The sequence below is a fragment of the Flavobacterium sp. CAU 1735 genome, assembly GCF_039888695.1.
In the GTDB taxonomy this organism is placed as follows: domain Bacteria; phylum Bacteroidota; class Bacteroidia; order Flavobacteriales; family Flavobacteriaceae; genus Flavobacterium.
Map to the genome: position 1 here is coordinate 109,625 of NZ_JBDQQQ010000001.1, position 57,671 is coordinate 167,295.

Here is a 57,671-nt window from a genome sequence, read left to right on the forward strand (position 1 = left end):
TGAGCGGAAGAGCGATGGAAAATGATGTGATCAAAATGGTACCGGAATACAGTCAGTTTGAAAGTCCGTTTACGGCTTTTGAAAAAGAATTGCAGGAAATTATCGAAAAAATACGTACCGGAGAACAACATGCGATTACCTCCGATGATTTGTTGTACAAGCAATTGCTAATCCTGCACAAACAATGTGAAGAATATGTCGATAAAGCCTTTGCGAACAGTTCGAAATACGGAATTTCGATCAAGGTAAACCAAAGCCTCTTGCGCATTCGACAGCAATTGTACCGTATGAAAATCCTGATTCCGTTATTGGTTGTCAATAAAGAAGAGGATAAAAAACACAATACGATTCAGTTGGCATTACAGCTTATTAAATTTAACTGTTATAAAAACAACGTTGGTCAGTTGATCAATGAAAGTACGCAATTGCTTTCGTATGAAATCACACAACACACGGCCAAAACAGGAGAGCATTATATTACCGAAAGCCCGAAAGAGTATTTCGGAATGCTTAAAGCCGCTTTAGGAGGTGGTTTTATCGTAGGGATATTGTGTATTATCAAATTGTTGTTTTCCAAAATAGAAACCAGTGCTTTCGGACATGCATTTCTGTATAGTTTAAACTATTCGCTTGGTTTTATTGCGATTTACCTTTGTGGTTTTACATTGGCTACAAAACAACCGGCAATGACCGCAGCGACCATCATTCAGGCCTTGGAAAAGGGAATGAAAAAACAAGGAAAAACGGAAAACAAACACAGTTCGTTTGCCAAATTATTCGCCCGTTTGTTCCGATCTCAGTTTATCGCATTTGTCGGAAATGTTGTTATGGCTTTTCCGGTTTCCTTATTGGGAATTTGGGCGATCGATCAGGCTTTCGGTTACAATATTGCCGAAACGAAATGGCCCAAACTATTAGGCGATCTGAATCCGATTTTTTCGCCTGCCATTTTTCACGCTTCCATAGCCGGTGTATTCCTGTTTTTGTCGGGGATTATTTCCGGAAGTATCTCCAATCGAAACAAACACAATCAGGTGTATTACCGTATTCAGGAACATCCGTTTTTAAAAATGAGTTTTGGTGTCGAAAAAACCAAAAAAATAGCCAACTGGTTTGAACACAATTGGGCCGGTATCGTTTCGAATGGCTGGTTTGGAGTTTTCCTGGGAAGTACAGCGTCGATAGGGATCTTTTTGGGATTAAATCTGGACATCCGACACATTACATTTGCGAGCGGAAATTTTGCTCTGGGATTATACGGAATGGATTTTAAAGCGGATTTATGGATGATTGGCTGGAGTATTTTAGGAATCGGCCTGATCGGATTTATGAACTTTATTGTCAGTTTTGGTCTGTCGATAGGATTGGCGTTCCGTTCCCGAAACATACCGCTTTCGGAATTCCGACTTTTAAACAAGGCCATCTGGATTCATTTTAGAAAACGGCCGCTATCGTTTTTTATCCCGGTAAAAGACAAACGGGAAGAAGAATCCGTGTCCTGATTTCGTCTGGTTTATAGCCTATATTTACTTTATGGAAACGACCCCAAATTTCAGAAAGATTATCCACGTCGATATGGATGCGTTTTATGCTTCCGTAGAACAAATGGACAATCCGGAATTAAAGGGGAAACCGGTAGCCGTTGGCGGAAGTGAAGTCAGAGGAGTGGTTTCGGCAGCGAGTTATGAAGCCCGAAAATTTGGTGTTCGAAGTGCGATGAGTGGCTATATGGCGCGCAAAAACTGCCCGGAACTTATTTTTGTCCGTCCCCGTTTTGATCGGTACAAAGAGATCTCCAAAAAAATCCGAAAAATATTTTACGAATATACCGATCTGGTCGAGCCACTTTCGCTGGACGAGGCCTATCTGGATGTGACGGAAAACAAAAAAGGAAATCCGAGTGCTACGCTGATCGCACAGGAAATCCGGAAACGTATTTTTGAGGAAGTCGGACTAACAGCTTCGGCGGGTATTTCGGTGAATAAATTCCTGGCAAAAGTGGCCAGTGACTATAACAAACCCAACGGACAAAAAACGATTAATCCCGAAGAAGTGATCCAATTTTTGGAAGAACTGGACATCAAAAAATTCTATGGGATCGGAAAAGTAACAGCCGAAAAAATGTACCAGAGTGGGATTTTTACCGGAAAAGATTTAAAATCAAAATCGCTGGACTATCTGGAAGAACATTTTGGAAAAAGCGGAACTCATTATTACAATATTGTAAGAGGGATTCATAATAGCGCGGTAAAACCGGATCGGATGTTGAAATCGGTTGGTGCTGAAAGAACTTTTAATGTCAATTTATCGTCCGAAATATTTATGGTTGAAAAGCTGGAAAATATCGCAAAAGAATTGGAAAAACGGATGAAACCGTATAAAATAGCCGGAAAAACGGTGACCTTAAAGATCAAATATTCCGATTTTACATTACAAACGCGTAGTAAAACCTTACCCTATTTTATAGCCGATAAAGCCCTGATTCTCGAAGCGGCCAAAGAATTGTTGTATCAGGAAAAAATGAAAGATTCCGTGCGATTGCTCGGTATTTCGTTGCACAACCTGAATACGGAAATCAAAAAAACCGTTGCGGTACAGTTGCGGTTTGACTTTTAAAAAACAAAACCTGCCGGAATCGACAGGTTTGTATTATTTTATAATCGTATGATTAGCTGATTTGAGAGATACGTAGGGTATTTACCATTCCTTTATCAATCACCGGCATTGCGGCTAGATTAATCATCATATCGCCTTCTTCCACAAATCCTTTCTCTTTGGAAATACGGTTGATGTCTTCTACAGTATCATCGGTACTCACCAATTTGTCGTAGTAAAACGTATGTACACCCCAAAGCAGACCTAGTTGTGTTACGATTTTTTTGTTGGACGTAAACACCAAAATGTGAGAATGAGGACGCCAGGCCGAAATCTGGAAAGCCGTGTAACCACTATTGGTTAAGGTTGAAATTGCCTTTGCATCAATATCGTTGGCCATCAAAGCCGCGTGATAACAGATTGATTTGGTGATATAACGTTTGGTTCGAACCAATGGCGGATTTTGTGGAACCTTGATTAAGGGCGAATTCTCAACACTTTCGATAATCTGTGTCATTTTTTCAATTACCTGAACCGGATAGTTTCCTACGGAAGTTTCTCCGGAAAGCATTACCGCATCGGCACCATCCATAACCGAGTTGGCTACGTCGTTTACTTCGGCACGGGTTGGCGTTAAGCTGGTGATCATCGTTTCCATCATTTGTGTCGCGATAATAACCGGAATACGGGCTGTTTTGGCACGGTGAACCAGTTTTTTCTGAATCAACGGAACTTCCTGAGCCGGAATTTCAACACCAAGATCACCACGGGCAACCATTAGTCCGTCGGCAAAAGCAACGATTTTATCAATATTTTCAACCGCTTCGGGTTTTTCGATTTTAGCGATAATCGGAATTTTATGATCGGAATGTTTAGCGATTAAATCCTGAAGATCTTCCAGATCTTTTGGCGTTCTAACAAACGATAAGGCAATCCAGTCCACTTGGTTTTCAATAGCGAAAATCGCATCGCGGATGTCTTTTTCCGTTAAAGCCGGTAATGAAACTTTAGTATTTGGCAGGTTTACTCCTTTTTTCGATTTCAACGGACCACCTTGAATTACCACGGTTTTTACCTCGGTATTTTTATCGGTTTCCAGTACTTCAAAAATCAGTTTTCCGTCATCCAAAAGAATACGTTCTCCGGGATTTACGTCTTTTGGAAACTCTTTGTAATTCATATACACCCTTTCGGCAGTTCCCAGAATATCTTCTGCAGTAGTAAACGTAATGGTATCACCTTTACTCACTACTACGTCTTCTTTCATGACACCGACGCGAAGTTTTGGACCTTGCAGGTCGGCAAGAATAGAAGTGGTATAACCAAATTCATCGTTTAGTCCTCTAATAATATCGATACGTTCTTTAACATCCGTATAGTCAGCGTGAGAAAAATTAATTCGGAAGACATTAACTCCTGTATCAATCATTTCTTTTATTATTTCTCTTGTACTACAAGCAGGGCCAAGTGTCGCTACGATTTTTGTCTTTTTTCTTGTCAGCATTGGTATTAGAAAATTAAATTATTTTTCGATTTTAGTTTGTTTTGTTCGATTTTGTAGGCCGTGGTAATCTGTTTGATTGTCAATAGCTGATCAATCAGTTGGTCCAGGTCAAAAAAATCGTCTGTATTTTCAATTTTTATGATATAATCCACTTTTTTGAGCTCCGGCAACAAATATATGTTGGTTGCCATATCAAATTCCGTTTCCTCAAAAAGGGATGTGGCTTTCGTTTGTCGGGTAACCAGCGTTGTTTTATTTGGAATCAGACTCCAGAATAATTCATGTGCTTCGTCGTCGAAAATAAAGCGGGTAAAATGACTTTTTCCTTCCGGTACCTGAATACCAATATCCTTACCGCTTTTTTCGAATGTAACGGGAAGTTTCTGGTTGATAAAATAGGCTAACCGATAGTCTTCCAGGGTCGAATGAATTGCAATCAACTCATAATCTTCGGAGATAAAATCGTTAATCAGTAGTTTATGAATAGCCATATTCTTTGAAAAAAATCCAAGGGTAAAGATACTACATTAAAGATTTAAAAAACAGGAAAGTAAGGTTGTTAACGATTATTTAGCAAAGACCGCACTTACTTTTTGTTAATTTTTTCCTGGAATGCGAAATAGGCACGTTGTGAGGCTTTTTCCTCCGCCTTTTTCTTGGAGGTAGCTCTGGCTTTGGCTACAATTTTATTGTCGATCTTTAGTTTTACGCCAAAATATTTGATTCCTTCATTGCCGTTATCTTCAAAAACGTCGTATTGGAAGGTGTGTTTTTCTTTTTGACACCATTCGATCAGCAGACTTTTGTAGCTGATTACTTTTCCTTCGAGTTTGGCGATATCCACATAAGGAACGATCACTTTTTTATGGATAAATTTTTCGCAATAGGTAAAGCCGCGATCCAGATAAATAGCGCCAATTAAGGCTTCGAATAAATTGCCGTGGATATTTTCGCCAAAATGCTGCGTCGATACTTTACTTTCCACATAGCGGATCAGATTCAGGTCTTTGCCCAGTTCGTTCAAGTGTTCACGGCTAACGATTTTAGACCGCATTTTGGTCAGGTAACCTTCGTCGCCGGTTGGGACTTTATTGAACAAATGTGCCGCAATTACCGATCCTAGCATAGCGTCGCCCAAAAATTCAAGACGTTCATAATTCATCGGATTTCCTTCGTCATCGGATTTATTCATCGAACGATGGGTAAAGGCTCTGCGGTAATGAATTAGGTTTATGGGTTTGAATCCCACTATTTTAGAAACTTCATCAAAAAAAATCCCGTCTTCATTAGAGCGGGAATTTGAAAATATTTTTTTGATAATACTCATTACAAGACTACAGATCCAATTTTTTTACAAGTACACATGCATTGTGACCACCAAAACCAAATGTATTGCTCATAACCACTTTCATGTCTCTTTTCTGAGCTTGGTTAAAAGTAAAATTCAATTTACCGTCGATGTTTTCATCGTCTGTAAAATGGTTGATCGTTGGTGGAACGATTCCGTGTACAATCGAAAGGATAGAAGCTATGGCTTCGATAGCTCCGGCAGCACCCAACAGGTGACCGGTCATCGATTTGGTAGCGTTCAGGTTTAGAGTATAGGCATGTTCGCCAAATACGTGTTGGATTGCTTTACTTTCGGCAATATCACCAAGAGGTGTCGATGTACCGTGCATATTCACACCGTCTACGTCGGTTGGCTGTAAACCGGCATCGCGTAAACAGTTTAGCATTACGTTTTTCGCACCAAATCCTTCCGGATGCGGAGCGGTAATGTGATGTGCATCGGCCGACATACCACCACCACTTATTTCGCAGTAGATTCTGGCACCACGAGCGACTGCATGTTCGTATTCTTCCAAAACCAAAGCACCGGCACCTTCACCTAAAACAAAACCTTCACGATCTTTGTCCATCGGACGGGAAGCCGTTTTTGGGTCATCATTTCGGGTTGATAAAGCATGCATGGCGTTAAAGCCACCCATTCCGGCAATGGTAACGGCTGCTTCCGATCCCCCTGTAACCATCACGTCAGCGTGATTTAAACGGATGTAGTTAAAGGCATCGATAAGCGCATTTGTAGAAGAAGCACAAGCAGATACCGTAGTAAAGTTTGGTCCTCTGAAACCGTATTTAATAGAGATATGGCCACCGGCAATATCAGCAATCATTTTAGGGATAAAGAAAGGGTTGAATTTCGGGATGCCGTTACCTCTTGCAAAATCGGTTACTTCCTGTTGGAACGTTTCCAATCCGCCAATTCCGGATCCCCAGATCACACCTACTCTGTCTTTGTCTAATTTATCAAAATTGAAATTCGCATCGTTAACCGCTTCTTCTGATGACACCATTGCATATTGTGCATAGCGATCCATTTTTCGAGCTTCTTTACGATCTATGAAATTCTCAACATTAAAACCTTTTAATTCGCAGGCAAATTGTGTTTTGAAGTTGGAGGCATCAAAATAAGTAATTGGAGCAGCTCCGCTTACACCGTTAATAAGACCATTCCAGTATTCCTGAATATTGTTTCCAATAGGAGTAAGAGCACCTAATCCTGTTACTACAACTCGTCTTAATTTCATACGTTCAATTTTATAGTTTCAATTTAAACAAAAATACCCATGTTGTTTTCTTTTATAAACTAAAGGAAACATGGGCAATTTGATAGTATATTTAATGATTGTTACCAATCAGTTGTATTTCTTAACCAAATACCTGTTGAAAAATAATAACACCCATGTATTCACAGTAGCACTGGAACACATGGGATTAATGAGGTTATTATTTTTTAGCTTCTTCTATGTAAGAGATAGCTTGGCCAACAGTAGAAATGTTTTCAGCTTGGTCATCTGGAATTTGAATATCGAATTCTTTTTCGAACTCCATAATAAGCTCAACAGTGTCTAATGAATCAGCCCCTAAATCGTTAGTGAAGCTTGCTTCCGTTACAACTTCGTTTTCGTCAACACCTAATTTGTCTACGATAATCGCTTTTACTCTTGATGCAATGTCTGACATAATCTTTAATTTTAAAATTTAATTTGTTGGCAAAAATAAAAAACTTTATTTTAAAACAACATTTTAGTTAATAAATGTAGCTACGAAAATAAAAAATTAATTTGAAAAGGCTCTCAAAAACTGTTTAATATCATTTATTATTCTTTTTTTTGCGGTCTGAAAAACAAAGGATAAATGAGAAAGATCGTCATATTTGCCTCGGGTTCGGGAAGCAATGCAGAAAAAATAATTTTACACTTTAAAAATAGTAATTCAGGGGTTGTTTCGGCTGTTTTTTCGAACAAACCGGATGCAAAAGTGTTAGAGAAATCCCAAAATTTAGGAATTTCGACCGTCGTTTTCGACAAAAATGCGCTTTCTGACGGTACCGTTTTGACAAAAATTAAGACAATCGATCCCGATTTAATCGTTTTGGCCGGCTTCCTTTGGAAGTTTCCGGAGTCGATAATCGAACAATATCCGGGAAAAATTATAAACATTCACCCGGCTCTATTGCCAAAATACGGCGGAAAAGGGATGTATGGAATGAATGTACACCGTGCGATACTCGAAAATGGCGAAAAAGAAACCGGTATCACGATACATTATGTAAACGAACAGTATGATGAAGGTGGAATCCTGTTTCAGGCAACCGTATCGGTAGCAGATTGTACCACACCCGAAGCCATCGCGGCCAAAGTTCAGGAGTTGGAACACGAACATTTTCCAATAGTAATCGAAAACTTATTAAAAGCATAAAGTGCATTCTCACGAAGTACATATATATACAGACGGTGCGGCAAAAGGAAATCCGGGCCCGGGCGGTTATGGCGTAATCCTGGAATGGGTAGGCAAACCGTATAAAAAAGAATTTTACGAAGGATTCCGATTAACAACCAATAACCGAATGGAATTGCTGGCGGTAATTGTTGGCCTGGAAAAACTTAAAATTCAGGGAACAAGTGTTTTGGTGGTTTCGGATTCCAAATATGTGGTCGATTCCGTTTTAAAAGGATGGGTGTTCGGATGGGAAAAGAAAAACTTCGACGGCAAGAAAAACCCCGATCTGTGGATGCGTTTTCTAAAGATATACCGCAAACACCGCGTCGATTTCAGATGGATCAAAGGGCATAACAATCATCCTCAAAATGAGCGTTGTGACCAATTGGCGGTAATGGCTTCACAACAGGAAAAGCTTTCGGTGGATACCTATTATGAAAAAGTACAGCACGATTAACGATCGTATTGTAAAACTTTACCATTACTTTGTGAGGCTGAATCGTTGCAACTCTGAAACTTATGAAGTATATTTGCACCCTAATTTTCAACACGTTTTATGAACAAACTATTAATTGTAGGTACCGTTGCGTTTGATGCGATTGAAACGCCATTCGGAAAAACTGACAAGATTCTAGGTGGGGCGGCAACGTATATCGGATTGTCGGCGTCATTTTTTAATATAAAATCAGCTATCGTTTCTGTTGTAGGAGAAGATTTTCCGGAAGCGTATTTGGACTTGCTTCGAAATAAAAACATCGATATTTCGGGAGTGGAAGTGGTTAAAGGTGGAAAAACGTTCTTTTGGAGCGGACGCTACCATAACGATTTGAATTCCAGAGATACCTTGGATACCCAATTAAATGTATTAGCGGATTTCCAACCGAAAGTACCGGCCGATTATACCGATGCCGATGTGGTTATGTTAGGAAACCTGCACCCGATTGTACAAAGCAGTGTTCTGGATCAGATGACAACGCGTCCGAAATTGGTGGTATTGGATACCATGAACTTCTGGATGGATTGTGCACTACCGGAATTACTGGACGTAATGAAACGAGTAGATGTAATTACCATTAACGATGAAGAAGCGCGTCAGCTATCAGGAGAATATTCGCTGGTTAAAGCGGCAGCCAAAATTCATACAATGGGACCAAAATATGTAGTGATCAAAAAAGGAGAACACGGAGCGTTATTGTTCCACGATAAAGACGTTTTCTTTGCGCCGGCTTTACCGCTGGAGGAAGTTTTTGATCCGACTGGAGCCGGAGATACTTTCGCAGGAGGGTTCTCAGGATTTATTGCACAAAGCGAAAACATCTCGTTTAGCAATATGAAAAATGCAATTGTATACGGTTCGAACTTAGCCTCGTTCTGTGTGGAAGAATTCGGAACACAACGTATGGAGCGTTTGGAAAAACACGAAGTACTGTCCCGACTACAACAGTTTAAAGCGCTGACACAGTTCGACATCGCATTACAAGATTAACGGAAACATCCGAAGCCTCGAAACGGGGCTTTTTTTATTAATACACAACAACAACACAACAACTATGAGTGACGCAATAAAACACGAGTGTGGCATTGCCCTTTTACGATTAAAAAAACCATTATCCTTTTATAAAGAAAAATATGGTTCTGCGTTCTACGGAATACAGAAAATGTATCTCTTAATGGAGAAACAACATAACAGAGGACAAGATGGGGCCGGTTTGGCAAGTATTAAACTGGATGTGGAACCGGGAGAACGCTATATTAGCAGAATTCGTTCCAACCAGTCACAGCCGATACAGGATATTTTTGCGCAAATCAATCAGCGTATAAACGAAGAATTGACCACACATCCGGAATATAACGATAACGTGGATTTACAGAAACAGGAGATTCCCTATATCGGAGAATTGTTTTTAGGACACGTACGGTATGGGACTTTTGGTAAAAACAGTATTGAAAGTGTACACCCGTTTTTACGTCAGAACAACTGGATGCATCGCAACCTGATTGTGGCCGGAAACTTTAATATGACCAATGTTAAAGAATTGTTCGACGACCTGGTTCGATTGGGACAACATCCGAAAGAAATGGCCGATACGGTTACCGTAATGGAAAAAATCGGACACTTTTTGGATGATGAAGTAACCGATTTGTACCAACAATGTAAAAACGAAGGATTAAGTAAAAGAGAAGCGTCACCGGAAATTGCAGAACGTTTGGATATTGCCCGTATTTTACGACGCGCGTCCAAAAACTGGGACGGAGGATATGCTATGGCGGGACTTTTAGGACACGGCGATGCATTTGTAACCCGTGATCCGGCTGGAATCCGTCCGGCATTCTATTATCAGGACGACGAAATTGTAGTTGTAGCATCCGAAAGACCGGTGATTCAAACCGTATTTAACGTACCGTTTGAAGCTATCCGTGAAATCACACCGGGACATGCGATCATCGTTAAAAAAGATGGAAGAGTACTGGACGAACAGATCCGCGAAGCCCTACCGTTAAAAGCTTGTTCGTTCGAAAGAATTTATTTCTCAAGAGGAAGTGATGCCGAAATTTACCAGGAACGCAAAGAATTAGGAAAGTTGATCATGCCGGCGGTTCTGGAAGCAATCGGAAACGATACCGATAATACGGTGTTTTCTTATATACCGAATACAGCGGAAACCTCTTTTTATGGAATGGTCGAAGCGGCACAGGACTTTTTAAACCAACGTAAGATTTCCGATATTTTAGCGAATAAAGAAGTGTTGACGGCCGAAAAATTACAGGATATTTTATCGGTAAAACTCCGAACGGAAAAAGTAGCGATTAAAGATGCGAAACTGCGCACCTTTATTACCGAAGATAGTAGTCGTGACGATTTGGTGGCACACGTATACGATGTGACATATGGAGTGATCAACCCAAGCGATAATCTAGTGATCATCGATGATAGTATTGTACGGGGAACAACCTTAAAAAAGAGTATTATCAAGATGATGGATCGTTTGCATCCGAAGAAAATCGTAATTGTCTCTTCGGCACCGCAAATCCGTTATCCGGATTGTTATGGAATTGACATGGCAAAACTGGAAGGTCTGATCGCATTTCAGGCTACATTAGAGTTGTTAAAAGAACGCAATCTGTACCATTTGGTAGACGAGGTGTATCAGAAATCAAAAGCACAGGAACATCTTCCGGATAGTGAAGTGGTAAACTATGTAAAAGAAATATACGCACCGTTTACAGATCAGGAAATTTCAGACAAGATTGCCGAGATGTTAACTTCGTCGGATGTTAATGCTGAAGTGAAAATCATTTTCCAGACCGTGGAGAATTTACACACGGCTTGTCCGAAAAATTTAGGGGATTGGTATTTCACAGGTGACTATCCAACCAATGGTGGTAATCGCGTAGTGAACCGTGCTTTTATGAACTTTTACGAAGGTAAAGACGCCCGCGCGTACTAACAAGTAGTTAAAAACACGCTTTTTATCGAATTTATTAGTAGATAATCTGATTTTTTTGATAGCAAAAAGCATTGACAATACATTTGTATCACCATAGCATTAGTAGGTTAAGTTTATGGTAGATTTGGGGCAAAAAGGGTGGAATTCTATTCCACCTTTTTATTTTATGATCAATAAAAAACCCCGACAGTAGTACCATCGGGGCTATTTGTAGTTGTTATTTTAGATTATTTTGCAGCTGCATAACGTTTTGCTACTTCAGCCCAGTTAATCACATTGAAAAATGCCTCAATATAATCCGGTCTTCTGTTTTGATAGTGCAAATAGTAGGCATGTTCCCAAACGTCCATTCCTAAAATAGGAGTTCCGCCACATCCGATACCGGGCATTAACGGGTTGTCCTGATTTGGAGTTCCGCAAACATCAAGTTTTCCACCTTTCTGAACACATAACCATGCCCATCCGGAACCAAATTGTGTCGCACCTGCTTTTGAAAACTGCGCTTTAAATTCGTCAAAAGAACCAAAAGAAGCATTGATAGCCTCTGCTAATTCTCCTGTTGGTAATCCGCCTCCGTTTGGCGACATCACTTCCCAGAATAAATTGTGATTGTAAAAACCACCACCGTTATTACGAATAGCTGCTTTAGACAAATCAAGACCGTTAAGGATTTCTTCGATTGTTTTGCCTTCTAAATCCGTTCCTGCGATTGCAGCGTTTAAATTCGTAGTATATGCATTGTGATGTTTAGAATGGTGAATCTCCATTGTACGGGCATCAATATGAGGCTCTAACGCGTCATAGGCATATGGAAGTTTTGGTAATTCGAAAGCCATAGTATTTTTATTTAAAGATTAGTATTAATTTTATTCAAAATTATAAATTATACTTTGGAATAAAAAATAGTAATTTTCTATTCTGATATTGGTAATGCCAATATAAACATTTCTTAATTGTGGAGAAAACTGCTTTTTCAATTTATGACGCTTCCGCCGGATCGGGTAAAACCTATACGCTTGTCAAAGAGTATCTTAAAATTTTATTGACGGCCGATTCGAATGATGCGTATAAAAAAATCCTGGCCATAACCTTTACCAATAAAGCCGTAGAGGAAATGAAAACCCGGATTGTAAACGGTTTGTCGGAGTTCTCAAAACCCGATACCAATGACAAAGCTTTGGAGTTGATGAAGGATATTTCGGCGGAAACGCGGCTAAGTCTGGCGACAATTCAGGACAAATCGAAAGCGATCATCAAAAATATTATCCATAATTATGCGTCTTTCGATATTTCTACGATTGATAAATTTACCCATAAAGTAATCCGCGCCTTTGCGCACGATCTGAATTTGCCGGTAACCTTTGATGTTTCGCTGGAAACCGATTCACTTTTAATGGAAGCCGTGGACGCCATTGTGGCTAAAGCGGGAGAGGAAAACGAACTGACAAACTTACTGGTCGATTTTTCCGTAGATAAAACCGATAATGATAGAAGTTGGGATGTGACCGGTGAATTGTTGGATGTGGGCCGATTATTGCTCAATGAAAACAACCGGAACGAGGTTCAGAACTTTGAGGGCAAATCGATCGAAGAGTTTTTGGCGGTTAAAACCAAACTAAAAGAAGCCGTGTCGTATCTCGATGCCGATAGTGTGGCTAAGGCGGATGAAGCCATGGCGCTGATCGAAAGTAAAGGAATCGACCTCAAATCATTTTCCCGCGGAACGTTTCCCAATCATTTGGGATATATCCAAAAAGGAGAATTAAAAAGTTCGCATAAAAAGTTTCGGGAGATCGATGATATCGCGGTTAATAAAACAGCAAAAGATAAGGATATAATCGAGTCGATTTCCGGAGAGTTGATCACATTACTGGATGCGGTTTATAAAAACTATGAAAAAAAGAATTTCTATACGGCTTTTCTAAAAAACATCACACCCTTGTCGTTGTTAAACTCGATTAGTCAGGAGTTGGAACGGATTCAGAAGGAGCAAAATATACTGTCGATTTCGGAGTTTAACGCGATCATTTATAAAGAAATTCAAAACCAGCCGGCGCCGTTTATTTACGAACGTCTGGGCGAACGTTACCGTCATTTTTTTATCGACGAATTTCAGGATACGTCCGAAATGCAATGGCACAATCTGATTCCGCTAATCGATAATGCGCTGGCCAGTGAAGATTTGTCAGGCGTACGCGGATCACTAATGATTGTGGGCGATCCGAAACAATCCATTTACCGTTGGCGCGGTGGAAAAGCAGAGCAGTTTATTACGCTGAGTAAATGCCATAATCCGTTTTCAAACCCGGATAAAAAACTCGTCCGACTGGATAAAAATTATAGGAGTTACTCGGAAATTATTCAGTTTAACAACGCTTTTTTTGCGATGCTGGCCGATGAGTTTTCAAACGAAGACTATCAGGATCTTTACCGCAATCACAGTCACCAGGAAAACAATTCCAAAATAGGGGGTTATGTCAATATTTCATTTATTCCCGAAACGGTCGAAGTAACCGATGAAGACGGAGAAGAAACAAACGACAAAGAACAGTTATACCTGAAAGCGACCTTGAAAACCATATACGAGGTCGTTGCAAAAGGGTATGCCTACAAAGATATTGTGTTGCTCACGCGAAAGCGATCGTCGGGTGTCGCGTTGGCAAATTACCTGACCGAAAACGGAATCAAGATATTATCGTCCGAAACCTTGCTGATCGAAAATGCAACCGAAGTACGATTGATTTTAAATGTACTGCGTTATCTGAAAAATAACAACGACAAAGAGTCCAAAGCCGCCTTTTTATATTTTGTGGCGCGGCATCGCCAAGACCAGTTGCAGATTCACGATTGTATCGAACAAGGAATGCAACAGGAAACGGAAGCGGCGCTGGAAAACTGGTTGCGGGAACTTGGAATTGAAATTTCATTCGATGAATGCCGGAAGAAATCGCTCTATGAAACCGTAGAAATTATAATAGCCGTTTTTATAAAAGAAAAAAGTACCATTTCCTATGTGCAGTACTTTTTGGATCTGGTATTGGAAAGAGACGTGCGAACCCAGTCCGGGATTGCGGATTTTCTCGATTACTGGGATAAAAACGGATCCAAATTTAGTATTCCGTCGCCCGAAGGAAACAATGCGGTTCGTATCATGACGATCCATAAATCCAAGGGGTTGGAATTTCCGGTGGTGATCTTTCCGTTTGCAGAAGAAAACTATGCTGCGGCACCGCGGAATAAGATGTGGCTCGAAATGGAAGAAGATGAATTTGCCATTTCCAGAGCCTTGGTCGATGCCAAAAAAGAAGTATCGGAATACGGTGGAAAAGCCGCCGAAGTCTATGAAGAAAAAAGTCAGCAGGACATTTTGGATAACATTAATGTTTTGTATGTGGCGCTAACCCGTGCCGAAGAGCAATTGTATATTATTTCCGGGCGCAACATCAGCAGTAAAGGGGAATTACAAAATAACATGTCATCGTTCTTTATCAAATACCTCGATTTTCAGGGTGTTTATAATGAAAATAGCATGGTGTTTGAATTCGGAGAACCGAACCGACAGTCGATAGGAGGAAGTTACACCGATACGCAACAGCTAATTGTGGAAGTAAACGAAAAGCTAAATCCAAAAGCCATCAAGATTGCCCAAAGGGAAGCATTGATGTGGGGAACCACACAGGAAAAAGCAATTGAATTCGGAAATATACTACACGAAATATTATCGTTTATAAAAACCAAAAACGACATTCCGCTGGCTTTGATAAAAGCACAGGAAACCGGATTGATTGTCCGGATGCAAAAAGAAACCGTCGAACAGACGTTGCACACGATTGTAAATCACGAAGAGCTACGGTTGTTTTTCGAAGAAGCCGATGCCATCTATAACGAACAAAGTATCATTAAAAAAAACAGTAGAACCATTAAGCCCGATCGCGTGGTTATACGCGGAAAAACGGCCTATTTACTGGATTATAAAACCGGAGCGCATCAGGCCAAATACGCCCGTCAGTTGGAAGAATACGAACTGGCTTTACAGGAAATGGGCTATGAGGTTGCGAAAAAAACACTGGTATATATAGGGGAAACGTTAAATGTGATACATTTGTAACCGGAATAATAATAACCGAATAAACAGCATATCATGTACGGAAAAATTAAAGCGCATTTACAGAACGAATTAAATGCCATTCAGGATAACGGATTGTTTAAAAAAGAACGTATCATCACGTCGCCACAAGGTGCGGAAATCACCATTTCGACCGGTGAAACCGTATTGAATTTTTGTGCGAACAACTACCTCGGATTGTCATCGCATCCGGAAGTGGTTCAGGCGGCAAAAGACGCTTTGGATACACACGGATTCGGAATGTCGTCCGTTCGTTTTATCTGTGGTACGCAGGATATTCACAAAACATTAGAGCGAAAAATTGCCGATTTCTACGGTACGGAAGATACGATACTGTATGCGGCTGCTTTTGATGCAAACGGAGGTGTTTTTGAGCCATTATTAGGCGAAGAAGATGCGATCATTTCCGATAGTTTAAACCACGCTTCGATTATCGATGGGGTACGTTTGTGTAAGGCGGCACGTTACCGTTATGAAAACAACAATATGGCCGATTTGGAGCAGCAGTTGATCAAAGCGAATGAAGAAGGAAGACGCTTTAAGCTGATTGTAACCGATGGTGTTTTTTCGATGGACGGTTTGGTAGCGCCATTGGATAAAATCTGTGATTTAGCCGACAAATACGATGCGATGGTGATGGTAGACGAATGTCACGCCGCCGGATTTATCGGAGCGACCGGAAAAGGGACATTGGAAGCGAAAAACGTAATGGGACGTGTGGATATCATTACCGGAACATTAGGAAAAGCCTTAGGTGGCGCCATGGGTGGTTATACAACAGCCAAAAAAGAAATAATCGAAATTTTAAGACAACGTTCAAGACCGTATTTGTTTTCAAATTCATTGGCGCCGTCTATTGTGGGCGCGTCGATTAAAGTTTTTGAATTGTTGGAAAAAGATACCACATTGCGCGACAAACTGGAGTGGAATACCAACTATTTTAAAGCGGGAATGAAAGCGGCCGGATTTGATATCATCGATGGCGACTCTGCAATTGTACCGGTAATGCTTTATGATGCAAAACTTTCGCAAGTAATGGCAGATGAATTACTTAAAAAAGGAATCTATGTAATTGGTTTCTTTTTCCCGGTGGTTCCAAAAGATAAAGCAAGAATTCGGGTACAATTATCTGCAGCCCATTCTAAAGAGCATTTAGACAAGGCTATAAGCGCTTTTACAGAGGTTGGAAAGGCATTGGAAGTAATTCAGTAAGAAGTTTTTAGTAAGAAAAAGCGAATTTTTTAACAAATTGCTTTGTAGTTAATATTTTACATCTTACTTTTGCTGTAATTATAACGTATTGTAATTAAATAAAAAAAGTATGAGACATCTAAACAAATTATTCGTAGCAGCATTGATGTTTGCGGGTCTAAGTTCGCAGGCTCAGGATAGCAATAACCCTTGGGCTATTACTATTGGTGCGAATGCTGTAGACACTAGATTCAGCGCTAGCAAGAAATTAGAAGACCAATTTTCACAGTTTTTTAACGCAAAAGCCAACTGGAACATTATTCCATCAGTATCTTTTGTTAACGTTTCCAGACACATTGGAGATAACTTCTCTTTTGGCGTAACTGGATCGGTAAACAAAATCACTAAATTTGTTGAGCCAAGAGTTACAGTACCTGGAGATTACACTGTAGTAAATCCTGGAGATTTATCTTACTACGGAATTGATGGGGTTATTAACTATAGCTTCATGAACCTGATCGGATCTAAAGTTATTGATCCGTCTGCACACATCGGTGGAGGTTATACTTTCTTTGGTGATGCTAGTACAGGAACCGTTAACGGAGGTTTAGGATTAACTTTCTGGTTCTCTGAAAACGTAGGTTTATCTTTCCGTTCAACTTACAAACATTCATTTGATGAGACAAGAGATCCGTCAGTAGACGTTCCTTCTCACATGCAACACTTCGCAGGTATTACTTTCAAATTTGGAGGTAAAGATACAGACGGTGACGGAATCTATGATAAAGATGACGCTTGTCCAGATGTACCTGGTTTAAAAGAATTCCAAGGTTGTCCTGATACAGACGGTGACGGAATTCCAGATAAAGATGACGCTTGTCCAGATGTAGCTGGTCCTAAAGAATTCCAAGGTTGTCCTGATACAGACGGTGACGGAATTCCTGATAAAGACGATGCTTGTCCTGAAGTAGCTGGTCCAAAACAATTCAACGGATGTCCTGATACAGACGGTGATGGTGTGCCAGATAACGTAGACAAATGTCCAAACGTAAAAGGTCCTAAAGAAAACGGTGGTTGTCCTTGGCCAGATAGAGATGGTGACGGTGTAGCTGATAAAGATGATAAATGTCCAGATGTAAAAGGAACTGTTGCTAACAACGGATGTCCTGAAGTTTCTGACGAGACTATCAAAAAATTAAATGCTTACGCTAAAACAATCTTGTTCAACTCTGGTAAAGCTACTTTCCAAAAACAAACTTTCCCTGTGTTACAATCGATCACTGCAATCTTAAAAGAGTATCCAAACTCTAGATTCAGCATCGAAGGACACACAGATAGCGATGGTAAAGATGCATTCAACCAAAAATTATCTGAAGAGAGAGCTAAAGCTGTTAAAGATTATTTAATCGAAAACGGAATTGACTTCGAAAGATTGTCTTCAATCGGATACGGTGAGTCTAAACCAATCGATACTAACAAAACAGCGAAAGGTAAAGCTAATAACAGACGTGTTGAGGTTAAATTAATCAAATAATTTCCCACACAAATAAATAAGGAAAACGCCCCGTTTATCGGGGCGTTTTTTTATTTTTATACTATGGCAACGTTTTCCTTTTTAGACAAGCTCAGTAGTGCGATTATCAATCAGTATCAGGATACTATCTCCAATATTGTGATTGTACTTCCCAACAAAAGAGCGCGTATTTTCCTGATAGAAGCCTTAAAAAAACAATTGCCGGGGACGCTCTTTGCTCCGGAAATCGTCAGTATCGAAGATTTTATACAGGATGTTGCCGGTATACGAACCTGTGATAACATCGAATTGTTGTTTGAGTTCTACGATGTTTACCTCGAAGTAACGCCACCCGAAAAGCAACAATCGTTCGAACTGTTTGCCAATTGGGCAAAAACACTGATACAGGATTTTAATGAAATCGATCGCTACCTGCTAAAACCGAGTCATATATTTTCATATTTAAAAGATATTGAAGATATCAAGCACTGGTCGTTGGATCTGGAAAAAAGAACCACGATGATCGAAAATTACCTCGAATTCTGGAAACTTTTACCGTTATACTACGAATCACTGTATGATCATTTATTGCGAAAAGGAATCGGTTATCAGGGATTAATTTATCGGGAAGCAGTGGAAAACCTCAATCATTTTTCGGAAGCGCTCGGATCCAAAAAATTAATTTTTGCCGGTTTTAACGCTTTGAATCAAGCCGAAGAAAAAATCATACAACAATTACTGTTTAACGATCAGGCAAAAGTCTATTGGGATATTGACGCTGCTTTTTTAAATGATTCGTTTCACGATGCCGGTTTGTTTGTACGCCGTTTTAAAAAAGAATGGAAACAATATACAACCCAGCCTTTTGAATGGATTGTAAACGATTTTAGCGAGGAAAAAAACATCCGGATCATCGGAACGCCCAAAACCGTAGGACAGGCTAAAATAGCCGGAAAGCTAATAGAGGAAATTCAGCTCGAAACCGAAAGTCTCGATAAAGTCGCTTTGGTTTTAGGTGAAGAAAATTTGCTGATTCCGGTGCTGTACGCCTTACCATCGTCGGTGGAAAGTCTCAATATCACCATGGGTTATAATAGTAAAAATAACCCGGCTCAGATTCTGATCAATAAGCTGTTTAAACTACATACAAACGCCGTTCAGCGAAACGAAAAAAGTTACGTTTTCTATTATAAAGAAGTGTTGGACATACTCACGCATCCATTGGTGGAACCCTACGTAAAATCCGGATCGCTGGTTCAGGTGATCAACAGAAATAACATCACGTTTCTAACGCATAAAAAACTATTTGAAATCCAGGAAAAACCATCCGCATTGTTTCAGTTGTTGTTTGAAAAATGGGATAATAATAATGTCGGAAAAGTATTGGATCGATTGTCACAAATCATATTGACAATCAAATCGTTTTTAAACAACGATAAGGAAGAAGATAAGCTGTCAAAAACCTTTTTGTACTCGATTTTTAAAGTCATCAATAAACTGATCAACTACCACGAAGCACATCCGAAACTGGATACGGTGAGTACGCTTTATACGGTGTACAAACAAGTGATCGATCTGGCGGAAGTCTCCTTCGAAGGGGAACCGTTAACCGGACTTCAGATCATGGGAGTGTTGGAAAGTCGTGTTCTTGATTTCGAAACCGTGATCGTAACGTCTATGAACGAAGGGAAATTTCCGGCCGGAAAAACCATGAATTCGTTTATTCCGTACGATGTAAAACGCGAATTAGGCTTGCCTACTTATAAAGAAAAAGACGCAATTTATAGCTATCACTTTTATCATCTGCTGTTACGCGCCAAAAATATCTATCTGTTGTATAATACGGAAAGCGAAGGTTTGGATGCGGGCGAACGAAGCCGATTTATAACGCAATTGGAAATCGAAAAGCAACCGGCTCATAACCTGTCGCATCAGATTTATAATGCCTTTTTACCGGACAAAGCCTACGAACCGGTAGCGGTACCAAAATCGGATCGGGTGATGGTGCGCTTAAAAGAAATCGCAACCGGGAAAGGGTTTTCGCCTTCGGGACTGACGACTTATATGCGGAATCCGATTCAATTTTACAACCAACGAATCCTGCGTATTTCGGAAGTGGAAGAAGTGGAGGAAAACATTGCGCTGAATACATTGGGAACGATTATTCATGCCACTTTGGAAGAATTGTATAAACCGTATGTTGGCAAATTCCTGTCGTTTACGGATATGGATTGGTTGTTTGCGATGGCCGATTCGGAAGTGGAAAAACAATTCCGATTGGTGTATAAAGAAGGGGAGATTTCGAAAGGAAAAAACCTTTTGGCATTTGAAGTCGCCAAACGGAATGTCTATAACTTTTTAAAAGAGGAAAAACGACAATTGGAAGCCGGCGATGCAGTTAAAATAATCGCTTTGGAAACGCCGTTGGAACGAACATTGGAAGATAGTCGGCTGCCGTTTTCGGTTAAAATTGCCGGGAATGTCGACCGGATCGAACAGCGCAACGGGAAAATCAGGATTGTCGATTATAAAACCGGAAAAGTTTTAAAAAACAACGTACAGTTAAAAGATTGGACAGGTCTGACCGAAGATATCAAAAACGACAAAATCATACAGTTGCTTTGTTATGCGTTTATGTATGAAGAGAAAACGGCAGGTTTGGAAATGGAAGTGGGAATTGTGTCGTTTAAAAACATGCGAGGTGGCTTTATGCCTTTTGGTAGAAAAGTAGAAAAAGACTACGAAACGATTGTAACCCCGGATATACTTGCCGATTTCAGAACGCAGATTGTTATACTGATCAATGAAATTTTGAATCCCGAAATTCCTTTCGAAGAAAAAATCAAATAATTAAACGGTTTTAAAAAAATCGCGGAGTACGGTTAGCAGCTCGTCCTGATTTTCCAGATGACTCATATGGCCATCGTTAAACGTGACCAGCTTTACACCGGTATTTTCGATTTGCTCCAGACTATCCTGATAATTTAAAACCGGATCTTTTTTGCCGAGAATAAGCATAATCGGATAGGGCGCAAAATGCAAAATCACTTCCCGGTCGTTACGGGTTTTCATCCCTTCGAGCGCAGCAATAATCCCTTGTAACGGTGTTTTTAAAGCTTCCGTTTTGGCGGTTTCAATTGCGTCGGCCAGTCGGTCGCGGTTATCTTCGCTAAAAAGATTTGCGATCGACATTTTAATAAAATTTGTATAACTCTGTTTTACGGCAACGATAGCCCGGTCGCGGTTGCGTTTCCGCTCCTCACTGTCGGCTCTGGAAGTCGAATTTAAAAGCACCATTCCTTTAACGTGATCCGGATAAAGTTCGGCAAATGCCAGCGCCACATAACCACCCATTGAATGCCCGATAAAAACGGCTTTCCGAATTCGAAGTTCGCTTAAAACCGTCTGAACGGCATCGGCCATATCTTCCATACTATGAATATATCCGATCGATTCCGATTGTCCGTGACCTAAAAGATCGATGGTAATAACGCGGTATTTTTGGGAAAACGCAGTCGTATAAAAATCCCACATTCCGGCATTTTCAAGAAAACCGTGCAAAAAAACAAGTGCGGTTCCTTTTCCGGTATCCGTATAGGCAATCTTAGCGTTTTTAAAAAGGGAAAACTTCAAAGTAAGCGGTTTTGATACTGCAAAAATAAAGAATAAAGCGAGATAACCGAAAAAGAAAACGGTTTGCAACCAAAGCCGCAAACCGTTTTTATAATTCGTTTGATATCGTATTAGGAATTCATCAGGCTTTCGATTTCATCAGCCTCGATAGGAATATTACGCATCAGGTTAAACGGTTCTCCTTTAGCCTGAATCACCACATCGTCTTCAATTCGGATTCCGAATCCTTCGGCCGGAATATAAATTCCCGGTTCAATAGTGAAAACCATATTTGCCTGCATTGGCTCATATAGTAAACCGTAATCGTGCGTATCTAATCCCATATGGTGTGACGTACCGTGCATAAAATATTTTTTATACGCCGGCCATTCCGGATTTTCGTTTTGAACATCCGCTTTGTCCAGTAAACCAAGACCTAATAATTCTGAGGTCATGATTTTACCCACTTCCACATGGTATTGTTTCCAGAAATTCCCCGGAACCAACATTTTGGCGGCTTCGTTTTTAACGCGTAATACGGCGTCATAAACTTCGCGCTGTCTTTTGGTAAAACGACCCGAAACCGGAATCGTACGGGTCATATCGCTGGAATAGTTGGCGTATTCGGCACCTACGTCCAATAATAATAAATCGCCGTCGTTACATTGTTGGTTGTTTTCGATATAGTGTAAAACATTCGCGTTATTACCCGAAGCGATAATCGGCGTATAAGCAAAACCTTTGGAACGGTTTCGTAAAAATTCGTGTGCAAATTCGGCTTCCACTTCATATTCCATAACGCCTGGTTTTACAAACGATAAAATACGACGGAATCCTTTTTCGGTAATGTTACAAGCCTGTTGGATCAGATCCAGTTCTTCGCTTTCTTTTACCGAACGAATGCGCTGTAAAATAGGATTGCTCTTTTCTACTTTATGTGCCGGATACGTTTCTTTCCACCATTTGATAAAACGAGCCTCACGTGTTTCTGTTTCTACAGAAGCGCGGTAGTGTTCGTTTGTGTTGATGTACATCGTATCGGCATAGGTCATCAGTTCGTATAACACTTTTTTGAAATCCTGTAACCAATAAACAGTCTTGATGCCAGACACTTCCAAAGCGCGTTCTTTAGTAAGTTTTTCTCCTTCCCAAACGGCAATGTGTTCGTTAGTTTCTCTAAGGAAAAGCATTTCTTTCTGATGTTCGTACGGAGCATCCGGGAAAAGCAATAAAACGCTTTCTTCCTGATCTACGCCCGACAGATAGAAGATATCGCGGTGTTGTGCGAACGGAAGTGTACTGTCGGCACTAACCGGATAGATATCGTTGGAGTTAAAAATGGCAATGCTGTTTGGTTTCATAGCCGCAGTGAATTTCTTGCGGTTTTTGATAAAAAGGTTTCGGTCAATCTGATGGTATTTCATAACGAAATAAATTTAAGTATAGAACTTCAAATTTAGAGATTTTAGGTCGAAATGGTGTTAATGCGAATTTAAAATTTTGAAGAATTCATAATAATGGGTAATTTTCTGCCATGAAAAAAATACTATCACTCTTTATACCCCTGTTTTTTGTGACAATTTTGCAGGCACAAGACAAAATGCCGTATCAGTTATTTGATAAAAAAGGAAAAAAAGCAAACTATGGAAAACTGCTAAAAGCGGCCGAAAAGGCGGAAGTGGTTTTGTTTGGCGAACATCATGATAATTCGGTTGTTCATTGGTTGCAATTGGAGCTGACAAAAGATCTGGGTGAAAAAAGAGAAGTCGTATTAGGTGCTGAAATGATCGAAGCCGACAATCAGAAACAATTGGATCAATACCTGCGTGGAGAAATTGATCAAAAAGCTTTTGATACGCTGGCAAGGCTTTGGAACAATCATAAAACCGATTATAAGCCTTTGGTAGACTATGCAAAAGAACATCATAAACATTTTGTAGCTACCAATGTACCGCGCCGTTACGCCAGTATGGTTTTTAAAAAAGGACTTGAGGCTTTGGAGGCATTGACACCGGAAGAAAAAAACTGGATCGCGCCGTTACCGATAGCTTATGATGCGCAATTGCCGGGCTATGTTAAAATGATTGAAATGATGGGCGGTCATGGAGGGGATAATCTGCCAAAAGCACAGGCGATTAAAGATGCTACGATGGCCTATTTTATCCAAAAAAACCAAAAACCGGAATCGGTATTTATTCATTATAACGGAACGTATCACAGCGATAATTTCGAAGGAATCTATTGGTATTTAAAGAAAAATAACCCGGAAAGTAAGATAATTACTATTGCTACGGTTACGCAAAAAAATATTTCGCAATTAGAGGCCGAGCACTACAATAAAGCCGACTATATTCTCGTTGTAGATGAAGATGTAACCAAAACATACTGATTTAACAAAATCTTGGCAGGATTTTTGTTGGTAATGTTGTGTTAATCCAGGCTATGAAATTTAAAAGCATCATATTAATAGTATTACTTGCCATCGCATTCTTTTCGTGCGATGATAATGATGATGTAAAAAATGCCGAACCACATTTGGTAATGCGATTTAAGTTTGATGCGACACAGTCAAGATTGAACAATTTGGGTCAACCGGCGGCTATTGCCGAAGGTAATGCGGCACAATCACCTTCGTTTAATGCAATCAGTTCGCATTATATGGAACTGGCGCCCAATGCCAGTACGGCATTAGGTATGGGGACGGTAGTGTACCATGCGCCCGAAACGATGGCGGGAGGTGAAAATGCCATTGATTTTAGTCAGTCGAAAATTGCTGAGGAAGGCGAAATCTTTTTGTCTATACCTTTAAGTCAAGTCGCAACAGGAAGTTACGAATGGATACGGACATCGCTTTCGTATCAAAACTACGATATCAATATTTTGCATCAGGGAACCGATTATACCGGTACATTGGCTAGTTTTGTCGGTTTTAAAACCTATTTAACCACACATCATATCGGAAACAGTAGTTTTCCGGTAAACGGAAACCGCGAACAGGGATATTGGGCTTTGAGTGTAAACGGAATGCCGTTTTCGGGTCAGACCGCAACCGGAGCGACCACCGTTCCAAATCCGCTTTATGCAACGTCTCCGATTCCACCTAAATCGTGCGTCGTAACCGGTAAATTTGCCACACCTTTGGTGATCACCGGAAATGAAACCCGCGACGTAGAAGTGACGCTTTCGCTATCGGTAAACAACAGTTTCGAGTGGAAAGAAGTCCATGTGGATGGAAAATACGAGCCATCGGCCGGGGAAAATGTGGTCGATATGGGCTTAAGAGGCTTGGTGCCGACCTATCAGAAATAAAACTCCAAAAGTTATTCCGCTATAATTTAATAAGATAGGAAAATGAGAATATGGTTTTCTCAATACTATCGGACAAATACTTTAAATTCATTATAAATAAGCCTGAAAGGGTTGCGGTTAATTTGAAATAGCCTTATTTTTGTTTGATTTTTTTAAAAACTATTACAATCAAACACTATGGCGAAATCTGCACTTTTAAAGTCATCTATTGGAAAGAAATACTGGATGGCTCTTACGGGTTTATTTTTATGCTTGTTTTTGGTGGGACACTTAGCAGGTAATCTACAGTTATTGTTCGGTACACAATTGCAGTTCAACGAATATGCATTGTTTATGACAACCAATCCAGCGGTAAAAATTCTATCTTATGTTACCTACATTTCGATCCTTTTCCACGCGATCGACGGTATTCTTCTAACTATTCAAAACAAAAAAGCGAGGCCTATTGGTTATGCGAAGAACAATGCTGGAGCAAACAGTGCCTGGGCATCTAGGAATATGGCTGTTTTAGGGACATTGATTTTGATTTTCATTGCAACGCACATGGTAAATTTCTGGGCAAAAATGCACTTTACAACAATGCCGTTACAAAAAATCACAGTTGAAGCACAACCAGGATCGACTCAGGATTTTTACCTGACTTCAGGATGGGGACAGGATAAATTTATTCCGGTACAAAGTGTTGATGGGGAAAATATCGTTATTGACGGACGTGATTTCTACTACACAAAACCACTTAAAGTGAAATTTGCAGAAGGATATAAAGATTTGCATACCATTACAATTGAATTCTTTAAAGACCCGAAATGGGGATTGGCATTCACAATTTTCTACGTGTTTTCTATGGCGGTATTAGCGTTCCACTTACTACACGGATTTAATAGTGCTTTCCAGTCGTTAGGAGCAAATAATCCTAAATACACCCCGGCGATCAAAGTTTTCGGAAAAGGATTTGCAATTATTGTACCGTTATTATTTGCTATTATTCCTTTATATATTCACTTCTTTAAATAATCCTATAATAGATAAAGATTATGGCATTAGATTCTAAAATACCTCAAGGTTCTATTTCGACGAAATGGACAGACTATAAAGATCATATAAACTTAGTGAACCCGGCCAACAAGCGTAACATCGATGTGATTATCGTTGGAACAGGATTGGCAGGAGGTTCGGCTGCTGCGACTTTAGCAGAATTAGGATATAACGTAAAAGCATTTTGTTTTCAGGATTCTCCACGTCGTGCGCACTCGATTGCAGCACAGGGAGGTATCAATGCGGCAAAAAACTACCAGGGAGATGGTGACTCAACTTTCCGTTTATTTTACGATACGGTAAAAGGTGGGGATTACCGCGCCCGTGAAGCAAACGTACACCGTTTGGCAGAAGTTTCGGCTAATATTATTGATCAATGTGTGGCTCAAGGGGTGCCTTTGGCTCGTGAATATGGCGGATTATTAGATAACCGTTCTTTCGGGGGTACTTTGGTATCGAGAACCTTCTACGCAAAAGGACAAACCGGACAACAGTTATTATTGGGAGCTTATTCTGCGATGAACCGTCAGATCGGACGTGGAAAAATCCAAATGTATAACCGTCACGAAATGTTGGATCTTGTAATTGTTGAAGGAAAAGCAAGAGGAATCATTGCCCGTAACCTGGTTACCGGAGAAATCGAAAGACATTCGGCTCACGCTGTAGTGATTGCTTCCGGAGGTTATGGAAACGTATTCTTCCTTTCTACAAATGCGATGGGAAGTAACGTAACGGCAGCCTGGAAAATCCACAAAAAAGGAGCGTATTTCGCTAACCCTTGTTATACGCAAATTCACCCAACCTGTATTCCGGTTTCAGGTGATCACCAGTCAAAACTAACATTGATGTCCGAATCATTGCGTAATGACGGTCGTATCTGGGTACCTAAAAAATTAGAAGATGCACAGGCAATCCGCGAAGGTCGTTTAAAACCGACGGATCTTGCTGAAGAAGATAGAGATTACTATTTGGAAAGACGTTATCCATCTTTTGGTAACCTTGTACCGCGTGACGTAGCCTCGCGTGCGGCAAAAGAAAGATGTGATGCCGGTTTCGGAGTAAACAAAACAGGAGAAGCGGTTTATCTTGATTTCGCCTCTGCGATCCAACGTTATGGAAAAGAGCAGGCAAAAATCAAACACTTAAACCCAGAGGATGCGGCTCTTGTTAAAAAATTAGGAACAGAAGTAGTAGCCAATAAATATGGTAACTTGTTCCAGATGTATGAGAAAATCGTTGACGATAATCCATACGAAACACCAATGATGATCTATCCTGCGGTTCACTATACTATGGGTGGAATCTGGGTAGATTATAACCTGATGACGACTATCGAAGGTTGTTATTCTATTGGTGAAGCGAACTTCTCTGATCACGGAGCGAACCGATTAGGAGCGTCTGCTTTGATGCAGGGTCTTGCCGACGGATATTTCGTATTACCGTATACTATCGGAGATTATTTGTCTAAAGATATCCGTACCGGAAAAATCTCAACCGATTTACCGGAGTTTATTGAGGCAGAGAAAAATGTGAGAGATCTGATTGAAAAATTAAGTAAAAATAACGGAACACATTCCGTAGACTACTTCCACAGAAGACTTGGAAAAGTAATGTGGGATAAAGTAGGAATGGCGCGTAACGCAAAAGGATTAGCAGAAGCGATGGAAGAAATCAAAGCCATCCGTGAAGAGTTCTACAGAGACGTTCGTGTACCGGGTGATGTTAACGGATTCAATCAGGAACTGGAAAAAGCATTACGTGTAGCCGATTTCCTTGAATTAGGAGAATTATTTGCGAAAGATGCTTTACACCGAAACGAATCATGTGGTGGACACTTCAGAGAAGAATATCAAACGGAAGAAGGAGAAGCACAACGTGATGACATCAACTTTGCATACGTAGCTGCCTGGGAATACAAAGGAGATCCTAGAGAAGCCGTATTACACAAAGAAGAGCTGAAATTCGAAAATGTGAAACCGGTACAAAGAAGTTACAAATAATGTAATGTGTTAAGGGATCCTCTTAATACTTAATACTCAAAGTTATGAATTTAACGTTAAAAATATGGCGTCAGAAAAACGCTCAAGATAAAGGACAATTAGTTGATTATAAAATCAGCGATGTGTCACCGGATATGTCTTTCCTTGAAATGTTAGACGTATTAAACGACGGATTAGTAGAAAAAGGAGACGAACCGGTAGCTTTCGACCACGATTGTCGTGAAGGAATCTGCGGAATGTGTTCCCTTTATATTAACGGAGAAGCTCACGGACCGGACAAAGGTGTAACAACATGTCAGTTACACATGCGTATGTTCAAAGATGGCGATACGATTTTTATCGAGCCATTCCGTGCTAAAGCATTCCCGGTAATTAAAGATTTAGTAGTAGACAGAAGTGCTTTCGACAGAATCCAGCATGCTGGTGGATTTATTTCGGTAAACACTTCCGGAAATACACAGGATGCCAATGCTATTCCTATTCCAAAACACGATGCCGACAGAGCTTTTGATGCGGCAACCTGTATCGGATGTGGTGCTTGTGTAGCAACTTGTAAAAACTCATCTGCTATGTTATTCGTATCGGCAAAAGTTTCCCAGTTTGCCTTGTTACCACAAGGTAAAGTTGAAGCAGCGGAGCGTGTATTAAACATGGTAGAACAAATGGACAACGAAGGATTTGGAAACTGTACCAATACAGGAGCCTGTGAAGTTGAATGTCCAAAAGGTATTTCGCTTGAGAATATTGCTCGTATGAACAGAGAATACTTTAAGGCAAGTATCAAATAGGTTTAAAAAAATCACGATTTAAAACGCACCCTTCGTTCCGTTGGGTGCGTTTTTGTTTTTTACATCGAAATTATAGCCCGAAACCGTTTCTTTTGACAGAACTTTCATATTTTTATTAGATAAAACTCGCCAACATTAAAAATAATAACACAAGATGAAAGTCAGTATCATTCAGGCGCCGCTATTTTGGGAAAACCCGGAAGTGAACAGAAATTATTTCGCAGCAAAAATTCAGAATATACCCGAAGATTCCTTACTAATTGTTTTACCGGAAATGTTTAGTTCCGGATTTACAATGAATCCTGAAGAAGTCGCTGAGCCTATGAATGGTTCAACGGTGAACTGGATGAAACAAACCGCTACGGAAAAAAACTGCGCGATAACAGGTAGCCTGGTGATTAAGGAAGACGGGAATTTTTATAATCGCTTGCTTTTTGTCTTTCCAAACGGCGATGTCGAACACTACGACAAACGCCATTTGTTTTCTTTGGCGGGAGAACACAAAACCTATACGTCCGGCGGAACCGAACGTTTGGTGGTGAACTACCTGGGTTGGCGTATTTGCCCGTTAATCTGTTACGATTTGCGATTCCCGGTATATTCCCGAAATAACGACGATTATGATCTGTTGATTTATGTGGCCAATTGGCCGCAGGTGCGAATCCTGGCCTGGGATACACTTTTAAAAGCAAGAGCCATCGAAAATATGTCCTATGTAATTGGTGTTAACCGAATTGGCGACGATGTGAACCACAATTTTTATTCCGGTCATTCGCAGGTTTTGGATTACCTGGGGAATGCCTTAGTGGAACCGGTTGAAAAAGAAGTGGTCTTTTCGGTACAATTGGATAAAGAATTAATGCTGGCGAACAGAAATAAACTGGGCTTCCTGAGAGATAGGGATAGGTTTAATCTGCTTTAAAAACCTGATCTACGTCCCAATTGGCGCGTACATCAACTTCACCCTGGAAATAGAGTACTTCTTCCGGAAGCTCTTTCCTTAGGAAATTACCGGTATCCCATTTACGGTTTTTATTATCGTCGTAGATAAGACGTAGGGTATACGTGGCCGGATCGAGTAAATTGAAATCAATAACCGTTTCTTTTTCACTGTATTCCGACGCAATGGTTTTTCCGTTTTTATCGAGTATTTCCAGTATTACCGGAAAGCGTTTTACATGTTCAAGTCGGACACGTAAATTTCCGAAATCGGTATTGCTACGCGTTCCCAGCGTATACTTTAAAGTGTCGTTCGGGGTTTCGTAAAAATCGGTCAAAGCGCCTGGAAATAGGGTTAGCTTATACCGCTGATCGGCCTCTTTTTTAAAGTCGATTTCCAGTTTCTTTTCATACTCATGATACGTAAGTTGGAACGGTAGTACTGCCGTTGAATCTTTTACATTAATCAGCCTGATTTTTGTGTTGTCAATTTTTGAGATTGGAATCGACGGCGTAATGGTAAAAGGATCTCTAAAACCAATAGCACCGGTTGGTTTGGCTTCAAAAGACAAGGTGTCGCCTTTGGCCTTCATTTCTTTTATTTTCGCGGTAAAATCTTTTGTATAATCGCCATTGCGGACATTAATTTTTAAGGAATCGGCCTTTATTTTTGGAAGCCAGATATACAAGGAGTCTTTCGAAGGATATTTTGTAATAACAGTACGTAGTTCTTCGCCTCCTTTGGAAACCGTAATCTTGGTGTTTTTTGCTTTTTCCTTACCCTCAAAACCCATGATCAGTTTATTCGGGTTTTCCTGTGATGCTTTTTCGGCTTTAAAAGCCAATTCTTCCTTAAACAGATCCAATCGGAAAATCGTATCGTTAGGGATACGTATCGGTTTTTTAAAGAATGCGATTTTATCCTCTTTAGGGTTGAATTTATAATCGTTGTTCTGGTCTTTAAGCGCTACAAGGTAATAATCGCCTTCTTTTACATTTTCAAGCGTAAAAACTTTTAAACTGTCCAGCGTATTGGTTACATAGCGAGGTTGTTGTTTAAAAACGGTAGAATCGGCAAATGTGCTTGCTTCGTACAACATTACCGAAACAAAATTATCGGTTTTTATATCGTGTGCATCACGAATGATTCCGCCAATTTTTAAAGAATCGATATACGATCCGGTTGAGAAAACATATTTAAACTGTGAATATGGATTTTGTTCGTTATTGTCGGAAATACTTTGCCCGAAATTAAAACTGTATGTCGTATTGGGCTGTAAAGTGTCTTTGATTTTAATCGTGATATATTTACTGGCGTAGCCCATTGGAATAATATCCGGAGCTTTTTTCATTGGAGGAGAAATGATCAACTGCTTGTTGATGTCTTTTACCTTAATATATTCACTAAAGTTGATTTTGATAAAATTACCGGTAAAATTAGTGCTGAAATTCTTAGGCGTACTAAAAGTAATCGTCGGCGGAATAGTATCTTTCGGTCCACCCGAAACCATACCTCTTTTGGCACAACTGGTTAGTAGTAGCGAAAAAACAACAATAAGAAAAGCGATGCGGTATTTCAACATGTTAGCAGTGATTTTAACGGCACAAAATAACGATTATATTCAGTGGAAAGAAAATCTTTTTGGAAAATCTTTGTAAAATTACGAGTCGGTATAGGCAATGGTGGCAATACTCAGCCTCGCTCCTGGTAATTTTAACAATTGTTTGCCACAGGCTTCCAATGTCGAACCCGTGGTTATCACATCGTCAATTAATAGGAAATGTTTTCCGCGGCAGCAATTAATATCGCGAAGCGCAAACAGTTCCATATCGGTTTCGGTTCGTCCGAAAAGCGTCTTTTGGGTTTGGGTTTTCGAGTACCGCTTTCGGTATAATAGCTGGTCGTTATAAAAAGTATGGAAACCGTCTGCCAAAGTACGACCAAATGTAGTCAGCTGGTTATAACCGCGTTCGCGCAACCGTTTCGGGTGTAGCGGAACGGGAATGATATCGGTCACGGTTTGTAAATCAGGATTGGCTTCAAATCGGGCTAAGTACCATTCGGCGAGTAAAGTGCCAATTTCCTGTTGGCCTTTGTACTTTAAATGGTGGATAAGTTGTTGTGTAATACCTTTTTTACGGTAATATAAAAGCGAAGATCCGTGGACTAACGGAAGTCGTCCGTAGAACTTTTTATAAGTCATATTGGCGTTGGTAATCGGATGATCGGTGTAAGGAAGCTCATGACGGCATTTAAGGCATATAATCTTCTCATTTTGCAATAAAACGGAATTACAGCCAACGCAAATTGGCGGAAAAAGTAAGTTTATCAAGTTTTTTATCATTTCATCGATTATTTTTTTTGAATTACGGAAGGCGGAATACTTTTAGCGATTATTAAATAGAAATGGTACGTAAAAGCGCTACAAAATTAATTCAGGTAAGTGTTGGTGTACTGCTCATCGGAGTGTTCACCCTGTCTTTTAATTTATATCGGTTATCCGTTGAAAATAAGACGCTTAAAGATAAGCTTTCTCTGGAAAATTCCCTTCATAAGAATGAGCTTTTGGAGATTTTAAAGCGGTACGATTCGGTCAGTAATATGCTGGTCGGTCGGACAAAGGCCGCAATGACTCCCTTTAAGTCCACCGTACCCTCCAATACGCTTCTAAAAACCGTCGGAACCAGTCATTTTAAGACAGAAGTTGTAAAAAACAAACCGTTAAGTGCTAAAATTAAAGCGGAAAAACGAAAACCCGTTAAATCATTAGCCGAATCCGACACTCCTTCCGACAATGCTGATGCGTCTTCAAAATACTTAAAAGCACTAAATGTTAGTGTAAGAGGCGTAAAAATCATCTACAGTGATTATCTGGAAACCAATCGTTCCAAAAAAATAGACCAGATCCGTATTTGTTATACCTTAGGTTATAATGAAACGGTTTCAAAAGGAAACCAGGAAATTTTTTATCAGATCGTTGATCCCGAACATATGGTACTGGCCAATTGTTCCCATCCGGATGAAAAATTCAACTGCGATTTAAGCTGTACGGCTAAAGGAATCGTATTCTACGAAAATAAATCCACCGATGTCTGCGCCTTTGTAGATGTGGATAAAAAAAAGCTGATCCGCGGGGATTATGAAGTGAACATAATCCATCAGGACCGTATAATCGGAACGGCGAATTTCCAATTTAGATAATTGGTGTAAAAAGTTAAAATTTCCCCTGTTTTTTACAATCTCTTTTTCCTATTTTTGCAACATGGCAAAACAAGATGACTTATTTAAAAATGTAGTTTCGCATGCTAAAGAATACGGATTTATATTCCCTTCGAGCGAAATCTATGATGGTTTGAGTGCAGTTTACGACTATGCTCAGAACGGTGTTGAATTAAAGAAAAATATACGGGAATACTGGTGGAAATCCATGGTTCAGATGCACGAAAATATCGTCGGTATCGACGCGGCTATTTTTATGCACCCAACAACCTGGAAAGCTTCGGGCCACGTAGATGCGTTTAACGATCCGTTAATTGATAATAAAGATTCCAAAAGAAGATATCGTGCCGATGTTTTAATTGAGGATTATGCCGAAAAATTAAATCAGAAAGCACAAAAAGAAATAGATAAAGCACGCGAACGTTTTGGCGATGCTTTTGATGAAGCACAGTTTGTAGCGACAAATGCCCGTGTGATCGAATACCGTTCCCGCCAGAGAGAAATCCTGGAGCGTATGGCGCGTTCGCTGGAAACCGAAAACCTGGCTGATGTAAAAGCACTGATCGAAGAGCTTGAAATCGCTTGTCCGGAATCGGGATCTAAAAACTGGACAGAAGTGCGTCAGTTTAACCTGATGTTCGGAACAAAATTAGGTGCTTCTGCCGATTCGGCGATGGATTTGTACCTGCGTCCGGAAACGGCTCAGGGAATTTTTGTAAACTTCCTGAACGTTCAGAAAACGGGACGTATGAAAATACCTTTTGGTATTGCACAAACCGGAAAAGCCTTCCGTAATGAAATTGTAGCCCGTCAGTTTATTTTCCGTATGCGTGAATTTGAACAAATGGAAATGCAGTTTTTCGTTCGTCCGGGAGAAGAAATGAAATATTACGAATACTGGAAAGAAACCCGATTGAAATGGCATCTTTCATTAGGACTTGGTAAAGAGAATTACCGTTTCCATGACCATGAAAAACTGGCACACTACGCCAATGCTGCTGCGGATATCGAATTTAATTTCCCATTCGGATTTAAAGAATTAGAAGGAATTCATTCCAGAACCGATTTCGATCTTAAAGCACACGAATCGCATTCCGGAAAAAAATTACAATATTTTGACAATGAAACCAATTCCAGCTATGTACCGTATGTAGTGGAAACATCTGTTGGATTGGATCGAATGTTTTTATCCGTATTCTCAAAATCCTTACAGGAAGAAACATTGGAAGACGGATCGACACGTACGGTATTAAAATTACCGTCGGTGTTGGCGCCAACCAAAGCAGCCGTTTTACCATTGGTTAAAAAAGACGGTTTACCGGAAATTGCCCGAAATATTATCGACGATCTGAAATGGGATTTCAATGTATCGTATGACGAAAAAGATGCTGTAGGGCGTCGTTACCGTCGTCAGGATGCTTTGGGAACACCATTCTGTATTACGGTTGATCACCAGACATTGGAAGACCAAACCGTAACGATCCGTCACAGAGATAGCATGAAGCAGGACCGCGTTAAAATTTCCGAATTAAGAGGAATTATTAGTGACGAAGTTTCGATGCGTAACTGGTTAATGAAAATGTAAGATACCTATAGTGAAAAAGCTTTCCGTAATTGGAGAGCTTTTTTGTTTACGGTTGGGAACTAACGTACGGTCTGAATTACGGTTTGAGTAGTCTTTTTAGGACAAAATGGGAGTTTTGAAAGTCATTAAAAGTGTTAAAATGGACAAAAAAGCTAAAAAAAAGTCAAACCGTAAAAAAAACTGAAAAAAACCGTAAAATGCTTGTGTGGGAAACAAGTACTTTTACAGTGTCATTAAATACTTAATTAAGTTAGTTTATACAGTATAAGGTAAATATAGTGGATTACCTTCTTTAGCCCAGCCTGTAAAAGGTCTTGCTACAGCCCAGCCAAATAGAGGATTTGGTTTAGCTCATTAAAAATCAAGCGTTAGTAATGTACTAACGCTTTTTTTATGGATTTATTTTAATTTTGTAAGAATTTTTATTCGTTTTCCAAAGCATTCCATCCTCTCGCTTTTAACGGAATTTTGGTGTTTGCTCTGGTAATCAGATGAATTCCTTCGCTTTCCGGTGCCATATGACCGATTACCGTAAAATTTGGATTAGCTTTGATTTTATCGTAATCGTCCATTTTAATAGTAAACAATAATTCGTAATCCTCACCGCCATTTATCGCGATTGTCGTACTATCGACATTAAATTCTTCACAAGCGTTGATCAACTGTGGATCCAATGGCAATTTGTCTTCATATAAATTACAGCCTTTTGAAGAATTCTTACAAAGGTGAATGATCTCAGACGATAACCCGTCGGAAACATCAATCATCGAAGTCGGTTTCAAATCCAAAGCCTCCAATAATTCTTTAATGTCCTTACGCGCTTCCGGTTTTAACTGGCGTTCGATTAAATAGGTATAGGCATCCAGATCGGGCTGGTTATTCGGGTTAACCTGAAAAACCTGTTTTTCGCGTTCCAAAACCTGTAATCCCATATAAGCCGCACCGATATCACCGGTCACAACCAATAAATCGGTTTCGCTGGCACCGTTACGGTAAACCAGTTCTTCTTCGTTGGCCTCACCAATAGCCGTAATACTTATGATCAATCCTTTTTGAGACGAAGTGGTGTCACCACCAATCACATCAACATCATATATTTTGGAAGCCAGCGCAATTCCTTCGTACAATTCTTCCAATGCTTCCAGTGGAAAACGATTCGAAACAGCAATCGATACCGTAATTTGTGTCGGTTTGGCATTCATCGCACAGATGTCGGAAAGATTTACCACAACGGCTTTGTATCCTAAATGTTTTAAAGGCATATAGGCAAGGTCAAAATGAACACCTTCTACCAGTAAATCGGTAGAAACCACTACTTTTTTATCCTTAAAATCCAGTACGGCCGCATCGTCGCCAATCCCTGTTAGTGTGGATGGCTGATTGATTTTGAAATTTTGGGTCAGATGACTTATTAATCCAAATTCGCCCAGTTGCGACAAACTGGTTCTTTGAGGTGTTTTGTCTTCTATCATCGAAATAAAGTATAAGATGCAAAGTTGCGAAGGTTTTTTTAATAAAAAAAACGCATCTGGTTAAATACGGGGACTTTAAAAATGAAAGCCCTACCGTTTCATCGAAAAGTGGGATTTAAATTCTTTTTCTTCTCCGTTATCTTTAAAGATCACCTTAAACCAATAGTCGGTCGACGGAAGCGGATAGCCGTTATAGGTTCCGTCCCAACCCGGTCCGTCCGGTCGAAGTTGTTTTAGGAATTTACCATAGCGGTCGAAAATATAGATTCGGGCATCTTTCTGATTTCGTAGGTCGCGGATGTTCCAGGTGTCGTTATAACCGTCGCCATTTGGTGTGAAAAATTTCGGATATTTTAGAATAAAGGCTCTTAGTCGGATACTGCCACAATTGGCTTTGGTATCGGTAACGGTTACCCAGTGTTCACCACCGGAAACATTATCAAAGTAATTGGAAGATTGCGGATAGCTATCGTCCAGTTGATATTCGTAGTGACCATATCCGCCGGTTATGTTAACGGTAATCGAACTGTCATCAGAAAAAGGCTCTCCAACGGAAAGCGTAGCCACGGCTGTACTTGATTGATCAATCGTAACTGTGGTCGGGTTATAATTACAATCGCTGCCTGATTCCGGAGTGAGTTTTATGGTATTGATCGTATACTGTCCGGGCTGAGTAGCGGTATAGTTGGGCCCGGTATGAATCAGTTGGTTGTTCTGATACCATTCTACGGTAAATAAAGCGGGACTTAATCCGGAGGTAATGGTGTAGGATGTCAATGGATTCTGAGTAATCGGGTCAACGCAAATAGTACCATTGGCTATATTAAGATCTAATAAAGGGTATATGGTGACCAGAAACTGTTTTTCGCTAAAACAATCTACATTGTCGGACGCTGTAACATATACATAGACGGTTTGTGAATTGGTAATCGCATCGCCCGGTTGGTAGGCTGTGCCCGTTCCGCCACTACCGCTAAAGTAAGCACCCAAAGCCAATGGTGGCAGAGTATAACTACCGCAGCGTTCCTCGTTGTTGAAATTCGGAAGTACCGGCGTCGTGGAAATAGTAACAACAAAATCATCTTCGTCCGTACAATTGATACGGTTTCCGGAGATTGCATATACATATACCGTCTGACTGGTCGTTAAAACAGTTCCTGCCGGAATAACCGGACCTTGACCATTAGGTTGTGTGTAATAATTTCCTACGGTAAGGTTGGGAAGTGTATAACTATCGCAGGCTTTAACATCGTCAAATGTGCCAACTTCAACACCGATCGCATTTACGGTGAATACTGTTTGGTTATTACATTCCGGGAAATCAGTCCAATAATTGTAGATGTATATGGTTTGTGTAGTCGAAATTTCGGTTCCGGCGGCTAATTCGGTTCCGGTACCACCTGGTCCGGTATAGTATTTTCCATTGGTTAGCGTTGGTAAAATAAAAGAGGTACAGGTATAAATATCCGTAAAACTTGTGATAGGCGGACGTGGACGAATCGTTACCGTAAAGGTGTGCTCGTTGGTACAGCCATTGGCTGCAACAGCATAAATATAGATCGTTCGGGTACTGATGATAGCTTGACCGGCACTCATTGGTGTTCCGGTTCCGCCGGTTCCGGTAAAATAATTTCCGTTTGTTAAAGGCGGTAGAATATATTGTCCGCATTCCCTACGATCGGCAGGTGTGTCGACCAAAGGTTTCGGGAGTATTGTGATCTGATAATTTAAAAAATCGGTACAATTGGGTGAGCTTGTGGTTGGAGCATAGTAATATACAGTTTGTGAATTATAAATCACCGTACCGGCCGGAATTACGGTTCCGCCACCCAAGGGCTGTGTATAATAGTTTCCGACTTCAATAGCGGGAAGTGTATATTCGCCACAAGCGGTTATCGGTTGAAAGGATGGACCATCGATGATGGTTACCCGAAAATGATGTTCATTCGAACATTCTCCGTCAAAAGCAAAAACATAGACATCCTGAGACGTAGTAATAATGGTTCCGGGCGGCAGTTGAGGACCAGTGCCATTAGGTTGTGAATAGTAGCTACCGTAGTTCAACGTTGGTAAAACATAAGAATTACAAGTAATCACATCGGCAGGTTTGTCGACAAGTGGACGCGGTAAAATCCGGATATGGTATATTTTTTCCTGACAAACATTTCCGTTGACGACCGCATAAAAATAAATCGTCTGAGGGGTAGTTAATACTGTTCCTACAGGTAAAAGCGTTCCGGTTCCGCCTGGTGCGGTATAAAAATTACCTGCCGGAGAATTGCGGATAATATATTGTTCGCAGCCAATATCCGGAAAGCTTATCTGATCAATTAATGTTACGACAAAGGTAGTTTGATCGGCACAACCCAAAGGTCCGGGCGCGGTGTTATAAATATAATAGGTTCCCTGTTGAGTAATGACGTCACCGGCAAAAAGTGGCGTTCCCGATCCATGAGAGCCGCTAAAATAATTTCCGTTAGTAATAGGAGGTAGTACATAACTATTACATTCGATAACATCTGGAAGGACATCTACTAATGGAAGTGGTAGTATCGTAATGGTAAAACTGGTAAGAGCATAGCAGTTTGCGTTAGTAACATCAGTCATCCGAACCCATATGGTAACTGGCGACTGTGAAGCATTTACGATAAAAGCCGTCGGATTGGCAATACTGTTTGTGTTGTTGTCTGCGTTGCTTTGTGAGGTAAAGTACAGAATGCTAAAATCGCTAAGGCTTTGCCCATTTAAAACGATAGGGGTTTCAACCGTCAGGTCAAAACTCAGGAGACCATTGCGATTGCTACACTTTGTCATATTTAAAGCCTGTCCAGGTACAATGGTATTATTGATGATCAGATCAAACGAAGTAAGATTATCGCAAGTTACACTGCCATTTCGTTTACGGACTTTAATATATATGGTCTGACTGCCGGCACTCATATAGCTACTGATATCTGAAGCGGGAATTGCGTTGTTGGCGTTGGCATCGGCTAGTGAAGCATAATATAAAACATCGAAATCAGCAGGATTCAAGCCTAAAACCGTAGCGTTATTCTGAGTAAGATCAAAAGGGTAACTGGCTAATCCGGTGTTGCAAACCCGTAAGTCATTTGGCGTACCGATAGTCAGCTCGGTAATCTCGATTTCGTCGGTCATCTGACAGGCCCCGTTTGTGGTGGTAGCGATCACACTATAAAGTCCGGCTTGTGTTACACTTAGAGACGATGCTGTTGCGCCCGGGATAATATCATGATTAAATGTCCAGACATGATTAATTTGTGGCCCCAAACCGGATTGTAGTACTATGGTTTCACCCTGACAAATAGTGGTGTCGGAACCTAAGTCGGTATTGGTGGTAAAACTCTTTCCGGCGATAAAAACAGCGGAGTCAAAATTGGAATCGTTATAATCGCCAATCGCTAATTTAATCCGATAGGGATTGTTAGGAGTAACGGCCGATGAAGCGGTTAATAGAACCGTTTCTCCCCGCATATTGATGGCCGAAGTTCCCGGATTAGTAACATTATAGCGACCAAATAAACCCGGATTGTCTGATGTACATCCGGAATTGTACTGGTTGTTGCGAATGGTTTTTACGGAAATCGGAATGTTGGTATTGGGAATAACGGCCAGATTTGTGGTAACACCGGTAGTCAGATCGGTTAACAAAAAAGCAAAAATGTCGTTGAAACCGCATTGGTATTCTCCATATTCGTTGGAAGCAAACAGGAAATCAAAACTAAAACTACTGGATAAAGGCGTGAAATCAAACTGGATATAAGCGACATCGCTGATGGGCAGCGTCTGTCCGCTGGCATTACTGATATTTTGTAAATCGGGATCACCGGCATTGGTTAAAGAGGTACTCTCGTTTAATCCGGTATATTGACCTTCGGTATATTTGGCAATACCGTTTCGGATAATAATTCCTTCCTGAATCGGGAAATTGGGGTTTGTATTGGTAAACCGACCGATACCGCGATGTGAGGAAAACTGAAAATTGGTTTCGTTAAAACAGGAATTCTGTAAAAGGGTGTTGCTTACCAATTGCGGAACAGTTTGGGAAGTGGTATCAATAGTGATTCCCTGCGCATAAAAAGTAAGGCAGCTGAAAAACACTAACAAAACGAGTACCCTTTTCATGAATTAGGAGTTAAGCCTATAAAGTTACTAAAAAAAGCGTTTTTTATTGTGTTAATATAGTGGATTGGATGGTTTGTGTTTTTAAAACCGTATTTTTTTTGTTAAAAAAGCAAAATGTCCACAAGTTGTCTGAAATTTGGAATTGTTTACGATCGTAAAAAGTGAAAAAAAAGACCGGATTTTAAAATCCGGTCTTATATGATTAGTCGTTTAATTTTAATACGGCCATAAATGCTTCCTGTGGAATTTCAACATTTCCTACCTGACGCATACGTTTTTTACCTTTTTTCTGTTTTTCAAGTAATTTACGTTTACGGGAGATATCACCTCCATAACATTTGGCGGTTACGTCTTTACGCAACGCTTTAATCGTTTCACGTGCGATAATTTTCGCACCGATAGCAGCCTGAATCGGAATATCAAATTGTTGACGCGGGATCAGTTCTTTTAACTTTTCACACATTTTTTTACCGATGTTATAGGCATTGTCAGCGTGAATCAAGGCCGATAAAGCATCTACGGAGTTCGCGTTTAACAGTACATCCACTTTTACCAGATTCGACGTACGCATTCCGATAGGCGAGTAGTCAAACGAAGCATATCCTTTGGAAACCGTTTTTAAACGATCGTAGAAATCAAATACGATTTCAGCCAATGGCATGTCAAATGTCAACTCCACACGTTCCGGTGTTAGATACGTCTGGTTGGTGATGACACCTCGTTTTTCAATACAAAGACTCATTACTTGTCCAACAAAATCCGATTTAGTGATGATCGTTGCTTTGATATACGGTTCTTCCACGCGGTCCAGTCTGGATGGTTCCGGTAAATCGGAAGGATTGTTTACAATTAATTGCGTGTCCGGTTCCTTTTTGGTATAAGCGAAATACGAAACGTTGGGTACGGTAGTGATCACGGTCATGTTAAACTCACGCTCCAGACGTTCCTGAATGATTTCCATGTGAAGCATTCCCAGGAAACCACAACGGAAACCAAAACCTAAAGCAGCCGAACTTTCCGGGCTAAATACCAGCGAAGCGTCATTTAACTGTAGTTTTTCCATTGAATTACGAAGCTCTTCATAATCCTCAGTGTCAACAGGGTAAATACCGGCGAAAACCATTGGTTTTACATCTTCAAATCCCTGAATCATATTCTGAGTTGGTGTTTTGGCATCGGTAATCGTATCTCCCACTTTTACTTCGCGGGCTTCTTTAATACCGGAAATCAGATAACCTACGTCACCGGTAGATACTACCTGTTTGGGTACCTGATTTAATTTTAAGGTTCCGATTTCATCGGCAAAATATTCATTACCGGTAGCCATAAACTTAATTTTCTGACCTTTTCGGATTTCTCCGTTGATCACACGGAAAATAACTTCAATTCCGCGGAACGGATTGTAAACCGAGTCAAAAATCAAAGCCTGAAGCGGTTCCTCTTTATCACCTTTTGGTGCCGGAATACGTTCGATAATGGCTTCCAGAATTTTATCCACACCAAGACCGGTTTTTCCGGATGCCGGGATAATATCTTCCAACTTACAGCCTAACAGATCCACGATATCATCGCTCACTTCTTCCGGATTGGCACTTGGTAAGTCAATTTTATTTAGAACTGGGATGATTTCCAGGTCGTTTTCCAGAGCCAGATACAGGTTGGAAATAGTTTGCGCCTGAATACTCTGAGCTGCATCCACAATTAAAAGAGCTCCTTCACAAGCGGCGATCGAACGGGATACCTCATACGAGAAATCCACGTGACCCGGAGTGTCGATCAGGTTCAGGATGTACTGTTCTCCTTTATAGGTGTACTCCATCTGAATCGCATGACTTTTAATAGTAATACCACGTTCGCGTTCCAAATCCATATTGTCCAGCAACTGAGCTTGCTGCTCACGTGCGGTAACGGTTTGGGTAGCGTCCAGTAATCGATCGGCAAGGGTACTTTTCCCGTGATCGATATGTGCAATAATGCAGAAATTTCTAATATGCTTCATCTTCGTTTTGTATCAATTTTAAGAGCAAATCCGAATCCGGATCGGCCATACCTTTGTTAAAAAACAAAAGGACTTTATAAGCCTTTATGCAGATAATCAGCCGGATATGGGGATTTCCTATATAAAGGTAGTGAAATAATCCGCAAATATAATTGAAAGTTGGTCAGTTACAAGCGGATAGTGTTGAAATCACTGTCTTTTTTATGCCGATTCGATGATTTTCAGAAAAGACAAGTATGGCTTCGGTTAAAGCGCTACTCAAAAGCACGCAAAGCTTTACAGTAACGTTAAGAAAAAGAATTGATTAAAATTTGTAATTTTGCGGCAAAATGTAGATGATGGTCAAGATTGGCAATATAGAATTACCGGATTATCCGCTATTACTCGCACCTATGGAAGATGTGAGTGATCCGCCATTCCGCAGGTTGTGCAAATTGCATGGTGCGGATTTGATGTATTCCGAATTTATCTCTTCGGAAGGATTGATCCGTGATGCGATGAAGAGTCGTAAAAAATTGGACATTTTCGATTACGAACGACCGGTAGGAATTCAGATTTTCGGAGGTGATGAAGAAGCGATGGCATTATCGGCCAAGATCGTGGAAACCGTAGAGCCGGATCTGGTAGATATCAATTTCGGATGCCCGGTAAAAAAGGTAGTTTGTAAAGGTGCCGGAGCAGGTGTTTTAAAAGATATTGATCTGATGGTTCGTCTAACCAAAGCCGTGGTTAAAAGTACGCACTTGCCGGTAACGGTAAAAACCCGTTTGGGATGGGATGACGATTCGATTAATATCGATGAAGTGGCCGAACGCTTACAGGACGTCGGAGTTCAGGCGCTTACGATCCATGCGCGTACCCGTGCACAGATGTACAAAGGACATTCCGACTGGACGCATATCGAACGGGTAAAAAATAATCCGAGAATCACGATGCCGATTTTTGGTAATGGCGATATTGATAGTCCGCAAAAAGCATTGGAATATAAAAACCGTTTTGGCCTTGATGGCATTATGATCGGGCGTGCGGCGATTGGTTATCCTTGGATTTTTAACGAGATCAAACATTATTTTGAGACGGGTGAATTACTAGCAGCACCTACCATCAAAGACAGAGTGGAAGCAGCACGAAATCACCTTACCTGGTCAATGGACTGGAAAGGCGAACGCGTTGGGATTGTAGAAATGCGCCGTCATTATACCAATTATTTTAAAGGCATCCACGGATTTAAAGAATACCGTCAGAAACTGGTTACTCAGGATGATGGAGCGATACTGTTTAAAGTATTCGAAGAAATTGAAGAGGCGTATGCCGATTATCAGATGACATAAAAAAAGAGCTGTTCGAACAGCCCTTTTATATAGGAAACCTGCCAGAATGAATCTGGCAGGTTTTTTTATACTTCAACACGTTTCCATCGACCTCTTCGGTATAGGAAGATACTGGCGATCGTAATTGCTGTTTCGGCAATCGGAACCGAAAGGAATACCCCGGTTGGTCCCATTTTATAATATTTAGCTAACAGATATGCTAACGGAATCTGGAACAACCAAAATCCGAAAAAGTTTACCCAGGTTGGTGTCCAGGTATCTCCGGCTCCGTTAAAAGTATTAATCAATACCATTCCGATACCATAAAAAACATAGCCTAAGCACATAATATGCAATGCCTCAACCGCGATGTTTTTTACCAGTACATCATTGGTGAAAAAACCGATGATATAATGCGCAAACAAAAATGTAACGACTGTAATTACAGCCATAAAGGCCACATTATATTTAGCGGTTGTCAATACTGATTTTTCAGCGCGTTCTACCTGTTTGGCACCGAGATTTTGTCCTACAAGGGTAGAAGCGGCATTACTTAATCCCCAGGCTGGAAGGATAAAAAACATCATGATCCGCAAAGCGGTTTGGTATCCGGCCGATCCATGATCACCTCCGGTTGTAGCGACCAGTTGCGCTAAAAAGATCCAGCTACACGAAGCAATTACAAATTGTAAAACACCCGGAGCGGCAATTTTGATCAGTGCTTTTATCTGTTCGGAATCCGGAACAAAATAGGAAGGGATGATTTTTAAAATGCCCCGTCCGTTAAACAAATGATACAATTGATAGAGCACACCAATACTTCTTCCGGTTGTCGTGGCAATTGCGGCACCGGTAAGTCCGAAAGCCGGAATCGGTCCGAAGCCATTGATCAATATCGGACATAAAATGATGTTACAGATATTGGCCAACCATAAACTTTTCATCGCGATAGCCGCATTTCCGGCACCGCGAAAAATTCCGTTGATCAGAAAAAGCAGTATAATGCATAAGCTACCACCCATCATAATACGGGTAAAATTTACCCCATAATCGGCGGCTTCCTGCGAAGCACCCATTAGTAATAAAATATCTTTAGCGAAAATAAACCCGCCAATGCTGATAATACTATTAATAAAAACTGCAATAATAATGGCCTGCATACCAGCTTTGGCTGCGGCAACCGGATCTTTTTCCCCGATACGACGCGCCACCACGGCGGTTGCCGCCATACTGATTCCAATGGCAAGTGAATAGATAATCGTGATCACCGATTCGGTTAAGCCTACGGTTTGAATGGCATAGCTGCTATGTTCCAAATGACCTACAAAATACAGGTCGACCAAAGCAAAAACGGATTCCATCAGCATTTCCAAAACCATAGGAATGGCCAGCAGGATTACCGCTTTTTTGATACTACCACTGGTATAATCGAAGTTTTCGTCCCCTTTAAGGGCTTGTTTGATGGTGTTGAAAATTTTAAAAAGAGTGCCTTGCGGCCTATTTGTTTCTGTCATAATAATTAGGATTAATGATTGATAAGATCCCGGTAAACGGGAAGGGAAGTGAAATCGAAATGTCCTAAATTATCTCCGGATAGGTTAGGACGATGCAGAAACTTTCATCGGCGTTCAGTTATAATGAGCGACAAATATAGAATTTATTTTTCAGGAGAAAATCTATTGCAATAATTTTTTACTCACGCGGCTGGAGGCGATAAGCGATGCCAGAAAGCCTAAAATAACGATCGTCAGTAATACGGTAAGGATGTTCATAATATCGAAAACCACCGGATAGGCCATTGTTGGTGTGACCATGATCAATGAAAACTGTTTTTGCAGGATAACCACAATAATACCAAGTACTAAACCGATTAATCCGCCGGTTACGGTAATCAAACTTCCTTGAAGTAAGAAAATACTTCTCAGATGTTTGATTTCGGCACCGAGATTAAAAAGTGTTTTCAGATTGGCTTTTTTATCCAGAATCATCATGATCAAGGCACCGATCAGATTGAATAATGCCACGATGATCACTAATGTAAAGATCAGGTATACGGCAATATTTTCGGTATTCAGCATTTTGTAAAGACTGTCGTTGAGCTGCGCACGGGTTTTGATCGAAACGGTGTCTTTAAAAATCGATTTGATTTCGGATAACGCCTGATTTTCATCGGCTCCGGCTTTAAGCTGAAATTCGATGGCAGTCACCTGATTGGGTTTGTACTGTAATAATTCCTGCGCCAATCCTAAATCGGAAAAAACGTACTTGTTGTCCAGATCTTCGTTGATGGCATAAATCCCAATCGGAACCAGAACCGCTTTGTTAAAAGCATCGTTCGGATTGTCAATCGTACCTTTGCCGGGTTTGGGTACAAAAACTTCAAAGGTGTTGTTGTAATCGAAAAGTCCCATCGACAATTTGTTGGTAATGCCATATCCCACGACTACCTGACTGGTATTTGGATTGAGCCATTGACCGCCGTAAATTTTCTTTTCAAACGGATTGATTTTTCGATAGATGCTATCCACACCTTTTAAATAAGCCACCTGTTCCTTACCGTTAAAGTAGAACAGGACGCGTTCCTCGACCACTTTACTAAAAAGGGCGATGCTTTTGGTGTTTTTGAGCTGTTTTTCCTGTTCCGGACTTATGGTTAGAAATTTGCCGGTTTTTCCGAACATTTTTAAATCGGGATCGGTATCGTTGGCAAACGAAAGACTAAACTCCCGTAGGCCACTAAACACCGAAAGCACGACAAATAAAGACATAGCACTAACAATAATACCCAGCGATGCAATACCGGTAATGATATTGATCGCGGTGCTTTTGCTAAAACTAACGGTATATCGTTTGGCTATGTAAAACGGGAAATTCAATTACGATTTTTTTCGTTTGATTAGAAGTTCCGGGTTTTCGATCGGATTTTCGTCGCCGCTTAATGCTTTGTCGATTTTCTCGATATAATCAAGACTATCGTCGATATAGAAAGCCAGATTGGGCACTTTGCGCAATTGTAGTTTTACACGTTGTGACAAATCGTGTTTGATCAATGGAGTGTTGCTACGGATAGCGTTTAGAATTTCCGCACCTTTGTCGGCCGGGAAAATGCTCAGGTATACTTTGGCGATAGATAAATCGGTGGTTACACTTACTTTCGATACGGAAATAATTAGATTGCTAATTCCGTTTTTACGCACTTCGCCCTGCAGAATATCAACAAGATCTTTCTGCAAAACGGTTCCTATCTTTTTTTGTCTATTTGTTTCCATGATGCAAAAGTACAATTTTTTGGATTGTAAAGTTTTAAAGTTGGTGGCGGATAAAGTTTTTTATCTTTGTTTTCGGAAGATAACGACCAAAAAAACAAAACAGCAAGTAGTACAATGAGAAAAATAGAGCATATCGGGATAGCGGTAAAAGACCTGGAAGTGTCCAATGTTATTTTTGAAAAATTATTCGGTGCGCCGGCCTACAAACAGGAGGAAGTGGCTAGTGAAGGAGTGAAGACATCCTTTTTTATGAATGGGCCGAATAAAATCGAGTTATTGGAGGCTACCACTCCGGATAGTCCGATTGCCAAGTTTATCGAGAAAAAAGGCGAAGGGATTCACCATATTGCTTTTGATGTAGAAGACATTGTTTCGGAAATCGCCCGTTTAAAATCGGAGGGATTTACGGTATTAAACGAAACACCAAAACGCGGCGCCGATAACAAACTAGTGGCCTTTTTGCACCCTAAAGGGACCAATGGTGTACTGGTAGAACTGTGTCAAGAAATTTCGGAATAAGTTTGCACTAAACGAAAAATAGTAGTAATATTGCAGCCTCTAAACCGGTCCTATAGCTCAGTTGGTTAGAGCACCTGACTCATAATCAGGTGGTCCTTGGTTCGAGCCCAAGTGGGACCACTGGTTAAAAAAAGAAAAGCCTTACAGAAATGTAGGGCTTTTTTGATTTTACACCTGACAGGTTTTCAAAACCTGTCAGGTGTTTGTGTTTGGTATATATGACTCCTGTAGCAGGCATCTGACCCACAGGTTCTCCTATTTTGGTCATTATATTTCGAATCACATTTTTAGTGCTATTATTTGGTCTATAATTATAATGATATTTCTGATCTTGTACCTCTATTGTAAATAAACCAGTTTTTTTAAATGCTGTTCCTCCATAAGTTGCTGCTGTTTCATATTTTAATTTTACAAAAGCTTCATGGGTTTCAATTGAAAAATATTCAGTAGCCTTAACTTCTAAAACAGACCAATCAATTAATCTATTATCTACATAAATGTCTTTACCTTTTCCATTTAACCACCAATTATCAGCCTCACTTTTTTGTAGTTTACCATCACCATTTGTATCCCAAGGTTGTTTTATTGGGTCTTGCTGCATCATTGCATGTGATACATTATTTTGTCTACTATTAATAAATCCCGTTTCCTGCCAGCTTGTTGTACTTTGATAATTCGAAAACTGCGGTGTTGCGATAGGCTGTGCCTGAGTTTTAGGAGAACCGCCAAACAGGGATTTAAAGGAACTGTATAAAGAATCAAAAAGTTGGTCATGTCATTAACCGCATTGTTATAATTTCGGGCACTAAAAACCTGGTTGCCCCAGTCTTTTATTCTCCATCGATCGTAGTTGTCGTGAAAGCATTTAGGCAAAAAATTAGCTGTCGACTTATATTATTTCAAAGCTATTAGAGAAATAAGTGGTGTTAATTTTATCTGATGATTTGCCATATACAATTTTTAATCTAAACTTTTTAAACTTTAAAAAATTCTTCAAATAGAAAACTTTTTTAATAGATATATTCTTTTTTACTATTTGATGTGAGTTAATAAGATTTATGACGGACACTCTTGATTCTGGTTGACTTATATCATTGATTAGTTCAATCCAACGATTGTCATAATATTCGATGCTTATGTAATAATATTTTTTTTCAGAATTATTATTAATTGTAAACTCAATATTTTGGTTTTGATTATAACTTTTCTTTAAACCTTCAATTTTGATTCTATCATTATTATTTAAGGTTAAAGCAGAAAAAAGAAAAACATACAAAAAAAGCAAACTTTTCATAATATAATAGATTTAATTTTAGTAATACGTTTTGCCTAACGTCGAAGTATTAGGTGTTGGATAATTAACAATAATTTTTATTGATGAATGTGTTTGAGCATAATTAATTAGTTTAGGGAAAAATCCCTTTCCGACTTCGATACAACCATGTGAGTATCCTTTATGAGAATTGTGTAAATAAAAATTACTTCTGCCAAAAGTATTTGTTTCTGAACTGGGAGTTAATCTTGCTCTTATTGTACCCCAACCGGGATAACTATATGTGTTTCCTGAATTTGTTGTATATGTAGATGGTATTTTTTGAATTCCCATTCCAGGAAGAGTTTCTCCAATAGAAGCATTAATAGCTACAGTTCTGTTAGTATCTAAACTTAAATTAGTATTATAATTCCCTTCAGGTATTGGGCCAGCATTAGGCGTATTTTGCATACTTGAATTTTGATATCCAGGTAACCCAGATGTTGCCGGAAATCGATCAATAACCTTTCCTTTACCATCGTACCAAGTAATATCTGATCCATTATAAACAAGATAATCAGCTCCTCTTTGTTCTAATGGATGAAGTGCATAACTCAACCCACTATTAGCGTTATTACTAAATCCGGTATTTTGCCATCCTGTTGTACTTTGATAATTTGAAAACTGCGGTGTTGCGATAGGCTGTGCCTGAGTTTTAGGAGAACCGCCAAACAGGGATTTAAAGGAACTGTATAAAGACTCAAAAAAGTTGGTAACGTCATTAACCGCATTGTTATAATTTCGGGCACTAAAAACCTGGTTGCCCCAGTCTTTTATTCTCCATCGATCGTAGTTGTCGACAGCTAAGTGGATTAGACTTCCAATGCCAATTTGACCTCCGGAACTAAGACCTTCCGGATTGTTGTGTTCATTGCCGTAAATTTCCCCGCTATAATCCACATATTTTAACGGGTTGTTTAAACAATACCCATAGCGATTATAGTTTTGCGTATTATACGTATCCTGAATATAAGCATCGGGCGACAGGAAGCGGTGTAATTTGGGGAATTACACCTTTTTTGAAGCTACTCGCTTAATCCGTGCTCCAATTCAATTTTTCGTTGCCATTCTCTTTTTTCTTATACCCAAAACACTATTTGCAGCGTTTGTATTTACTGCAAAAAACATTATTGAGGAAGTACAACCATTTTTTATTCTACATAAAATAAATCTATAAGTTTTTCTAATAATTTACCTTCAAAAGTCAACTCATAATTTATGTCAAATCCTTTTTTCTGTAGCTCATGACCTGCCCAATCACGTATTTCATTGGCAGTTTCTATATCAATTTCTATAATAATAAATTGATCTTCTTTCCTGATATGCTTCAGCTTTAATTTTAATGCTCCGTATTCTTCAGGAAGACTATAGTTCAGATAGTCAAACTGATCTTTGTTTAGTTTTAATATCATTGTCCTAATTGTTTTAAAAGTTTCACAGCCTTACTTGAAGATGTCGGATTAACAGATATAATCTGCCCTGTCAGTGGATTAACAACGCCTTCGGCATATCTACCAATAAAACGTTGACTCTGGCGACCGAATTGGTCAGTAACAATATTTCCTGTTTTCAATGGATTTTTTATTGCGTCTAAAATACTATTGGGTTTAACACCTCTTTCTATTATTCTATTTAATCCGTGTTTAGAAAAACCCGTGATTTCAATGCCATTTGCGGTCTTAATACCCCCCTTAGTAGCAATGTTACCCCCCGCTTTAGCAATACTTCTAGTTGCAAAACTGCTACTAACTCTTGCTGTAACTTTTGATAATGCATTCGCGGCTAGCATTTCTGCTTCTGCTATCGGAATGGCAGAAACTAACTTCACTCCGGATTCCGTACCACTTAGTGCATTTCCGTATCGATCCTCACCGGTGATATAACCGCTTAGGCCATCCCAGGCTAAAGCAATGGGATTTATCTGATCCGTTAAATATACAAATTTATGAAGGTAATCCATAAAACTGCCACTGCCATCGCCACCATATTTAACCCCATCTAAAAACCCCGTTTCCTGCCATCCTGTTGTACTTTGATAATTCGAAAACTGTGGTGTTGCGATAGGCTGTGCCTGAGTTTTAGGAGAACCGCCAAACAGGGATTTAAAGGTACTGTATAAAGAATCAAAAAAGTTGGTAACGTCATTAACCGCATTGTTATAATTTCGGGCACTAAAAACCTGGTTGCCCCAGTCTTTTATTCTCCATCGATCGTAGTTGTCGACAGCTAAGTGGATTAGACTTCCAATGCCAATTTGACCTCCGGAACTAAGACCTTCCGGATTGTTGTGTTCATTGCCGTAAATTTCCCCGCTATAATCCACATATTTTAACGGGTTGTTTAAACAATACCCATAGCGATTATAGTTTTGGGTATTATACGGATCCTGAATATAAGTATCCGGCGACAGGAAACGGTGTAATTTAAGGGATTAATACCTTTTTGAATAGCTACTCGCTTAATCCGTGCTCCATTTCAATTTTTCGTTGCCATTCTCTTCTTTCTTTTTGAGTTATTTTGGGATCTTTGTTTTCCACACCAAATCGCATTTCAAAATAATCTTTTCTTTTAAAACCACACGATTTTGCTATTAAAAAATTGGGAAATGTGGAATAGTATAGATTATAATCCCTAACACTCGAATTGTATTTTTCAACAACCGTATTTGTTTTTTCTATATTATCTAGTGTGTTCTTTAGTATGTTTTTCTTATCAATATTGACTAATTGATCATTTTCAGAATAGAACTTTATGAGGGGAAGCATATATTTATTCGATAAATATTGTTTATAAACCAAATCAGGATTACATTCTCCTATATCTTTTCGATTTGCATTATATTCTCTTAAATATATACTCAAACTATCTGTATATTGAATGTTTTGTGAACCTCCATTAACTAAAATTCTCAAAAGACTGTTTTTTTTATCTTGTATATGTAGTAATTCAGTCCAATTGTTATTGAGGGTTTTTAGTTTATGGTCTAAATTATTTTTAGTACTATTCTTATAGACAAAATATAAACCCATAAATAACAAAGTAATAATTAAAAATACGGTTACTGAAATTATTAATGCTTTTCTCATGTCTACTATATTTAATGAATTTTTACCATCCGCTTCCTATACCATCGCCACTAAAGCCTCCACCTCGAGGTCTTTCGTTAGGTGCTACATGTTTATAATAAGTATTTCTATCCAGATATTTTATTGAAGTTGACAATGTACTATTCTCCGCATGTAAATATATAATATTAACATATAGTGATGCGGATGTTTTAAGCAACATATAATCTGTTATTTCTCCTGCTCCAAAGCTATTTTTAATGTTTTTTACTATCTCTATGCCTTGAGAGTATATTTTATTAATATCATGACTTTGCTGATTCCCATATACTTTGTCGAAATGTTCTCTAAATCCTGTTAATAATTCTCCCGGTTCAGTAATTGCAAGTAAGGCTTCCGCAACGAGAGATTGTGCCATTATTCTATTTTCATTCCTTTTAAACCTTTTGCCTAGCCTTTCTGCTATTCGCTCTCTTTTAGTCGGTGGATCTTGTTGATAGATCGTATGATTCACCCCACTATTAGCAGCATTATTAAATCCCGTTTCCTGCCAGCCTGTTGTACTTTGATAATTCGAAAACTGCGGTGTTGCGATAGGCTGTGCCTGAGTTTTAGGAGAACCGCCAAACAGGGATTTAAAGGAACTGTATAAAGAATCAAAAAAGTTGGTCACGTCATTAACCGCATTGTTATAATTTCGGGCACTAAAAACCTGGTTGCCCCAGTCTTTGATTCTCCATCGATTGTAGTTGTCTACAGTTAAGTGGATTAGACTTCCAATGCCAATTTGACCTCCGGAACTAAGACCTTCTGGATTGTTGTGTTCATTACCGTAGGTTTTCCCGCTATAGTCCACATATTTTAACGGGTTGTTTTACTTAGGCTTCTTATGCTTTACAGAATTTAACTATTTTCTTTTTTATTTTGTAATATCAATATCTTCTAAAGACTTTTCTTTAATAATCTTTCTCAATTCAGAATATGTAATCTTTCTGATAATGGTATCGTTAATAATGTCTTGTGAAAAATAAAGGAGATTACTTTTTTTGGTTCCATCGAATATGTTGTGTCAACTGAAATTAATAAATATTTCTCATTATACTTGCAATCAACAAGTCCACTATTAATTAACAGTTCATTATTTTTCATAAGTCTATTATTACTGCCTCCTTCAAAATCGACTTCATATCCACCGAATGGTAATTTATAGTAATTATCAGATGTATTACAAGATAATAATGTGATTGCTGTTGAAATAATTAGTGCTCTTTTCATAGTCTAGTATTTAGGTCCTCTTTCGAAATTGTAAACTCTTGGAACAGGTGTAACTATTGTATTTACGCCTGTGAAGTTAATTTTATATTGAATGCCGTCACCAGCTACCCATCTACCTATAGTATTTGCTGGATTTCTAATGGGTGAACTTAAGTATGCACCGTGCTGTTCAAAGTTATATGTATCAGAAAGTATTCGAACCTGATTATTGCCTAAATACATTAAAATTCATTATCTAGAGCAGTATAAGGTAATTCGCTTATAATCTTACCCAATTTTGTTTTAAATAGTATCTTTTCCAAATTAGTATCGACATTTATCGTAAATGGCTCTTTTATTTGTGCATTTGAACTCATAATTAATGACCAAAACCTGCCTTTTTTCTTAAAAATATAGATATTGATGCAGGGTAAACCTGAACACCCTATAACTTTCAAAATTAAAATTGTACTGTTTTTAGTTTTAACATCTCTCGAATAGACTGAAGAAAAAGGGACTTGATTTTTGCCCCATTCTAGTATCTTATTTTTATCAAAAAAGACAAATTCAGTAATAGTGTCTGAGAAAACAAAATGTGATTCAAGAAAGTCTTTAGTTTCTTGCTGTTTCTTTTGTTTTTGTAAAGTGAGTTTTTTGTCAATTCTGTTTTTTTTGAAAATTTTATTAAACCAATCGGATAAATCCATCTCAAAAAATGCTGTTTTATTATTTTTTACAATGACAGGAGTTGTATCTTTTATGAAACTATTCATTGAATCATAGAGTTCATTTACGATTTCTTCCTTTTTTTTCCAATGTAATTCTTTAGTGGACAAACCTTGTGAATAAGTATGCATACTTGATAAAGTAAGCAATGATAACAAAAAAACTATCTTCTTTTGACCCATAATTTTATTCCTCCATTTTGATAATTACCATGATGGGCACGTATCGGATTAGTAATTAGACGTCCTGAGTAATCGACATTCCTAATAGGAGTTATCCCCGGTTTATGAGACCAGTTGCCTCCTCTATCCTGGCGATACCAGTGATAATCATTTCCTTGGTCAATAACTAAATATACGGAATAATAGCCATTTTTTCCAAAACCTAACCTGTTCCAGAAATTAGGTTGTTTAATTCGACCATCACTTATCGCTGCTTTTGTTACATTATCTAATGTTATAGCAGAATGGCTGGTAATAGCATGCTCACCATCATTTCCAGGTTGTAATCCCCAAGGATTTCCATTATCAATATCATCTAAAGCATAGCTGTAACAATTGTTGGTGAGTTGTATTGTTGGATCAAAATCAATTATATTGCCATCCGCGTCAGTATATACATCGCCACCATCATTCCATTTATCAGGTTCATAAGCAGGATTGTCCTTCCATGCCCAAGGGTTATAATATCCTCCTGTTCCATAAGTCCAACCACCTGACCCATATCCGATATTCATACCCATTCCCCCGACATCATTTCCAAGAAAGTTTATGCCAACACTTACTCCCCAATCGAAAGAACCTAGCCCACTATTCATGTTGTGAGTATAAGAAATATTTCCTCCAGCATTAAAAGCTCCAAATGAAACATACACAGCAGCACCTGTCGTTGTACTCCAACTACCGGAGCGAAAACCATAATCGAAGCTTTGGCTTATCGTAGCACCTGATCCCAAGCCTGTGCCACCTACACGAAAACCTATTTCACTATACACGCCTACTGAGCCGCCATCACTCCACCTAATGTTAATTCCTGCTCCTAATGGTGCTCCCATAGGTGTAAGGTTAAATCCCAGACTTATGCCATTTTTACCAATACTCCATGTGAAAAATTCCCCACTAGTGTCATTATATTTTAGTGGATTATTCCAACAATAGCTATAACGATTATAGTTTTGCGTATTATACGTATCCTGAATATAAGCATCGGGCGACAGGAAGCGGTGTAATTTCGGATCGTATATCCGTCCGTTCATATTAATAATGCCTACGCTTTGAATATGTTCGTGTCCGGTATACCCTCTGTCTAAAATGGTTAACCCTGCCAAGTTGCGACTTTGTCCGTCCTGTACTTTTACAATTGCACCCCACGGATCGAAAAGGCGTTTTTCAACAATGGCACCCGACTGATTGGTAATCGCGAGTATACTGCCTTGATAGTCACGGTGTAAATAGAGGTATTCGGCTGTTGTTCCGTTGTCTTTTATAATTGCAGGAGCGGAATAGGCATCACCACCTACAAAAAAGACAAAAGAAGATTCTCCGGTATTTTGATTGGTTGTGATTTCGACACTACCGCCAAAACCATAATCCTTACGGAATTGCCGCTGCGTGATATTCGTTTGAAATCCACCGTAAAACATCGCAGTTCGATAGCTAGTATCATTGTATTTGAAATCGATTTTTTCGACACCGGTTTCGGTAATAGTTGTGGGCTTTTGGGAGATACCGTATTTAACGTCCAACTGTCGTAAATCGGTTTTCGGATTATTAGTTTTACGAATCCGGATATCGTCAAACCAAACATTTCCACCACCATTATTGTCAACCCGAATATTTAGTTTTTTAATGTTAGAAGGAACATAGACGGTTCGCTCCAGATACACCCATTGGTGGGTCAGTTCAGTATACTTATCGGCCACGATAGTATAATACCCGGTTTCGATTTCGGAGTTCATAAACAGAAAAATCTGCGATGAGGGTCCATCACTATATACCCATCCGGAAAAGGTATAATAGGTGCCATGCGGGTTATCAATCGGAATCCAGTAATCGGAATGTAGTGTTTTATCCGAGTCGGTTGGATTATGAATTTTTAGCGAATATTTTCCGGATTTGGCTTTGGAATCGTCATATATTGGCTGACCAAAAATGCTCCATCCGATACCTAAATCTGACCATCCTTTTTGTTCTTCCATGCCGTCGTTAAAAATCCCTTCGCGGTTTTGATAATAGGAAGCGTCCTCTATGTTCAGGTCGATGGAAGTGTTTTGATAGGCCTTGTCGGCATTGGTGTAATTATATTGACCTAAATTATTTTCAGTAATACGGCCACGATCGTCGTAGTGCTGCGTTTCAATGATTTGTTTTCCAATCCATAAGTCATCGATATAAAAGAATGTTGCCGTACCGACATCGTTACCCAATCCATCTTTGTCGATATTTAACGTTACATAAGGATACTGGGTTACGGTATGCTCGAATTCAAGAATACCATTTTGAGCATAACCTTTAAAGGATTCATTCCATAATCCGCTTGCCGGATCAGATTCTACTACTAAAACGCGGACTTGATTCGTAGTTCCTTTAGCAACTTTGACTTTTATGGAAAACTTGTCTCCAACTTTAGCCTGAGTAAGTATGGTTTTTCTAACCCCGGCGTAACCTTGCGTTGCGGTTACTTTTAACTGTTCGTTCTGATTGGAGGTCACCGCGCCGAGTTGTGTTCCGAATTCACCGGTTCCCGAATGAAAATCGTCACTATGAAGGGTAACAAGCTCTTTATTCCATTTTACCAGACGATCCTGATTGTCGTATTCAAACGGTTCGTAGGAGGCGAATAAACTATTGGAACGATTGTTTAGATTTTCCCTGACAGGATCAAAAGTAGTTGTGAAATTAAATAATGATTCGGATGTATTCCGGGTTTCGAAAACGGAAGGGAATCCATAGGTGTCATAAGTGTTTATTTGTGTTAAACCATTTCCAAAAGAGCTGTTAGTGAGTTGTCCTCGTTGATTAACACTATTTGCAGACCATAATACCTGATGGGTTGCATTGTCTAAAATCTGATGGATATAGCCATTTTTATAGGTATATTTAAAGGTTTGGGTACTGGTCTTGTTATTTGTTAACGAAGTTGCGGTTAATTTTTCTTTGTCGACTCTTCCAAAGGTATCATATGTTAGCTCTTTTATAAATGTTCCTGTTTTTGAGGTAGTACTAATTTTTTGAGGTCTTTTAAAATCATCATATTCATAGTTTTCGATGTGGGAATCATCAGAGGAGTTTAAACTATTCATAATGCTGCCCGCCAGTGTTCCGTCTGTATTGTAGTTGTACGTGGTATAGAAGTTGTCATTTGACTGTACTGTTTTTGCTATTATGCGGCCCAATGCATTCCGGGTATATTCGATAGTTCCTTTAGGGGTTTCTTCGGTTATGATTTCTCCCAATGCATTGTATTTGTATTGATAGGTTCCGGCAGAAGGATCTTCGAGTTTTGTTTTTCGACCCCAGCCATCTTGTTCTGTAACAATACTGTTACCGCCATAATTTACCTGTTTTAGTCTGCCGTTGGCAAAGTATTGCTGCGTGATAGCGTTGCCTGAACTGATATCATCGGTTTTGGAAAGGATACTATTGGCAGCATTTTTAGTAATGCTTTCGGTTTTTAAACCGTCGAATATGCTGGTCGTTAAACCGGTATATGTTAGGATCTGAGTTTTTCCGGTTGCGGCAATACTCTGGATAATTCGGTCAAATTGGTCGTATTTAACGATATTCCACTGACTTGGTGCTGAACCAGTATATGGCTCACTACTTTTGATAGTGTGCCCGTAAATGTCGTATACATAATCGATATAGCTAATCGAACCGTCAATGTTTTTAACGCCGGATTTTATAATCCTTCCAAGGTCGTTTGATAGCGATTCGCTATAACTGCCATCATCA

The 57,671-nt window shown here is 39.6% G+C and carries 46 protein-coding genes and 1 tRNA gene (2 of these 47 running past the window's edge); 21 read left to right on the forward strand and 26 right to left on the reverse strand.

What is annotated here, in order from left to right; translation table 11 throughout:
- Together AAFN64_RS00710 and dinB are read left to right on the forward strand one after the other, a co-directional pair.
- A protein-coding gene (locus AAFN64_RS00710) for a recombinase (protein WP_300484896.1) crosses the window boundary here: on the forward strand, positions 1-1,502 show its 3' portion. Its footprint begins 547 nt before the window's first position; only the last 1,502 of its 2,049 coding nucleotides appear in the window; the start codon falls outside the window, past its left edge; the stop codon is at positions 1,500-1,502.
- Positions 1,503-1,533: 31 nt separating this feature from the next.
- Positions 1,534-2,616, forward strand: coding sequence for a DNA polymerase IV (gene dinB / locus AAFN64_RS00715; protein ID WP_300484899.1), 1,083 nt, complete (start codon positions 1,534-1,536; stop codon positions 2,614-2,616).
- Positions 2,617-2,668: 52 nt separating this feature from the next.
- Here dinB and pyk read toward each other — a convergent pair whose 3' ends face one another.
- From pyk to AAFN64_RS00740, 5 genes are all read right to left on the reverse strand, one after another.
- The gene (gene pyk / locus AAFN64_RS00720) at positions 2,669-4,099 is read right to left on the reverse strand and encodes a pyruvate kinase (RefSeq protein WP_300484901.1); all 1,431 of its coding nucleotides are present in this window, start codon (positions 4,097-4,099) and stop codon (positions 2,669-2,671) included.
- Between the two features lie 5 nt (positions 4,100-4,104).
- Complete coding sequence (locus AAFN64_RS00725) at positions 4,105-4,590, reverse strand: IPExxxVDY family protein (RefSeq protein ID WP_300484904.1); 486 nt, start codon at positions 4,588-4,590, stop codon at positions 4,105-4,107.
- Positions 4,591-4,685: 95 nt separating this feature from the next.
- Complete coding sequence (rnc, locus tag AAFN64_RS00730) at positions 4,686-5,426, reverse strand: ribonuclease III (protein WP_300484907.1); 741 nt, start codon at positions 5,424-5,426, stop codon at positions 4,686-4,688.
- A gap of 7 nt (positions 5,427-5,433) precedes the next feature.
- Positions 5,434-6,687 carry a beta-ketoacyl-ACP synthase II gene (gene fabF / locus AAFN64_RS00735; RefSeq protein ID WP_300484908.1) on the reverse strand — a complete coding sequence of 418 codons (1,254 nt, stop codon included), beginning with the start codon at positions 6,685-6,687 and terminating at the stop codon, positions 5,434-5,436.
- Positions 6,688-6,886: 199 nt separating this feature from the next.
- Entirely contained in the window at positions 6,887-7,123 is a 237-nt protein-coding gene (locus AAFN64_RS00740; RefSeq protein WP_019037482.1) for an acyl carrier protein, read from the reverse strand.
- Positions 7,124-7,297: 174 nt separating this feature from the next.
- Here AAFN64_RS00740 and AAFN64_RS00745 point away from each other — a divergent pair, with 174 nt between their 5' ends.
- From AAFN64_RS00745 to AAFN64_RS00760, 4 genes are all read left to right on the forward strand, one after another.
- Positions 7,298-7,861 carry a phosphoribosylglycinamide formyltransferase gene (locus AAFN64_RS00745; RefSeq protein WP_347758931.1) on the forward strand — a complete coding sequence of 188 codons (564 nt, stop codon included), beginning with the start codon at positions 7,298-7,300 and terminating at the stop codon, positions 7,859-7,861.
- A 1-nt stretch (position 7,862) separates the two neighbouring features.
- Positions 7,863-8,339 (forward strand): ribonuclease HI, encoded by a 477-nt coding sequence (gene rnhA, locus AAFN64_RS00750; protein ID WP_347758932.1) that lies wholly within the window; start codon positions 7,863-7,865, stop codon positions 8,337-8,339.
- Positions 8,340-8,438: 99 nt separating this feature from the next.
- The gene (locus AAFN64_RS00755; RefSeq protein WP_347758934.1) at positions 8,439-9,368 is read left to right on the forward strand and encodes a PfkB family carbohydrate kinase; all 930 of its coding nucleotides are present in this window, start codon (positions 8,439-8,441) and stop codon (positions 9,366-9,368) included.
- Between the two features lie 64 nt (positions 9,369-9,432).
- Positions 9,433-11,331, forward strand: coding sequence for an amidophosphoribosyltransferase (locus tag AAFN64_RS00760; protein ID WP_347758935.1), 1,899 nt, complete (start codon positions 9,433-9,435; stop codon positions 11,329-11,331).
- A 227-nt stretch (positions 11,332-11,558) separates the two neighbouring features.
- Here AAFN64_RS00760 and AAFN64_RS00765 read toward each other — a convergent pair whose 3' ends face one another.
- Positions 11,559-12,167 (reverse strand): superoxide dismutase, encoded by a 609-nt coding sequence (locus tag AAFN64_RS00765; RefSeq protein WP_347758936.1) that lies wholly within the window; start codon positions 12,165-12,167, stop codon positions 11,559-11,561.
- Between the two features lie 119 nt (positions 12,168-12,286).
- On the opposite strand from AAFN64_RS00765, the gene AAFN64_RS00770 reads away from it, so the two are divergent.
- The 4 genes from AAFN64_RS00770 (at position 12,287) to AAFN64_RS00785 (ending at position 21,011) form a co-directional block, all read left to right on the forward strand.
- Positions 12,287-15,439: a UvrD-helicase domain-containing protein gene (locus tag AAFN64_RS00770; RefSeq protein ID WP_347758937.1), complete on the forward strand. Its 3,153-nt coding sequence runs from the start codon at positions 12,287-12,289 to the stop codon at positions 15,437-15,439.
- Positions 15,440-15,472: 33 nt separating this feature from the next.
- A complete protein-coding gene (gene kbl / locus AAFN64_RS00775) occupies positions 15,473-16,669 on the forward strand; it encodes a glycine C-acetyltransferase (RefSeq protein ID WP_347758939.1) in 1,197 nt (398 codons plus the stop codon).
- 109 nt (positions 16,670-16,778) lie between these two features.
- Positions 16,779-18,182 carry an OmpA family protein gene (locus AAFN64_RS00780; RefSeq protein ID WP_300487564.1) on the forward strand — a complete coding sequence of 468 codons (1,404 nt, stop codon included), beginning with the start codon at positions 16,779-16,781 and terminating at the stop codon, positions 18,180-18,182.
- Positions 18,183-18,245: 63 nt separating this feature from the next.
- Positions 18,246-21,011, forward strand: coding sequence for a PD-(D/E)XK nuclease family protein (locus AAFN64_RS00785; RefSeq protein ID WP_347758941.1), 2,766 nt, complete (start codon positions 18,246-18,248; stop codon positions 21,009-21,011).
- Here AAFN64_RS00785 and AAFN64_RS00790 read toward each other — a convergent pair whose 3' ends face one another.
- Both AAFN64_RS00790 and AAFN64_RS00795 read right to left on the reverse strand, forming a co-directional pair.
- Positions 21,012-21,794, reverse strand: a complete 783-nt coding sequence (locus tag AAFN64_RS00790; RefSeq protein WP_300487560.1) for an alpha/beta hydrolase — start codon at positions 21,792-21,794, stop codon at positions 21,012-21,014.
- Between the two features lie 110 nt (positions 21,795-21,904).
- Complete coding sequence (locus AAFN64_RS00795) at positions 21,905-23,197, reverse strand: aminopeptidase P family protein (protein ID WP_347758943.1); 1,293 nt, start codon at positions 23,195-23,197, stop codon at positions 21,905-21,907.
- A gap of 110 nt (positions 23,198-23,307) precedes the next feature.
- Here AAFN64_RS00795 and AAFN64_RS00800 point away from each other — a divergent pair, with 110 nt between their 5' ends.
- The 6 genes from AAFN64_RS00800 to AAFN64_RS00825 all read left to right on the forward strand — a co-directional run bounded on the left by AAFN64_RS00800 (position 23,308) and on the right by AAFN64_RS00825 (position 29,827).
- Positions 23,308-24,162: a ChaN family lipoprotein gene (locus tag AAFN64_RS00800; protein WP_347758944.1), complete on the forward strand. Its 855-nt coding sequence runs from the start codon at positions 23,308-23,310 to the stop codon at positions 24,160-24,162.
- A 53-nt stretch (positions 24,163-24,215) separates the two neighbouring features.
- Positions 24,216-25,082, forward strand: a complete 867-nt coding sequence (locus AAFN64_RS00805; RefSeq protein WP_347758946.1) for a hypothetical protein — start codon at positions 24,216-24,218, stop codon at positions 25,080-25,082.
- 177 nt (positions 25,083-25,259) lie between these two features.
- The gene (locus AAFN64_RS00810) at positions 25,260-26,096 is read left to right on the forward strand and encodes a succinate dehydrogenase cytochrome b subunit (RefSeq protein WP_347758948.1); all 837 of its coding nucleotides are present in this window, start codon (positions 25,260-25,262) and stop codon (positions 26,094-26,096) included.
- A gap of 20 nt (positions 26,097-26,116) precedes the next feature.
- A complete protein-coding gene (locus tag AAFN64_RS00815) occupies positions 26,117-28,117 on the forward strand; it encodes a fumarate reductase/succinate dehydrogenase flavoprotein subunit (RefSeq protein ID WP_347758950.1) in 2,001 nt (666 codons plus the stop codon).
- Positions 28,118-28,161: 44 nt separating this feature from the next.
- Positions 28,162-28,905 carry a succinate dehydrogenase/fumarate reductase iron-sulfur subunit gene (locus AAFN64_RS00820; RefSeq protein WP_300487543.1) on the forward strand — a complete coding sequence of 248 codons (744 nt, stop codon included), beginning with the start codon at positions 28,162-28,164 and terminating at the stop codon, positions 28,903-28,905.
- Positions 28,906-29,059: 154 nt separating this feature from the next.
- A complete protein-coding gene (locus AAFN64_RS00825; protein WP_300487540.1) occupies positions 29,060-29,827 on the forward strand; it encodes an amidohydrolase in 768 nt (255 codons plus the stop codon).
- On the opposite strand, the gene AAFN64_RS00830 is transcribed toward AAFN64_RS00825, so the two are convergent.
- Both AAFN64_RS00830 and AAFN64_RS00835 read right to left on the reverse strand, forming a co-directional pair.
- Positions 29,814-31,427 carry an Ig-like domain-containing protein gene (locus AAFN64_RS00830; protein ID WP_347758952.1) on the reverse strand — a complete coding sequence of 538 codons (1,614 nt, stop codon included), beginning with the start codon at positions 31,425-31,427 and terminating at the stop codon, positions 29,814-29,816. The genes AAFN64_RS00825 and AAFN64_RS00830 overlap by 14 nt on opposite strands.
- Before the next feature lie 78 nt (positions 31,428-31,505).
- A complete protein-coding gene (locus AAFN64_RS00835; RefSeq protein ID WP_347758953.1) occupies positions 31,506-32,189 on the reverse strand; it encodes a phosphoribosyltransferase family protein in 684 nt (227 codons plus the stop codon).
- A gap of 62 nt (positions 32,190-32,251) precedes the next feature.
- Between AAFN64_RS00835 and AAFN64_RS00840 the strand changes: the two genes are divergently transcribed.
- Complete coding sequence (locus tag AAFN64_RS00840; RefSeq protein ID WP_347758954.1) at positions 32,252-33,046, forward strand: hypothetical protein; 795 nt, start codon at positions 32,252-32,254, stop codon at positions 33,044-33,046.
- A gap of 61 nt (positions 33,047-33,107) precedes the next feature.
- Positions 33,108-34,649, forward strand: a complete 1,542-nt coding sequence (locus tag AAFN64_RS00845; protein WP_347758955.1) for a glycine--tRNA ligase — start codon at positions 33,108-33,110, stop codon at positions 34,647-34,649.
- Between the two features lie 422 nt (positions 34,650-35,071).
- On the opposite strand, the gene thiL is transcribed toward AAFN64_RS00845, so the two are convergent.
- The 3 genes from thiL to lepA form a co-directional block, all read right to left on the reverse strand.
- Positions 35,072-36,121, reverse strand: a complete 1,050-nt coding sequence (gene thiL, locus AAFN64_RS00850; RefSeq protein WP_300487526.1) for a thiamine-phosphate kinase — start codon at positions 36,119-36,121, stop codon at positions 35,072-35,074.
- Between the two features lie 90 nt (positions 36,122-36,211).
- Positions 36,212-40,264 carry a choice-of-anchor L domain-containing protein gene (locus AAFN64_RS00855; RefSeq protein WP_347758956.1) on the reverse strand — a complete coding sequence of 1,351 codons (4,053 nt, stop codon included), beginning with the start codon at positions 40,262-40,264 and terminating at the stop codon, positions 36,212-36,214.
- Positions 40,265-40,466: 202 nt separating this feature from the next.
- On the reverse strand, positions 40,467-42,263 hold the full coding sequence (gene lepA / locus AAFN64_RS00860) for a translation elongation factor 4 (RefSeq protein WP_300487520.1): 1,797 nt from the start codon (positions 42,261-42,263) through the stop codon (positions 40,467-40,469).
- Positions 42,264-42,601: 338 nt separating this feature from the next.
- Between lepA and dusB the strand changes: the two genes are divergently transcribed.
- Positions 42,602-43,594: a tRNA dihydrouridine synthase DusB gene (dusB, locus tag AAFN64_RS00865; protein WP_300487584.1), complete on the forward strand. Its 993-nt coding sequence runs from the start codon at positions 42,602-42,604 to the stop codon at positions 43,592-43,594.
- Positions 43,595-43,659: 65 nt separating this feature from the next.
- On the opposite strand, the gene AAFN64_RS00870 is transcribed toward dusB, so the two are convergent.
- The 3 genes from AAFN64_RS00870 to rbfA form a co-directional block, all read right to left on the reverse strand.
- Entirely contained in the window at positions 43,660-45,087 is a 1,428-nt protein-coding gene (locus tag AAFN64_RS00870) for an MATE family efflux transporter (RefSeq protein ID WP_347758958.1), read from the reverse strand.
- A 162-nt stretch (positions 45,088-45,249) separates the two neighbouring features.
- Positions 45,250-46,449 carry an FtsX-like permease family protein gene (locus tag AAFN64_RS00875; RefSeq protein ID WP_300487515.1) on the reverse strand — a complete coding sequence of 400 codons (1,200 nt, stop codon included), beginning with the start codon at positions 46,447-46,449 and terminating at the stop codon, positions 45,250-45,252.
- Complete coding sequence (gene rbfA / locus AAFN64_RS00880) at positions 46,450-46,842, reverse strand: 30S ribosome-binding factor RbfA (RefSeq protein WP_136403449.1); 393 nt, start codon at positions 46,840-46,842, stop codon at positions 46,450-46,452.
- Between the two features lie 114 nt (positions 46,843-46,956).
- Between rbfA and mce the strand changes: the two genes are divergently transcribed.
- Both mce and AAFN64_RS00890 read left to right on the forward strand, forming a co-directional pair.
- On the forward strand, positions 46,957-47,361 hold the full coding sequence (gene mce, locus AAFN64_RS00885; RefSeq protein ID WP_300487509.1) for a methylmalonyl-CoA epimerase: 405 nt from the start codon (positions 46,957-46,959) through the stop codon (positions 47,359-47,361).
- 46 nt (positions 47,362-47,407) lie between these two features.
- A tRNA-Ile gene (locus AAFN64_RS00890) sits at positions 47,408-47,481 on the forward strand.
- A gap of 4 nt (positions 47,482-47,485) precedes the next feature.
- On the opposite strand, the gene AAFN64_RS00895 is transcribed toward AAFN64_RS00890, so the two are convergent.
- From AAFN64_RS00895 to AAFN64_RS00940, 10 genes are all read right to left on the reverse strand, one after another.
- A complete protein-coding gene (locus AAFN64_RS00895; protein ID WP_347758961.1) occupies positions 47,486-47,965 on the reverse strand; it encodes a hypothetical protein in 480 nt (159 codons plus the stop codon).
- A 285-nt stretch (positions 47,966-48,250) separates the two neighbouring features.
- Positions 48,251-48,655: a hypothetical protein gene (locus AAFN64_RS00900; RefSeq protein ID WP_347758963.1), complete on the reverse strand. Its 405-nt coding sequence runs from the start codon at positions 48,653-48,655 to the stop codon at positions 48,251-48,253.
- A gap of 18 nt (positions 48,656-48,673) precedes the next feature.
- Positions 48,674-49,573 carry a tlde1 domain-containing protein gene (locus tag AAFN64_RS00905; RefSeq protein ID WP_347758964.1) on the reverse strand — a complete coding sequence of 300 codons (900 nt, stop codon included), beginning with the start codon at positions 49,571-49,573 and terminating at the stop codon, positions 48,674-48,676.
- A gap of 251 nt (positions 49,574-49,824) precedes the next feature.
- Positions 49,825-50,085 carry a hypothetical protein gene (locus tag AAFN64_RS00910; RefSeq protein WP_347758965.1) on the reverse strand — a complete coding sequence of 87 codons (261 nt, stop codon included), beginning with the start codon at positions 50,083-50,085 and terminating at the stop codon, positions 49,825-49,827.
- Positions 50,082-50,996 carry a hypothetical protein gene (locus AAFN64_RS00915; protein ID WP_347758967.1) on the reverse strand — a complete coding sequence of 305 codons (915 nt, stop codon included), beginning with the start codon at positions 50,994-50,996 and terminating at the stop codon, positions 50,082-50,084. Before AAFN64_RS00915 ends, AAFN64_RS00910 begins: the two co-directional genes overlap by 4 nt.
- 127 nt (positions 50,997-51,123) lie before the next feature.
- Positions 51,124-51,759: a LemA family protein gene (locus tag AAFN64_RS00920; RefSeq protein WP_347758969.1), complete on the reverse strand. Its 636-nt coding sequence runs from the start codon at positions 51,757-51,759 to the stop codon at positions 51,124-51,126.
- A 22-nt stretch (positions 51,760-51,781) separates the two neighbouring features.
- Positions 51,782-52,594 (reverse strand): hypothetical protein, encoded by an 813-nt coding sequence (locus AAFN64_RS00925; protein ID WP_347758971.1) that lies wholly within the window; start codon positions 52,592-52,594, stop codon positions 51,782-51,784.
- A 113-nt stretch (positions 52,595-52,707) separates the two neighbouring features.
- Positions 52,708-53,013, reverse strand: coding sequence for a hypothetical protein (locus tag AAFN64_RS00930; protein ID WP_347758972.1), 306 nt, complete (start codon positions 53,011-53,013; stop codon positions 52,708-52,710).
- A 221-nt stretch (positions 53,014-53,234) separates the two neighbouring features.
- Positions 53,235-53,900: a hypothetical protein gene (locus AAFN64_RS00935; protein ID WP_347758974.1), complete on the reverse strand. Its 666-nt coding sequence runs from the start codon at positions 53,898-53,900 to the stop codon at positions 53,235-53,237.
- Positions 53,882-57,671, reverse strand: partial view of an FG-GAP-like repeat-containing protein gene (locus AAFN64_RS00940; RefSeq protein ID WP_347758976.1) — the 3' portion only. 3,425 nt of this gene lie beyond the right edge of the window; the window shows 3,790 of its 7,215 coding nt (coding positions 3,426-7,215); its start codon lies beyond the right edge, outside the window; the stop codon is at positions 53,882-53,884. Before AAFN64_RS00940 ends, AAFN64_RS00935 begins: the two co-directional genes overlap by 19 nt.

Coding starts and splice junctions, on each gene's coding strand:
- dinB (WP_300484899.1), top strand. CDS start 1,534: ATGGAAACGACCCCAAATTTCAGAAAGATTATCCACGTCGATATGGAT.
- pyk (WP_300484901.1), bottom strand. CDS start 4,099: ATGCTGACAAGAAAAAAGACAAAAATCGTAGCGACACTTGGCCCTGCT.
- AAFN64_RS00725 (WP_300484904.1), bottom strand. CDS start 4,590: ATGGCTATTCATAAACTACTGATTAACGATTTTATCTCCGAAGATTAT.
- rnc (WP_300484907.1), bottom strand. CDS start 5,426: ATGAGTATTATCAAAAAAATATTTTCAAATTCCCGCTCTAATGAAGAC.
- fabF (WP_300484908.1), bottom strand. CDS start 6,687: ATGAAATTAAGACGAGTTGTAGTAACAGGATTAGGTGCTCTTACTCCT.
- AAFN64_RS00740 (WP_019037482.1), bottom strand. CDS start 7,123: ATGTCAGACATTGCATCAAGAGTAAAAGCGATTATCGTAGACAAATTA.
- AAFN64_RS00745 (WP_347758931.1), top strand. CDS start 7,298: ATGAGAAAGATCGTCATATTTGCCTCGGGTTCGGGAAGCAATGCAGAA.
- AAFN64_RS00755 (WP_347758934.1), top strand. CDS start 8,439: ATGAACAAACTATTAATTGTAGGTACCGTTGCGTTTGATGCGATTGAA.
- AAFN64_RS00760 (WP_347758935.1), top strand. CDS start 9,433: ATGAGTGACGCAATAAAACACGAGTGTGGCATTGCCCTTTTACGATTA.
- AAFN64_RS00765 (WP_347758936.1), bottom strand. CDS start 12,167: ATGGCTTTCGAATTACCAAAACTTCCATATGCCTATGACGCGTTAGAG.
- kbl (WP_347758939.1), top strand. CDS start 15,473: ATGTACGGAAAAATTAAAGCGCATTTACAGAACGAATTAAATGCCATT.
- AAFN64_RS00780 (WP_300487564.1), top strand. CDS start 16,779: ATGAGACATCTAAACAAATTATTCGTAGCAGCATTGATGTTTGCGGGT.
- AAFN64_RS00785 (WP_347758941.1), top strand. CDS start 18,246: ATGGCAACGTTTTCCTTTTTAGACAAGCTCAGTAGTGCGATTATCAAT.
- AAFN64_RS00795 (WP_347758943.1), bottom strand. CDS start 23,197: ATGAAATACCATCAGATTGACCGAAACCTTTTTATCAAAAACCGCAAG.
- AAFN64_RS00800 (WP_347758944.1), top strand. CDS start 23,308: ATGAAAAAAATACTATCACTCTTTATACCCCTGTTTTTTGTGACAATT.
- AAFN64_RS00805 (WP_347758946.1), top strand. CDS start 24,216: ATGAAATTTAAAAGCATCATATTAATAGTATTACTTGCCATCGCATTC.
- AAFN64_RS00810 (WP_347758948.1), top strand. CDS start 25,260: ATGGCGAAATCTGCACTTTTAAAGTCATCTATTGGAAAGAAATACTGG.
- AAFN64_RS00815 (WP_347758950.1), top strand. CDS start 26,117: ATGGCATTAGATTCTAAAATACCTCAAGGTTCTATTTCGACGAAATGG.
- AAFN64_RS00820 (WP_300487543.1), top strand. CDS start 28,162: ATGAATTTAACGTTAAAAATATGGCGTCAGAAAAACGCTCAAGATAAA.
- AAFN64_RS00825 (WP_300487540.1), top strand. CDS start 29,060: ATGAAAGTCAGTATCATTCAGGCGCCGCTATTTTGGGAAAACCCGGAA.
- AAFN64_RS00830 (WP_347758952.1), bottom strand. CDS start 31,427: ATGTTGAAATACCGCATCGCTTTTCTTATTGTTGTTTTTTCGCTACTA.
- AAFN64_RS00835 (WP_347758953.1), bottom strand. CDS start 32,189: ATGATAAAAAACTTGATAAACTTACTTTTTCCGCCAATTTGCGTTGGC.
- AAFN64_RS00840 (WP_347758954.1), top strand. CDS start 32,252: ATGGTACGTAAAAGCGCTACAAAATTAATTCAGGTAAGTGTTGGTGTA.
- AAFN64_RS00845 (WP_347758955.1), top strand. CDS start 33,108: ATGGCAAAACAAGATGACTTATTTAAAAATGTAGTTTCGCATGCTAAA.
- thiL (WP_300487526.1), bottom strand. CDS start 36,121: ATGATAGAAGACAAAACACCTCAAAGAACCAGTTTGTCGCAACTGGGC.
- AAFN64_RS00855 (WP_347758956.1), bottom strand. CDS start 40,264: ATGAAAAGGGTACTCGTTTTGTTAGTGTTTTTCAGCTGCCTTACTTTT.
- lepA (WP_300487520.1), bottom strand. CDS start 42,263: ATGAAGCATATTAGAAATTTCTGCATTATTGCACATATCGATCACGGG.
- dusB (WP_300487584.1), top strand. CDS start 42,602: ATGGTCAAGATTGGCAATATAGAATTACCGGATTATCCGCTATTACTC.
- AAFN64_RS00870 (WP_347758958.1), bottom strand. CDS start 45,087: ATGACAGAAACAAATAGGCCGCAAGGCACTCTTTTTAAAATTTTCAAC.
- rbfA (WP_136403449.1), bottom strand. CDS start 46,842: ATGGAAACAAATAGACAAAAAAAGATAGGAACCGTTTTGCAGAAAGAT.
- mce (WP_300487509.1), top strand. CDS start 46,957: ATGAGAAAAATAGAGCATATCGGGATAGCGGTAAAAGACCTGGAAGTG.
- AAFN64_RS00895 (WP_347758961.1), bottom strand. CDS start 47,965: ATGATGCAGCAAGACCCAATAAAACAACCTTGGGATACAAATGGTGAT.
- AAFN64_RS00900 (WP_347758963.1), bottom strand. CDS start 48,655: ATGAAAAGTTTGCTTTTTTTGTATGTTTTTCTTTTTTCTGCTTTAACC.
- AAFN64_RS00910 (WP_347758965.1), bottom strand. CDS start 50,085: ATGATATTAAAACTAAACAAAGATCAGTTTGACTATCTGAACTATAGT.
- AAFN64_RS00920 (WP_347758969.1), bottom strand. CDS start 51,759: ATGAGAAAAGCATTAATAATTTCAGTAACCGTATTTTTAATTATTACT.
- AAFN64_RS00930 (WP_347758972.1), bottom strand. CDS start 53,013: ATGAAAAGAGCACTAATTATTTCAACAGCAATCACATTATTATCTTGT.
- AAFN64_RS00935 (WP_347758974.1), bottom strand. CDS start 53,900: ATGGGTCAAAAGAAGATAGTTTTTTTGTTATCATTGCTTACTTTATCA.